The sequence below is a fragment of the Flavobacterium ardleyense genome, from assembly GCF_033547075.1.
Taxonomy (GTDB): domain Bacteria; phylum Bacteroidota; class Bacteroidia; order Flavobacteriales; family Flavobacteriaceae; genus Flavobacterium; species Flavobacterium ardleyense_A.
On sequence record NZ_CP137891.1, the window covers coordinates 57,672 to 115,342 of the forward strand.

A 57,671-nucleotide genomic window follows, 5' to 3' on the forward strand; every position below is an offset into this window, starting at 1 on the left:
GGATGTGCCCGCGGTAAAAGTTAGCAAAGGTGTAAAAAACCAATCATCGGCAGGCATCGCGTAATTGTAAGTGTACTGCATAACTTTTCCGGTGATTCCTACTATGGGTGCTACAGTTTTCCAAAATCGATCATCGGTATTTACATTTTCCATAGTAACGCAGCTTGGTACATCCGGAAGTACCGCGCTGCTTAAGGGTATTGTATAAGGAATAGTTGCAGAGAGGCAAAGTGTTGTAATGGGATTTAACGAACTCCATGAACTGAATTCGTTTGACGAACATTTAGATCTTACAAAAATTATGTAGGTTGTATTGGGAGTAAGACCAGTGACATTCGCGAAAGTCACGCCTTGCTCTACAGTGCCACTTGCAGCGAGCCCTATAGGACCAGAGGCAGCTACTCCTGAAGATCGAATTTCATAATCATAACCTAATGACGGTGGGTTGCTCGGTGCAATCCAACTTAAAGTAAAAGCGTTGGCGGTGACTGTACTTGGATCTACTGCAATGGCACTCGGGGGAGCGCAACTAGTAGAGTTCCCTTCGGTAAAGGTGATATTGTCAAAATAATAGTAAATATCGGAATTTGCACCTACGGCCTTATTTTGAAATCTTACAAAGAGTGGCCCCGCTGCTGGTGTAAAGGTCGCAGTTTTTGTTGTGCAATTTGAGGATGTAATGTGTGAAAGAAGATTTACGGTAAAAAAAGTTGTCCAAGGTCCAGATGCACTATTACTCCACTGCGCTTTGATATCGACTTGATTTCCTGCAGCTGCAGCTAAAGTTTCGTAATCTAAGACTTTGTAGTCAAAAGTCATGTTGATTGGTGCGGCAGTAGTTGTCCCTAAGGACGGTGATATCAGAATGTTTGTACTGTTAAAATAAACGTTCGCTCTTGTTGAATTTCCGATACCGCATGCGGAAGTATTTGTCTGGGCAAATTCTCCATATCCCGTGGTAGTCCACCCTTGCATGCTATTTTCAAAATTAAAATTGGCATTAATTTGTGCTTCGGCAAAATGTATTGTGAAGAAAAATATCAGCAAAAGAAATGCGTTACTTTTTCTTCCATTTTTGATGAGCTTTTGCTGATCAAAACAGTCACTTAGAAGAAGTCTATTTTGAGGGTAAAGTTTTAGCATGAAGTAAGATTTAGGGAAAACTAATTTACAACATTTTAAGAAAACTTACAATATTATTTTGAAAATCGGATTTTACTATTTGCTATAGCCATTTGGATGTCAGTCTTTAAATTTAGGATTTTAAAGATTGCAATAAACCCTTCTGGAAAATATAGATTATTAAGAAATAGAATTTGTATTTAACGTATAGCTTCGACAATGGAAGTCACGAATTAATCACTTCAAACGAGAACAGCTGGTCGATATAAGAAAATCGTCGGACAAGCGGGGTCGTGTTTTACTCGGTCAGAATATATTTGGCGTAAGCCCACTAAAATTAATATTAGAGGTGCTCTACCAAATTAAGTTTTCTAAAATCGCTTGGTAAAATTTTTAAAAAAAAAGCCTGAAACAAAAATGTTTCAGGCTTTAATTAGAATCTAAAAGCTAGCAAAATGATAGCGAACGATTACTTCTTAATCAATTTGATCATTTTTGAAGCTGTATGCGCATTTACATGGATCAAATAGGTTCCAGCTGCCAAAGATGACATGTCTAGTATTACGTTTGAAGCATTTGGCGTTACGTTCATTACCTTCTGCCCTACCAAATTAAAGATAGAGATAGAAGTAATATCTTCAGAATAATTGATGTTTACTTGATTTTGAACTGGATTTGGATAATAAGTCAATCCGTTCATAGTTTGATCTGCGATGCCTAATTGTACCGTAACAAGTACAGCAAAAGGCAATGAGCGACAGTCATTTTCTGTAAGAACTGCATAGTAAGTCGTTCCAGAGTTTAGCTGTGTTCCTATTTCAAGTTCATTGGTAAATGCGATTGCATCTGCCATTGTAGGAAACCAGTTGACATTAGGACCTAGAGGATCAAGATTTGCTAAAGTTGCGTCTTCTAGCGCATCCACTGTAATCGTTTGAACGTTTTGTGCAACAATTACTGGAATTTCATTTACTGTAGCAATTACTTCAGTACGAGTTGGTGCCTCACAAATAGTTGTTCCAGCAAAAGTAAATGTTGGACGTAGTTTGTAAGATGTTTTTGAAGTAGTAGTGTCTCCACAGCTCTCTGCACCTGTAGCAGCAGATGCTAAATGTGATTTTACTGTAGAATCAAAAGATGTTACATCTGCTTCAACCACTCTGCTCATTGTTGCTGAGCTACTTGAATTACCGTGGCAGAATTCTAAGATGATATTTGAGGTTCCATCCCATTGGTACGGAGTTGAAAATTGAATCATATTTAGACCTAAAACTGGCATCAAACTAGCAGAAGTATTTACTACTACAAATGATGAATTGTCTACGAAATTTGACACAGAAATTTGAGTGGTAGTACCAATTTTAAGTGTAAAATCTTTCATTGGCAATGTACCTGCATTTGTTACGTTAAGTCCTACTGCTGATATTGGTCCAACATTAAGTCCAGCAGCTATTAGCTCTGATGCCAAAACGATGTGTTGTGTGTGATTGTTGCTCCATAGAGAATAAAAAGGATTCTGGTATGTAGTAGTTACTGCATTTCCAGCACCAACCTGTAGTTGTTGATTTTCTGCTTGAACACTTGCATGGGCAAAATAGCTTGTAGTTTCAGCAAGAGTTGGAGTTTCAAAAACCGGTCCTGATTCTAGTACTTCTGTACTAAACTCTGTAGCGTACCATTTTACTTCGGTAGTAGCACCTGTAACTTGTAGCGTAGCAGTTGATCCAACACAAGTTGTGTCATTTACTGCTTCAATTTCTAGGTAATCACAAAGTGTACTAAATGTAACTCCAGCTGACCAAGCGCTTTGATCAGTAGCTTCACAGTTTGAAGATACATACAGAAAGTATTCTGTGCCAGGTAATAATCCTGCAATATCTGCAGTAACTACACCAGCTGCAGTAGCTCCAGAAACCACTAATCCAGTAGCACCACTTCCTGCTTCACCAGATGTTCTGATTTCGTAAGAATAACCATTTGCAGGAATAATATTTGGCTCTGTCCACGCAATAGTTGCAGAATTCTTATCTAGATTAGTAGTGATAATGGCTGTTGGAGGAAAGCATGTTGGCCCTGCAACTACCGAGATATCGCCCACATAAAGACTATTCATATTAGCATTAGAATATGCTTGAAAACCAATATTATAAACTCCAGTTGTAGTAACTGTAAAATCAACTTCTACTGGAACTGTTTGATTAGGTGTAGATGGAATTACGACGTTAAATAAAGGAGTTGTCATAGTCGCCGCCGAAGGCTCAGATCCAATAGCAACTTTTAGTTTTTCTTCGTATCCACTTGCTCTATGTTTGAACATTAATTTGTATCCAACACCGGCAGTTAGATTTAACTTTTGAGTAAAAAACCAGTCATTGGCAGCATTTGAACCATGGTATGGATACTGCATCGCAGCGCCAGTCATACCTGTTATTGATGAATTGGTGATCCAAGTTTTATCATCGTTATTTACATTTTCTACAATAACACAAGATGGAATTGCAGGTGCTGTTACACTTGTCAACGGAAGTTCGTAAGGAATATTTGTAGCAAGACAAGGAGTTTGAAAAGCCGGAATCGAAGTCCAAGAGCTTGATTCTACAGCACTGCATACAGCCTTAACATAGACAACATAAGATGCGTTATCAACAAGTCCTGTAATTGCAGCAGAAGTTACTCCCGCCGCAGTAGTACCAGAAGCGGCTAAGCCAGTTGCTCCTGATCCTGGAGCTCCCGAAGTACGAACTTCGTAAGCATATCCTGTAGCCGCACCCGCAGCAGCAGTCCAGTTGACACTAGCGGTAGTATAGGTAACATTTGACACAACAATATCTGAAGGAGCAGGACAGCTTACTTGGATCCCACCTAAAGTTATATTAGCGATAGTTATAGATCTATTTCCTGCGATTGGACTATCCGGATTTAGGTTTGTAGAGTCTGATCGGTGGTACAAACCACGGTAATTATTAGTACCGTAAGATGTCGCTGCCCAGTCTACGCCTGTGCCATAATCGGCCGTATTTTGGTCGATAGCTATTACTAAATTGTCGACATTATTATACATAAATGGAGTAGTAAAAGTTACTACTACATTACCATTAAGATCTTCAGGATACGAAACTTCGCCTGCAAATACTTGCGTCATTGCCGAAGTCGGGATCCAATCTGTAGTTGAGTTAAAATTGGTTTTGCTAGTATGTCCTACATATACAACCCAATCCTTACTTTTATCCCAGTTTGCTGGAATGGTAGTATTCTTTGGCTTGAAACTAATTGAGGTAATACCGCCTGCAGCATTAATTTCTGATTGAAAATAAAGTTGTTGAGAGTAGGTGTATCCCCAGTTGGTTGCTACCGGAATGGTACTTGAGGTTATGGTTCCTGTCCCAACAGAAATTTGGGCAGTTGCTTCTTGACCAAAAGCTGATAACATTAGTGCTGCCATAAATAGACCTGCACCGCGACTACGCCAAGACGTAGCAGTGCTGACCGTTTTGCAAAGCGAAGATGCATTCTTCGCCGCTAGTGAGTAAAAATTTTTCATAATTAATGGATTAGTTATTTGTCGCTAAATTAATAAATTATTAAGATGAAATAGCCTTATTTCATAAAAAAATCAGTGGAGACGCGGGGTCCTTAGTACAAATCTTACATCTTTGACAAATCGCAGCTAGATTTTTTACCTATAAAAAACTATATTTCGCGTTTTAAAAACTGTAGCTATCAGTACAAAATGCATACTCTGTAGATTATTGTTTTGAAATATGTTTATAATAGAATATTAAAATTTATCAGCGGAACATGGGATTTTTTTCTCGTGGTAGAAACTATTTAAAAAAAAGTATGAGCGTAAAGTTGATTGCAGCAAGTAAGTAGCTTAATAATTGCGTTTCAGGCCTCTAGAGAAAATTAGTAATATTGATTGTTTAGCTATTTTAAATACAATTGTGACAGAGGAAATTGTCAAAATAGGGAAAATTGTATTTGAATAATATTTAAAGCGTTGATTACTAAACAAAAAAAAGCCGGAAACATATTGTTTCCGGCTTTCTACTATTATAAAAAATTGATTAAGCTTGTCCTGTTGGACCAAAGTTTAAAGGAATTTGAGTTTGCTCTGTTTCCTTAATTTCTCCGTGTGCTGCTTCATATCTATTTATATTTTCTGCCATTGCCTTAAGCAATCTTTTAGCGTGTTGTGGTGTCAAGACAATTCTTGATTTCACTTTCGCTTTTGGAGTTCCTGGCATAATACATACAAAATCTACTACAAATTCTGAAGATGAGTGATTTATGATAGCCAAATTTGAATAAATTCCCTGTGCGATTGCCTCGTCAAGTTCAATATTAATTTGTGGCTGCTGTGGTTGTTTAGAATCGCTCATATCTTAGTAGTTATACTCTTCTTTACTAGCCATCATCTCATTATAGTCTTCTTTAGATCCTACAATCGTATTATCATATTCTCTCATACCTGTTCCGGCAGGAATTCTATGTCCAACAATTACATTCTCTTTTAGACCTTCAAGTGTATCAATCTTACCAGCTACTGCTGCCTCGTTTAATACTTTTGTTGTTTCCTGGAACGACGCAGCAGAGATAAATGATTTAGTCTGTAGCGAAGCTCTAGTAATACCTTGAAGTACTGGTGTTGCGGTTGCAGTAACCACATCACGACATACTACAAGATTCTTGTCTGTACGTTTAAGCAATGAATTCTCATCACGTAGTTCTCTTGGAGAGATAATCTGACCTGCTTTTAGGTTAGCTGAATCTCCCGCGTCCTCAACAACTTTCATTCCGTAAAGCTTATCATTATCAACGATAAAGTCTTTAGTATGAATCAATTGTTCTTCAAGGAATAGAGTGTCTCCAGGATCCTGAACACGTACTTTTCTCATCATCTGGCGAATTACTACTTCAAAGTGTTTGTCATTAATCTTAACACCTTGTAGTCTGTACACCTCTTGAATCTCATTTACCAAGTACTGTTGAACAGCAGCTGGCCCTTTAATTCTAAGAATATCATCTGGAGTAATTGCTCCATCAGAAAGAGGCAATCCTGCTCTTACGAAGTCATTTTCTTGAACAAGAATTTGACTTGATAGTTTTACAAGATATTTCTTGATTTCGCCAAACTTAGATTCGATGATAATCTCACGGTTACCACGTTTGATTTTACCAAAAGACACAACTCCATCAATTTCTGATACAACTGCCGGGTTTGAAGGATTACGAGCTTCAAGAAGCTCGGTAATTCTAGGAAGACCTCCTGTAATATCACTTGACTTAGAAGAACGTCTTGGAATTTTCACCAAAATCTTACCAGCCTTAATTTTCTCACCATTCTCAACCATAAGGTGGGCACCTACTGGTAAGTTGTATGATCTAATCAATTCGCCATCTTTACTGTAAACCAATAAAGTTGGGATTAATTTTTTATTTCTTCCTTCAGAAATTACTTTTTCTTGGAAACCTGTCTGTTCGTCAATTTCAACTTGGAACGATTGTCCTTGTTCTAAATCTTCGTACTCAATTTTTCCAGTAAATTCTGAAATAATTACACCATTATATGGATCCCATTTACTGATTACATCACCTTTCTTCACTTTGTCACCATCTTTTGCAAAAATGGTTGATCCATAAGGAATATTATGTGTACTCAAAAGGATACCTGTTGTAACGTCAATCAATTTTAATTCGGTAGAACGTGAAACTACAATGTCGATACCTTTACCATCATTTCCTTCACCTTTTACAGTTTTAAGATCTTCTATTTCTAGACGTCCGTCAAACTTCATTACAATGCTAGACTCTTCAGATAATCCACCTGCAACCCCACCTACGTGGAATGTACGAAGTGTTAACTGTGTACCTGGCTCTCCAATAGATTGTGCGGCAATTACACCAACAGCTTCACCTTTTTGAGTCATTCTACCTGTTGCAAGGTTACGACCGTAACATTTTGCACAGATACCTCTTGTTGCTTCACAAGTAAGTGGCGAACGAACTTCTACTTTTTCAATAGGAGCTGCGTTAATCAACTTAACTGTCTTTTCAGTAATCTCTTGACCTTCTTCGATGATTACTTCGTTTGTCAAAGGATTGATCAAGTCTTGTAAAACTACACGACCTAAAACTCTTTCTCCTAATGACTCAACGATTTCCTCATTCTTTTTAAGTGCAGAAACCTCTACACCTCTCAAAGTACCACAATCTACAGTATTTACGATAACATCTTGAGAAACGTCATGTAGTCTTCTTGTTAAGTAACCAGCATCAGCCGTTTTAAGGGCAGTATCCGCAAGTCCTTTACGAGCACCGTGAGTAGAGATAAAGTATTCAAGAATTGAAAGACCTTCCTTAAAGTTAGAAAGAATTGGATTCTCAATAATCTCTCCACCTCCAGCGGTAGATTTTTTAGGTTTTGCCATCAAACCACGCATACCTGTAAGCTGACGAATTTGCTCCTTAGAACCCCTTGCACCAGAATCAAGCATCATGTATACAGAGTTAAACCCTTGCTGATCTTCACGGATATTGCGCATTGCAAGCTCTGTTAACATCGCATTTGTAGAAGTCCATACATCAATAACTTGGTTATAACGTTCGTTGTTGGTAATTAATCCCATGTTGTAGTTCATAGAAATTCCTTCTACTTGCTCCCTTGCATCCGCGATTAATTCGCCTTTACGTGGTGGGATGATAATATCACCTAAACTGAATGACAATCCACCTCTAAAGGCAAATTTGTAACCCATATCTTTAATATCATCTAAGAATGCAGCCGTAACCGGTACACTAGTAACATTTAGAATCTTACCAATAATATCTCTTAGTGATTTTTTTGTTAATACTTCATTTATAAATCCTGCAGCTTCTGGTACTACTTCATTAAAGAGTACACGACCAACTGTTGTTTTTATAATTTGGTAAACTAAATCTCCAGCTTCATTAAAATCTTTAGCTCTGATTTTGATACTAGCATTCAATTCAACTCTCTCCTCGTTTAAAGCAATATTTACTTCTTCTGCAGAGTAGAAAGTTAGCCCTTCACCCAAAATTTGTTTTTCTGGAGTTGAGATACGCTCTTTGGTCATATAATATAGACCCAAAACCATATCCTGAGAAGGTACCGTAATTGGAGCACCATTTGCAGGGTTCAGAATATTGTGAGAAGCTAGCATCAAAAGTTGCGCTTCAAGAATAGCTTCTGGTCCTAATGGTAAGTGAACAGCCATCTGGTCACCATCAAAATCCGCATTAAAGGCAGTACAAACTAAAGGGTGCAACTGAATTGCTTTTCCTTCAATAAGTTTTGGCTGGAAAGCCTGAATACCTAAACGGTGTAATGTAGGAGCACGATTCAGTAATATCGGGTGTCCTTTAATTACGTTTTCAAGAATATCCCATACAACTGGTTCTTTCTTGTCTATAATTTTCTTTGCAGATTTTACAGTTTTTACAATTCCTCTTTCTATTAATTTACGAATAACAAAAGGTTTGTAAAGTTCGGCAGCCATATCTTTTGGGATACCACATTCGAACAATTTTAATTCTGGTCCAACAACAATTACCGAACGAGCAGAATAATCCACACGCTTACCAAGTAAGTTTTGACGGAAACGACCTTGTTTACCTTTTAATGAATCAGAAAGAGATTTCAATGGTCTGTTTGATTCTGTTTTAACTGCAGAAGCTTTACGAGTATTATCAAATAGTGAATCTACAGATTCTTGCAACATACGTTTCTCGTTTCTTAGGATAACTTCTGGAGCTTTAATTTCCACAAGTCTTTTAAGACGGTTGTTACGTATAATTACACGACGGTATAAATCATTTAAATCTGAAGTTGCAAAACGACCTCCATCAAGCGGCACAAGTGGACGCAATTCTGGTGGTATAACAGGAATCACTTTCATGATCATCCATTCTGGACGGTTTTCTCTGTTTTTGTTTGACTCTCTAAAAGATTCAACAACTTGTAGTCTTTTTAGAGCTTCAGTTTTTCTTTGTTTTGAAGTCTCAGTATTTGCGCTATGACGAAGATCGTAAGACAAAGTGTCAAGATCTATACGTGCAAGCAAATCCATAATACATTCAGCTCCCATTTTGGCAACGAATTTATTAGGATCAAAATCGTCCAAATATTGGTTGTCTTGCGGAAGAGTGTCAAGAATATTCAAATACTCTTCTTCTGTAAGGAAGTCAAGTCTTTTTACACTTTCACCTTCGGCATTATTTGCAATACCTGGCTGAATTACTACGTATCTCTCGTAGTAGATAATCATATCTAATTTCTTCGACGGAAGTCCAAGAATATATCCGATCTTGTTTGGAAGTGAACGGAAGTACCAAATATGAGCAACAGGCACAACTAGATTGATGTGTCCTACTCTATCACGACGTACTTTTTTCTCAGTTACTTCGACACCACATCGGTCACAAACGATTCCTTTGTAGCGAATTCTCTTGTATTTACCACAAGCACATTCAAAATCCTTAACAGGACCGAAAATTCTTTCGCAGAATAATCCGTCACGCTCCGGTTTGTGCGTTCTGTAGTTAATTGTTTCGGGTTTTAAAACTTCACCTCTAGACTCAGCCAAAATTGATTCTGGCGATGCCAAACCAATTGAGATCTTATTGAATCTTTTTACAGGATTCTTGTCTTTATTATTATTTCTGTTATTCATCATAGTTTTTACTATTGACTTATTGTGCAATTAAAAAATTTAATTTTAGTTGTCGAAATTTCCTTTCGTACATACTGCCTAACCACGAATTACTTCTCTAAACATCAACGACGGTTGAAGTGCTAGTTATAAAACCAAAAAGGTTCCATAAAAAATCGGAACGGTTTACGGGTATAAATCCTAAAAACTTCTATAAAAAACCAAAGTAGAGGCGCGATTGCTCGCGTCTCTACCGTGGTGATAAATTATTACTATTCTTCTAAACGAATATCAAGACCAAGTCCTTTTAATTCGTGCATCAATACATTGAATGATTCAGGTAATCCTGGCTCTGGCATTGATTCTCCTTTAACAATTGCTTCGTAGGTTTTAGCTCTACCAATAACGTCATCAGATTTTACAGTCAAGATTTCTCTAAGAGTGCTTGATGCTCCATAAGCCTCAAGTGCCCAAACTTCCATCTCTCCAAAACGCTGACCACCAAATTGTGCTTTACCACCTAGAGGCTGCTGAGTAATAAGAGAGTACGGTCCGATAGAACGGGCGTGCATCTTATCATCTACCATGTGTCCAAGTTTCAGCATATAAATTACACCTACAGTTGCACGTTGGTGAAAACGCTCTCCTGTACCACCATCATAAAGATAAGTATGTCCAAAACGAGGTATTCCAGCTTCGTCAGTTAGTTCATTAATTTGATCTAATTCGGCACCATCAAAAATTGGTGTAGCAAATTTGCGATCTAGTTTTTGACCTGCCCAACCTAATACAGTCTCGTAAATTTGCCCGATGTTCATACGAGATGGTACACCAAGTGGGTTTAATACGATATCTACTGGAGTTCCATCTTCAAGGAAAGGCATATCCTCGTGACGTACAATACGTGCAACGATTCCTTTATTTCCGTGACGTCCTGCCATCTTATCTCCAACTTTAAGTTTACGTTTCTTAGCGATATAAACTTTAGCTAATTTTAAGATTCCTGCTGGAAGCTCATCTCCTACTGTAATTGTAAATTTCTCTCTACGCAATGCTCCTTGAAGGTCATTCAATTTGATCTTGTAGTTGTGGATAAGTTCGTTTACCATTTTATTGGTCTCGTCATCAGCTACCCACTGACCTTTACTAAGGTGTGCAAAATCTTCAACTGCGTTAAGCATTCTTTGAGTATATTTCTTACCTTTTGGCAATACTTCTTCACCCAAATCATTCATTACTCCCTGTGAAGTTTTACCGTTTACGATTGTAAATAATTTCTCAACAAGTTTGTCCTTTAGCTCAACAAATTTAGTTTCAAATTCTAATTCAAGTGCAGACAATGCATCTTTGTCTTGTGAACGTTTGCGTTTGTCTTTTACTGCTCTTGAAAATAATTTCTTATCTAATACTACACCGTGTAATGATGGAGACGCCTTTAATGAAGCATCTTTTACATCACCAGCTTTATCTCCAAAGATTGCTCTTAGTAGTTTTTCTTCTGGCGTAGGATCTGACTCTCCTTTTGGTGTAATTTTTCCGATAAGAATATCACCTGGTTTTACGTCAGCACCTACTCTAATCATACCATTTTCGTCAAGGTCTTTTGTAGCCTCTTCAGAAACGTTAGGAATATCATTTGTAAGTTCTTCGTTACCAAGTTTTGTATCTCTAACTTCTAGAGAATAGTCGTCTATGTGGATAGATGTAAAAATATCATCACGAACAACTTTTTCTGAAATTACGATAGCATCCTCAAAGTTGTACCCCTTCCAAGGCATAAACGCCACTTTTAGATTTCGGCCTAGAGCCAACTCTCCATTTTGTGTTGCATACCCTTCAGAAAGCACTTGACCCTTTTTCACTCTTTCACCTTTCTTAACGATAGGTTTAAGGTTGATAGAAGTACTTTGATTTGTTTTTCTAAATTTAATTAGATTATATGTTTTTTCATCTTCTTCAAAACTCACCAACCTTTGTTCATCGGTACGGTCATATTTGATAGTGATAATATTAGCATCTACATATTCTACAGTACCTTCGCCTTCTGCGTTAATCAGTACACGCGAATCTGAAGCAACCTGACGTTCAAGTCCTGTTCCTACAATCGGCGCTTCTGGACGCAATAATGGTACGGCCTGACGCATCATGTTAGATCCCATCAAAGCTCTATTCGCATCATCATGCTCCAAGAAAGGAATCAAAGATGCAGAGATTGACGCAATCTGATTTGGTGCAACGTCCGCATAATTTACTTCTTCTGGGCTTACTACTGGAAAGTCACCTTCCTCACGAGCAATTACCTTTTCTGAAAGCATCTTACCGTTTTCATCCATCTCAATGTTAGCCTGCGAGATAAGCTGACCTTCTTCTTCTTCAGCGCTTAGATAAATAGGTTCAGACTTAAGGTCTACAACACCATTTGTTACTTTACGGTAAGGAGTTTCAATAAAGCCCATTCCGTTTACTTTAGCATACACACCAAGAGACGAGATAAGACCAATGTTTGGTCCCTCTGGAGTCTCAATAGGACATAAACGTCCGTAGTGAGTATAGTGAACGTCACGCACCTCAAATCCAGCTCTTTCTCTAGAAAGTCCACCAGGTCCTAGTGCTGATAGCCTACGCTTGTGCGTAATCTCTGCAAGAGGGTTTGTCTGGTCCATGAACTGAGACAATTGGTTTGTACCAAAGAATGAGTTAATAACAGATGATAATGTTTTAGCATTAATCAAATCGATAGGAGTAAATACTTCATTATCCCTAACGTTCATTCTTTCACGGATAGTTCTAGCCATACGAGCAAGACCTACTCCAAATTGTTGAGAAAGTTGTTCTCCAACAGTACGTACACGACGGTTTGATAAGTGATCAATATCATCAATCTCAGCTTTAGAGTTGATAAGTTCGATCAAATATTTTACAATTGTAATGATATCTTCTTTGGTAAGCACTTGCTTTTCCATTGGGATATCTAACTGTAATTTTTTGTTCATTCTGTAACGACCTACTTCACCTAAGTTGTAACGTTGGTCTGAGAAGAACAATTTATCAATAATACCACGAGCAGTTTCTTCATCAGGCGGTTCTGCATTACGCAGTTGTCTGTAGATATGCTCAACGGCTTCTTTTTCTGAGTTGGTTGGATCTTTTTGAAGCGTGTTGTGAATGATGGCATAATCTCCTTGATTAGCATCTTCCTTATGCAACAAAATCGATTTTACATTTGCCTCGATAATTTCTTCAACATTATCTTTGTCGATAAGTGTATCTCTATCAAGGATGATTTCGTTTCTTTCGATAGAAACTACTTCACCTGTATCTTCGTCTACGAAGTCTTCATGCCAAGAATTTAGAACTCTAGCTGCTAGACGACGGCCAATGTATTTCTTTAATCCTGTTTTCGAAACTTTAATTTCTTCGGCAAGGTCAAAAATTTCAAGGATATCCTTGTCTCTTTCGAAACCAATTGCACGGAATAAAGTAGTAACAGGTAATTTTTTCTTTCTATCAATATAAGCGTACATTACGCTATTAATATCGGTAGCAAATTCTATCCAAGATCCTTTAAAAGGAATAACTCTCGCAGAATATAGTTTGGTTCCATTTGCGTGAAATGACTGACCAAAGAAAACTCCAGGAGATCTATGTAACTGGGAAACAACCACACGTTCTGCACCATTGATTACAAAGGTACCGCTCGGGGTCATATACGGAATAGTTCCTAGATAAACATCTTGTACAATTGTTTCAAAATCTTCGTGCTCTGGATCTGTACAATATAGTTTTAGACGTGCTTTTAATGGCACACTATAGGTAAGACCTCTCTCAATACATTCTTGAATGCTGTAACGGGGTGGATCTACAAAATAATCCAAAAATTCTAATACAAAGTTATTACGTGTATCAGTAATTGGAAAATTTTCCATGAAGGTATTGTATAATCCTTCGTCGCCTCTTTCATCAGATTTGGTTTCCAATTGGAAAAAATCTTTAAATGACTTAACCTGTACGTCCAGAAAATCGGGATAGGCAGGAATATTTTTAGTCGAGGCAAAATTCAATCTTTCAGTCTGATTTGTTATCATCAATGGAGAAAATTTTGATTAAAAAAAAGTAGTTTTTGTGTAAACACTTATATTTTGATACTTTCTTTTATAATCAATACCTCTTAGAAACAAACCGAGTATCATTTGGTAAATTCCTTTCTTCGTATTGATTTAAGAATTTTCGCTATAAAATCATTGAAGAAATCTCCAAGTTTTATTATACGAAAAATGGTTTAGGCCTTTGAACATCACTGTTCAAAGCCTAAACCTAGATTTTCTTAAGTATGTAGCTTATTTAAGCTCAACTACAGCTCCAGCATCTTCTAAAGATTTTTTAAGACCTTCAGCCTCATCTTTAGTGATTCCTTCTTTAATGTTAGAAGGAGCGCTATCAACTAGATCTTTAGCTTCTTTCAAACCTAAACCAGTTAATTCTTTAACCGCTTTTACAACTGCAAGTTTAGAAGCACCAGCTTCTTTCAATACAACTGTAAATTCTGTTTGCTCTTCAGCAGCAGCAGCATCACCACCACCTGACATTACTACAGCAGCAGCAGCAGGCTCAATACCGTACTCGTCTTTTAATATTGTTGCAAGATCGTTAACTTCTTTTACCGTAAGGTTAACTAATTGTTCTGCGAATTGTTTCAAATCTGCCATTTTTTCTATCGTTTTAAAATGAATTTGTAAAATATAATTTATTAATTGTGCGCGTAATACGTTCTTAGTTTAGAAAACTAAGCCTCAACCTCTTCGTCTTTGAATTGGTTAAGAAGAGCTGAAATAACTCTTTGAGCAGGTGATTGAAGCAATCCAATGATTTCTCCGATAACCTCTTCTTTAGATTTAAGTGATGCTAATGAATCTAATAATTCATCACCAATATAAATTTCAGAATTTATGAAAGCTCCTTTTAAAACCGGTAATTTCGATTTTTTACGGAAATCTTTAATAATTTTTGCTGGACCGTTTGCTACCTCAGAAAGAAATATTGAAGTGTTTCCTTTTAATGTTTCTGGCAAAGCGCCATAGTCATTAGAAGATGCTTCCATTGCTTTTGCAAGCAATGTATTCTTTACTACTTCTAATTGGATTCCTGCTTTGTAGCAAGCTCTTCTTAGATTTGAAGTTGTCTCTGCATTAAGTCCTGAGATATCTGCTAAGTAAACAATTTTAGAACTCTCTAACTGTGCAGTTAAATCTTCAATCGCGATTGATTTTTCTTCTCTAGTCATACTAAAAGTTTTTTAACTACCAATTAGACTGCCTTAGGATCCAAAGCAATTGCTGGACTCATAGTGCTTGAAAGGTGCATACTTTTGATGTAAGTTCCTTTAGCCGCAGTTGGTTTAAGTTTGATTAATGTTTGAATAATTTCCTGAGCATTTTCGTTGATTTGTTCAGCAGTGAAAGATACTCTTCCAATTCCAGCATGAACAATTCCAGTTTTGTCAACTTTAAAGTCGATTTTACCTGCTTTAACTTCTTGAACAGCTTTTGCTACATCCATAGTAACAGTACCTGTTTTAGGGTTAGGCATAAGACCTCTAGGTCCTAAGATTCTTCCTAATGGTCCAAGTTTACCCATTACAGCTGGCATTGTGATAATTACATCAACATCTGTCCAACCATCTTTAATTTTTTGTAGGTACTCATCAAGTCCAACATAGTCAGCACCAGCTGCAGTAGCTTCTGCTTCTTTGTCTGGCGTAACTAATGCAAGAACTCTTACATCTTTACCAGTACCATGAGGAAGTGTTACAACACCTCTAACCATTTGATTCGCTTTTCTTGGATCTACACCCAATCTTACCGAAATATCTACAGATTCATCAAATTTTGCCGAAGCAACCTCTTTAACTAATGCTGATGCATCTTTTAAAGAATACTGCTTGCTTCTATCAATTTTAGAAGCTGCCTCTTTTTGTTTTTTTGTCAATTTTGCCATGTCTTGTTTCTAATTAAAAAGGAGAATCTCCCGTTACAGTTATACCCATAGACCTAGCAGTACCTGCGATCATGCTCATTGCTTTCTCTACGGTAAATGCATTTAAATCCACCATTTTATCGTCAGCAATTGTGCGGATTTGATCCCATGACACATTGGCAACTTTTTTACGATTAGGTTCACCGGAACCGGACTTTAGCTTAGCAGCTTCCATTAACTGGACAGCAGCTGGTGGTGTTTTTACAACAAAATCAAATGATTTGTCTTTGTACACAGTAATTTGCACTGGGCAAATTTTGCCGGCTTTATCTTGTGTTCTTGCATTAAATTGCTTGCAAAACTCCATGATATTAACACCAGCAGCACCTAAAGCAGGTCCAACCGGTGGCGATGGATTCGCGGCACCTCCCTTAACTTGTAGTTTAACTACTTTACTAATCTCTTTAGCCATTTTTTAAAAATTTTTCACACCTATTATTGGAAGCAATAAGTATGGTTTATTAATGTAACAAATATTATACTTTTTCAACCTGCATAAAGCCAAGTTCTAATGGAGTTTTTCTTCCGAAAATTTTCACCATTACCTCCACTTTACGTTTCTCTTCATTGATTTTTTCAACCGTACCGTTAAACCCATTAAATGGCCCATCGATCACTTTGATTGTTTCACCTAGCATGAAGGCAACAGCTCTAGAATCGCCTGTAACAGCAAGTTCATCAACTTTACCTAACATTCGGTTAACCTCTGAAATTCTTAATGGCACAGGATCACCACCTTTTACCTCGCCAAGAAAACCAATTACACTAGTTATTGATTTAATTATATGAGGAATTTCTCCCGCTAGATTGGCTTCGATCATTACGTAGCCAGGGAAGTATACTTTATCTTTAACGATTTTTTTTCCTTCTTTTACTGTAACTACTTTTTCTGTAGGTACAAGCACTTGCGAAACAAAATCGCCCATGCCCAATCTGTTGATTTCAGTCTCGATGTAAGCTTTTACTTTGTTCTCTTGACCGCTTACCGCTCTTACAACATACCACTTCTTTACATTATTGTCTGACATCACAAATATTTAGGCTTTGATCCAATTAAAGAAACCTGCTAAAGCCGTAGAAAAAACTTCATCCACACCCCATGTAGCAAGTGCAAAAATTATCGAAAACACTGCCACGATAATTGTCAATCGCTGCACTTCTGCCCACTCAGGCCATGTTGTTTGAGTTCTTAGCTCAACGTAGGCTTCTGATATATAATTGAAAACATTCATTAGAAACTATTTTTTAATTGCACGGGCGGAGGGATTCGAACCCCCATCAACGGTTTTGGAGACCGCTATTCTACCCTTGAACTACGCCCGTAGAATAAACTGGCAGTTTGCAGAACAAACTGCCAGTTTTATTAATTATTTGATATTCTTAAGAAAGAATCTCAGTTACCTGACCTGCACCTACAGTTCTACCACCTTCACGGATAGCGAAACGCAATCCAAGACTCATAGCGATAGGGCTTAACAAAGAAACATTAATTGTTAAGTTGTCTCCTGGCATTACCATCTCTACACCTTCTGGCAAAGTGATAACTCCTGTTACGTCAGTTGTACGTACGTAAAACTGTGGACGGTAGTTATTATGAAATGGTGTGTGACGACCACCTTCTTCTTTTTTCAAGATATAAACCTCTGCTTTAAAGTTAGCGTGTGGTTTTACAGATCCTGGCTTAACGATTACCATTCCTCTTTTGATTGATTCTTTATCAACACCTCTCAAAAGTAGACCTACGTTATCTCCAGCTTCACCTCTATCAAGGATTTTACGGAACATCTCAACTCCAGTAATAGTAGAAGTTAATTTGTCAGCTCCCATTCCAATGATTTCAACAGCATCTCCTGTATTAGCAATACCAGTTTCGATACGACCTGTAGCAACAGTTCCACGTCCTGTAATTGTAAATACATCTTCTACTGGCATCAAGAAAGGTTTTGCAGTATCACGCACTGGCTCTTCGATCCATGCATCAACAGCTTCCATCAATTCAAGAATTTTTGGTACCCATGTAGCATCTCCGTTCAATCCACCTAAAGCAGATCCTTGGATAACTGGACCATTATCACCATCATATTCGTAGAAAGACAATAAGTCTCTGATTTCCATTTCAACTAGCTCTAAAAGCTCAGCATCATCAACCATATCCACTTTGTTCATGAATACAACGATTCTAGGAATACCTACTTGGCGACCTAAAAGGATGTGCTCACGTGTTTGTGGCATTGGTCCATCAGTTGCAGCTACAACTAGAATAGCACCATCCATTTGAGCAGCACCTGTAACCATGTTTTTTACGTAATCCGCGTGACCTGGACAGTCAACGTGAGCGTAATGACGATTAGCAGTTTCATATTCAACGTGAGATGTATTAATTGTAATACCTCTTTCTTTTTCTTCTGGAGCGTTATCAATTTGGTCAAACGACTTTGCAACGTTTTTAGAATAACCTGCATCAGTCATACATTTTGATATCGCTGCAGTCAAAGTAGTTTTTCCGTGATCTACGTGCCCAATTGTACCAATGTTCAAGTGGGGCTTGCTACGGTTAAAGGTTTCTTTTGCCATTTTACTTAATTTTAATCTTAGTTATATATAATTAGTGTTCAAATTCTTGAGCCAATGACGGGAATTGAACCCGTGACCTCTTCCTTACCAAGGAAGCACTCTACCCCTGAGCTACATCGGCAGAGCTCTTTACTTAATGTGTTTCGTTAAAAAACGAAACACAAACTTTTTAAGCAAGTTTACTCGAAAGCGAGCTTTCGGATTAACTCTTATTAAAAAGTTTGTGGGGAGAGCAGGATTCGAACCTGCGAAGTTTACACAGCAGATTTACAGTCTGCCCTCGTTGGCCGCTTGAGTATCTCCCCCTTTTGACTTTGATATTGGAATTTAAATCTAGGCATTGAGCCAAATATAAAAACGAAATCAACAAAATCACTTTCCATTATTTCAGACCTGTACATTTTACAGGCAATTTCGACCTTGAATTCAGAAATCTTCTATAAGAAATCTTCATTCTTTTGAGCCGGCGGAGGGACTCGAACCCACGACCTGCTGATTACAAATCAGCTGCTCTAGCCAACTGAGCTACGCTGGCATTATTCAATAAAAAAAGTCCGCTATTTCTAACGGACTGCAAATGTATATGATTTTGTTTTTTATTCAAAACATTTATCGATTTATTTTGCTAAATATGTGTTCTTAATTTTTCTTTTCGTTTTAATAGAGATCTTTCCAATGCTTCAGCCGCAGAAACTACTGCTTCTTCAAAGGTTTTACATTTTTTTTGGACTACAAATTCGTCGCCAGGAACATTCATTTTGATATCGACGCATTTATTTTCTTTTTCACTGGAATTTTCCGTCTTTAAGTACACGTCAGCAAAAACCACTTTATCATAATATTTTTCCAAACTATCCATTCTTTCTTGAATGAAATTAACTAGCTTTTGATCAACACTAAAGTTGACCGCGTGAACATTTACTTTCATATTCTATACTATTAAAGGTTAATAAATAACTAACTATCATTCTGTTCTCTTGGATGCGCGCCCGCATACGATTTTTTGAGTTCAGCCAAACTGCTGTGTGTGTACACTTGAGTTGATGCCAAACTCGAATGTCCTAATAATTCCTTTATTGAATTTAGATCAGCTCCATTATTAAGCAAATGTGTAGCAAACGAATGTCGTACTATATGCGGACTTCGTTTTGCCTTTTCGGACACAAGACCAAAGTACGAATTTATTAATCTATAGACAAACGAAATATTTAACTTCTTACCCTTGTCGGTGACAAAAAGAGAGTCGGTCTCGGATGAGATATTAACAGTTTTTCTTAATATTCTATATTCTGCAATCTTTTTACTAATAATTGGAAGTATAGGAATCAGCCGTTCTTTTTTACGCTTTCCTAACACCTTAATTACGTCGGCCTGAACATTATTTACTGTTAACTCGATTAATTCGGCACGCCTTATCCCAGTTGCGTAAAAAAGGTCGATTATCAGTTTATCTCGTACTCCCGAAAAATCATCGGTAAATTTAATATCGTTTAAAACAGCGCTCATTTCTTTTTCTGAGAAGGGCAATTGCAATTTGGTTTCCGTCTTTAAAGCCCGATGCTTTTGCAAGGGATTTGTGGAGTTAATTTCGATTAATTGTAGAAATTTGTAAAAGGATTTTAGTGATGCAATCTTCCTATTAATCGATCGATTGCTTATTCCTGAGTTTGCAAGTTCAATAATCCAAGTTCGAATATCTGCATACTGGACATCTTCCAAACTGCTATCTGCAAATAAATTGAAATGAAAAGCAGCGAATTCGATTAAGTCTTTTTGATAGGCTAACCTTGTCAACGGCGAGTATTTTTTTTCTTTTTCTAAATAATCTGTAAATGCTTGTTGATTTGTTGTCATCGTAGAAATTGAATGAAAGGTAAAGTTAGAAAAAACCAGTCAAGAAGTAAACTTCTAGAAACTAAATTTTCTAATCAACCGCTATCTTGCGAGAAGGATGGAAGTGGAAATCCATTATTGTGGCTTTGCGGAGCAAAAGCTACAATAAAGATTGGGAGCGGACAGCCTGACGGGAGCCACCTGATACGCTGTATTTTTTCTGAAAGTTCTGGCTCGCGGCTCGTCCAAAAAAATACAAAAATCCACTATCTCAGAGACAAATGCCTTTGAAATAGTGGATTTAAAACTTATAAAATAGAAATACTAGTTCTCTAAATTGTCCTTCATGTTCTGAATGTAAGCTGCTTTCTGCAATTTCATTCTGTTTGCAACTGATGGTTTCATGAAAGCCGTACGCGCACGTAACTGACGAACAGTTCCCGTTTTGTCGAACTTTCTTTTATAGCGCTTTAATGCTCTATCGATATTTTCTCCGTCCTTAATTGGTATTATTAACATAATGTAGACACCTCCTCTCGTTAAGTGTGCAAAAGTACGAAAGTTATTTGAATAAACAATTCTTTCTTTAGCGAAATCAAATATAGCAAATTTCAAAACCAATAAAAAGTAAGATAAAAATCTAAAATTGTGCACTATACACTAATTTTTCAACATCGAACGTTGATACAACTATCTATTATCTACTGCGATTTTTGTAAACTTGTTGATTATACCTGCAAAAAAGATGGAGGATCGCAACTTTACATCGCCCGTTGCAATACCACTCAGCGCACAATAACAACCTCACTTAAAAATTTTTAAACGAAAAACGAAAAATCTTGAAAATCACTTACCGTCCTATAAAAGCGCAGAATAATTAAAAAATTAGGAAACTAATAAACACAAAAAAAGTCGCTTTCGCGACTTTCTCATATATATAATTAAGCTCATAGATCAACTTTCTAGTAAAGATGAAAGATAAGTAAAAGTTTATTTAACTGCTGGTTGATAATTTTGTTTATCAATAATCATTTTTGACAAAATTTCCTTCATTATTTCTGAAGTTCCTCCGCCAATTGGCCCTAATCGACTATCTCTCATCAAACGCGCTAATGGATATTCTTCCATATATCCATATCCGCCAAGCATTTGCAAACAACTGTAAATTGTATCGTCAGCAACTTTTGTTGATTTTAATTTTGCCATACTAGCTTCTTTTACGACATATTCGCCTTGATTTAATCTTGCAACTGCGTCATAGTTAAATAACTTACAATGCGCAACTTCAGTAGCATGCTCCACCATCGTGTGACGCAAAGCTTGAAATTTGCTAATTGTAGTGCCAAAAGCTTCACGGCTGCCCATGTAGTCAATCGTGTAATCTAAAGCATATTCAGCTCTAGCGTGTGCATTAACCGCCATGATTAAACGCTCAAAAGCAAAATGCTGCATTATATAAGGAAACCCTTTTCCTTCCTCACCCATCAAATTGTCTGCGCTAATTTCTACGTTATCAAAAGCTATTTCCGCAGTATCTGACGCTCTCCAACCTAACTTATTAAGTTTTGTAGCCGATACACCTTTCAAGTTTGTGTCGACTAAAAAAATACTAATTCCCTTGTTTCCAAGTTCAGGACTTGTTTTTGCCGCCACTACATAGTAGTCAGCATAAATTCCGTTGGTTATGAAAGTTTTGGAGCCATTAATAATATATTTATCTCCGCTTCTAACCGCAGTAGTTTTCATTCCTGCTACATCGCTACCACCAAAAGGTTCTGAAATACAAAGTGCACCAATCTTATCACCAGCAATACTTGGCGCTAAATAATCTTGCTTAATTCGCTCATCTCCTTCTGCATTTAAGTGTGTCATTGCTAAATATGCGTGTGCCCACATCGCAGCGGCAAAGCCTGATGATTTTATCTTCTGAAGTTCTTCTAACAAGATAACAGTGTAAAATAAATCTAGATTCATCCCACCATACGCTTCTGGATAATTGATACCGAAGAAGCCCATGTCGCCAAATTTTTTCCAAATAAAGCGATCAATCGTCCCAGTTTCCTCCCATTTCTCAATATGCGGCACAACCTCCTTCTGTAAAAAGTCTTTTAGACTTTGTCTAAACGAATCATGCTCTTCTGAAAAATATGTTGATCTCATAAATGTCTAATTTCAATTTTTAGAAGTCCAAATATAAGGCAATAATATGAGCTTTCTCAGCGGGAAAGCCCTTTATTTTTGTTAATTCGCTAACTGATTGTATACTGCCATTCATACTTCTATAAACAACAATTTTTTTTGCGATATTATAATCGAAATAGGGAAACTGCTGAAGTTCTTTTATAGAAAGATCGTTAATTTTAATTTTAAATACTTGTGGCTGATGTAAAATTTTAAAATTCTTTTTAGTATTTTCTATCACCTCTGGCGAAAGTCCCCAAATAAAGTCTATTTGCTCCATCGAAAGAAATGCACCAAACTTTGATCGTTCCTTCAAAATCCTTTCAGACAAAGCCGGCCCTATTCCGTACACTTTAATTAGATCTTCGGCTGTTGCCAAATTAATATCTTTGACTACAAGTTTTTCTGTAGTTTTGAAGCTTTCAAACTTTTTGAAGGCACTTCTTTTATTTTTAGTAACCCAATCAGGGAATTTAAAATAAGGTGAAATTGTTGCAAGTAGTGAATCAGAAACCTTGGTTACTTGCTGAAATTCTGAGGCTGAATTTACATATTTATTTGACTTTCTATATTCAAATAACCGATCAATTTCTGCAACTGACATTCCGAGTTGATAGCCTTTGTAATCAGTTATGAAATTAGGGTTGAATGGATATATCTTTCGTTTAAAATTCTTTTTTTCAATTTTGAGCGAATCAACGACCGACTGCAATTTATTCCATTCATAAGTGTCTGCAAGCGGATCTTCTTTGGGGGTAAAGTCGACAAAGATATAAAAACATTGAAGTGCGAAAATAATTACAAACAAAACGGCGAGTCCACGGCGATGATTTTTACTAAAGTAGAGCAGCGTCCGGAGTTCTCGAAATTTCATATACAATTATTTTAAATCATAAGTCAAATACAGATGTTCGTTTGCCTCTAATAAGGTCCTTGAGTTTGAGCCAGAATGCCAGTGTTAAGTAAACTCCAAACCAAAGACCTGCGGTGACAAAAGATATATATATAAAAAATAGACGCACGGAACTTGTGCGCATCCCTAATTTGTCGGCAAGTCTGGAGGCCGCATTAAAACCGTGCTTTTCAGAAAAATATTTTAACTTTAATATTAACGACATTTATTGGCTATTTGTATCGGCTTCAAAGTTACAAACTTTATAATCGTTTTCATTCCTTTTCAATAATGCAATACCCACTGCACATTCAAGGCATCGCTTCTTATCACAATATTCATTTTTTAATTGCAGCAACGATTGGGAATCGAATCCGTTGTCTGCTCTAATTCCGTATTCAGAAAATTTCTGAATTGTGCTATTATTTTCTGGAGTCAATTGTTCCATTAGTGCAATTATCTCGGCAGATATATCCTTTCCTAAACTTTTAGCGTAAGCAAATTTTAGAGGAATTATAGTATTAATTATTTGCAACTCGACAAATAATCTGCTTAGCGATTTTCGTTTCTTGGGACTTACTTTATCAAACTGATAATGCGTTTCCCAATACTCTGGAATATTTAGGGTAAAAATCTTCTCTATTTCCTGATTATTTTCGCTTGCAATAACACTTGTAAAGAGATTTTGTTGCAAATGATATAATTGTGCTAATTGCGCTAGTCTGATGGTCGGAAAATTGTCTGGGCGATGTTTAAAGAAACTTGGCTCTGGAAGGATACAATCTTGGAGTTGGAACTTATGCAGACTATATTGATACTGTTTCTTGAGTGTTTGATAATAAACTTCTTCCCTTTCTTGATCCAATAATCCGAGCCGTCCAAAAAATAATGCAGTTAATTTATCAACATCATTGCTTTGTTTTAGTATTATCGGGAAGGGAATGGATTGCGCCATTTGCATAAATGCATTTCCATTGCTATTTAATCCAAAAGATTTTGCAAGCATTATAAATAAAACTGCTTCCCAATCATTGTTCATTGATTTTAGAAGCTCATCGACTTGTAACAATTTTCTTTCGAGTCGTTCAAAGAATAGTCTTTCTTGCCAGTTTTTAAATAGAAAGGGGTCAACTATAGCAATATCATTTTCGCAGAAAATCCATCTCTTCGGCGCCATCAATTTTTCATAACCTTCCAATGTAGCTGATGCAACGTATTTTTTGAGCTCTAAAGTAGGAATCGCGCTATTATCTTCTCGAAAGATTTCAATATCGTGCTCCCAAACAACGTGCAGAATTACATTATCATAGGCCGAATCTTGTTCATGATGATGCACATACCAATCTGAAGATTTGAGATGAATCTCTACATTTCCTGCCCACTTTTGATTGTCGATAATAATTTGAGCGTTAAAAAAATCTGGACCTGCAAGCTTAGTGTATTGTCCCACGCTTAGAATCTGCACAGATTTGCCCGAAGTAGATTGCAGATTTGAAATCTGAAATTTCTTATAAAGCCAAAGGTGATGTAAAAATTCTTCTCTCATGGCAGCAAATTTTCGACACTTAAAAATAGTCAAAAAATTGATATACAGTACTTAAAGCATCGAATTAAAATTTAAAGTAAGATGAAATTTTATTGTAGAAAGACGATTTTTATTTGGGCGAGCCGGAAGCCATCAGGTTTTCGGTAAAGTTGAATTTTATCGCTTGGCTTCCGTCAGGCTGTCCGTTCCCAATCTTTCTTGTAGCTTTTGCTCCGCAACACTACAAGAAAGGATTTTCTCTACCATCCTTCTCGCAAAACCGCGCTGAAAAGAGCTTACAGTTTAATAAACAAGTTTTATCTTACTGACTTCCTTCCGCAATCAAGCAATAATTCTGACAAGGAATTGGCATAAAAGTAAAAAAGCCACCGCATACCTGCGATGGCCTTCTGTAAATTAAGAATCATTTCAGATTATATAATTGCTATAAGATCATGTTTTGTTACTATATGAAATTTATCGCTACCGAAGTCAATCAGCACAGCTTGATTTTCTTTGGTAAACAAAGGCATCAATTCTTTAATTGAGGATCCGGCTTTTACAATTGGATACGGTTTGCCCATTACGGTGTGTAAAGGTTTGTTCAGGACATCTTGATCGGCAGCGAATGCTTGAATTAAGTCTGACTCATCAATAGACCCTACAAATCCTGTACTATCAGTTACTGGAATTTGCGAGATTTTAAATTTGCGCATTCTCATAATTGCGTGCGAAACCAACTCTTCTGTCTTTGCAGTAATAAGCGGTTTGTCAATATGAGATCTGATTGCATCTTCCACAACTTGGAAATCCTCGTCTAGATAACCCATTTCCTTCATCCACTCATCATTAAACATCTTCCCAACATACCTACTCCCCGAATCGTGAAAAAGAACTACTACAACATCTTCAGCTTTAAAGTGCTCTTTTAATTGCAACAATCCTTTGATTGCAGATCCAGCAGAGTTTCCAACAAAAATTCCTTCTTCAAGAGCAATTTTCCTGGTATAAACCGCGGCATCTTTGTCTGTTACTTTCGTAAATCCATCGATTAAAGAAAAGTCTACATTCTTTGGAAGAATGTCTTCACCTATTCCTTCGGTAACATATGAGTAAATTTCGTTTTCATCAAAAATTCCTGTTTCGTGGTATTTTTTAAAGACTGATCCGTAAGTATCAATTCCCCAGATTTTAATATTTGGATTTTTTTCTTTTAGATATTTAGCAACACCTGAAATTGTTCCACCCGTTCCAACACCTACAACAAAGTGAGTAATCTTTCCGTCGGTTTGCTTCCAAATCTCAGGACCTGTCTGCTCATAGTGTGCAATTGCATTTGATGGATTGTCATATTGATTTACATACCATGAATTTGGAGTTTCCTCAGAAAGTCTCTTAGAAACTGAATAATATGAACGTGGATCTGTCGGTTCGACATCAGTAGGACAGACAATAACTTCGGCACCAACGGCTCTCAAGATATCCATTTTCTCTTTGGATTGTTTATCAGAAATCACACAGATTAATTTATATCCCTTTACAATTGCGACCAAAGCCAGACCCATTCCGGTATTTCCTGAAGTTCCTTCGATAATTGTTCCACCGGGTTGCAATACACCGCTTGCTTCCGCATCTTCGATCATTTTGACTGCCATTCTGTCTTTTACCGAATTTCCTGGGTTAAAAGTTTCAATTTTGGCCAAAACTAGAGCTTCAACTTCTTGAGTTACTTTATTTAGACGAACCAATGGCGTGTTACCAATTGTTCCAAGTATATTTTCTGAATAGTTCATTATACTATTTTTTATTTATAATTTTAAAAACACAAAGATACAGATTACTTTAAACCTGACCGAATCGATGTAAATTGCGGTTGATTTTATTGAAAAAAGTTCCACACAAGACCAAATCGCAACATAAAGTCACGGTACGGATAGTGGGGTGAAGAATAGAAGGTATTTCCCGTAAATGGAGAATTAAAGTGTTCGGCCTTTACATAAATTCTAGTCCGCTGAATACGTAAATTCACGAAGAAATCTACCATAGGAAAATTCCCTATCTCCTTCTGATTTTGCACAAACGATTCTCCCAAGATTGGATTGTATTCATTTGCATAAAATTTTGTAAAATAATTTAAAGTTACCCCTGTTTGAAAGTACAGTGCTTTCTTAAATAGATGATCACTATAGTACAAGGTGTTACGAGTCACAAACTCAGGGACGTTTAAAATTGCCTCGGACTGCTGCACCTGTTGATATAGTACTGTATTATCTAAAGCAAACTTCCCGTAGCGAAATTCCTTTCCCGCCTGAATATTTAGGTAATTAATTGACTCTGTATATTGCTGTGGCGTGATTATTTGAAATAAATCTTCAACATCATCCGTAAAATACAAATGATCATTCAAAATTTGATAATTAGCCGAAACGTCAACCCACGGACTTTTTACCGACGCACTGAAGCTATTAATTTTTTCGTTTTTAAAATTATTCGACCAATTATAGCCCAAATAAGAACTTTGTTGCAAGTTGTAAATATGATCAGGGATTTTTGAAAGATTTGTATATTCGAATTCGACAGCCATCCTTTCTGAGAAATTATATAAAAGGTTTCCTTTGATCGTAGAAGACGCAGGACCATTAAAGCTACTGCTGATTAAGCCGCTAATTTCTAGATTGTTTTTCGCGTAAGCGTACTTTCCTCCTGCTCTATTAAGTTCTGTATTAATTGAAGATGGAATAATTTGATTGTCCGCAATTATTATTTTATTATAATAATTATTATCTCTAAAATCTTCAACAAAAAATTCAAATCTACCTAATAAGGAGTTTTCAAATTCGACTCCAAATCTATTATATAATTTATTATAGCGACTTTTATTAATAATTTCACCAGTTTGACTCGCATCACCAAATCGTTGCAGATCGGTTGTAGTACCATCACTGTCAAGAATACTCGAAATCAAAGTTGTTTGTTTAAAATTGTAGGTTTCGTATTCGTAATTAATCTGATGGTTAATCTTCCAATTGGAACTGGCATTTTCTTTATTAATTCGGAATGAATGATCTAAAAAAACACTAGACCCTTTTAATAGTGTTTCGGCATCTTTAAAGTACACTTCAAGTCTCGGCCTCGAATTAAAAGCAGCATCTTCACCTTCAAAATCTTCGTCAGATGTTAGACCGCCATTTTCGCCATTCATTATGTCTTGTGCTACAAAGTGCGCATTGGCAACATAACGTTTGTTATCCGCCGCATAACTAGAAGTAAATCTAAAATTCCCGGTGCTAGAAAGCTGATTGATATATTTGCCCAACGAACGTAGTCCTTTGTAGGCAACAGAAAAATTAAATTGCGGTGAAGTATTAACTGTAATAAAAGCGTCGAGATTCTGACCTTGCTCCATTACGGTTTTAAAATACAGTTCAGTAAAAGGCGTTGCTACAGAATAATAATTGATGTCATCGGTACCCATAAAATTAAACTTCTTTGCATGGTGGCCAGAAGATGGCAAAGTGTTATACTTTTTCAAAGAAAACTTAAGTCTGGTGTAGGATTGACCTTCATTTGCGAATGGCAAAAGCCCAAATAAATCTTTACGCAAATAATTATATTTATATTCCGATTGAATAGTCAAAGAAGTATCAGCATAAATTGTATCTCCCTGCAAGGAGTAGATTTTATACTGGTCGATGCTAGCCTTTGGCAATTCCTCTTTTTTGAAAGCATTGTCGTCGCCGACCTCCTTTTCTTCTTGGCCGAATGAAAGGACGCTGCTACACAATAAAAACAGAACAAATATATTTAGTAATTTCATAGTCATTAAATCGTTCGCAAAAATACATAAAACTATATCTATTTTATGTAAAACTTCAAATTGACTAGCTTAAAAACAAAAAAAGAGTTGTCTTTCGACAACTCTCATTATAACAAAGTTATTTAAAATTATTCTTTCACAAATTTCTTAACAATTACTTTCCCTTGGTATTGGAATTTCACGAAGTAAACACCATTTGAAAGTGACTCAACAGAAACTGCATTATTAACCACTGAAGAATTTAATTGAATTTCTTTTCCTAACATATCTACGAATGAAACATTTTCTACAGTTTCATCATTAGGAGTTGAGAAATTTAAAGTACTTCTTGTAGGGTTTGGGTAAAGAACGATGTTGTTAGAAAAATCAGAACTTGCAACACCTAAAGTAATTCCTGTAGTTCCACTAGCAATAAGTGAAAATACTTGCGAACCACCAGTTAAAGAACCTTTGTGCGTAACCTGAATTGTATAAACTCCTGGTTGAGCATTGTCAATCTGTACTTTCTCGATATTATCAACATTGTTGTCAGTATCTCTCGTAGCCGCATCGGTAGGAGATTCTACATTTAATTTCCAAGGATAATATGGCATATCATCTTTAAAAACTTTTATATCTAAATTGTTTTTTAATCTAGCAATTCTAATATCTTCTTGAGCACCATTTTGCGCGCCAGTTGGATCTGTCCAACAGATTGTAGCCATAATATCTTGAGGCGTGGTAATTGCGAAAGACTTAGTAAACGTTTGATTGTTAGCTAGTGTATTCTCTTCAATAATTGAAGTAGTATTTTTTCCTGAAATAATGGTGGCAGCTTTGGATACATCGATAAGTCCCCAACCAAATTCGTAGTCAGGTCCAACATTATTACCAGCTTCTTTTGCAGAGTGACAAATAAGTCCACGCACTGTAGAAGCACGCATAAAGACCGCATTCAAATTATTATAATGATTTTGAAGTAACATTACCGCGCCTGTTACTGCTGGAGCAGCCATTGATGTTCCACTTGAAATAGAATATTGCGCATTTGTAAGATTTCCACATGAATTAACATTAACTCCTTTTGCCGAGATATCTGGCTTAATTCTTCCATCATCTGTAGGTCCGTAATTACTAAAACTACTCATCTCTACACTCGCAGGACCACTGTAATTTAGTACTTGATTTACCGCAGCAACCGTTAAAGCATTCTTAGAAACTCCGTAGCCAGTAAGCATATCGTAACCTTCCTTATAATCAATCTGATCTAAGTTTGGATTGTTACGGTCGTTTCCAGCCGCAACTACAATTTGATAAAAAGGATACGCATTTGCAATATTATCGATAGAAGAAGCTCCACCGTCGTAATTACCAAAAATCCACATTGGTAAGCTTGCAGTATTATATCCATAAGAGTGGTTAGAAACTAAGTATCCACCTTGTCCAAACGTGTTCATCTCTGCAATATCACCTGTCCAGTCATACGTTTTTGCCAAACCTCCGTACGCAATTCCTCTACGTGTGCTTGATACTCCTGATGCGATGATTGTACCAGTAACGTGAGTTGCATGCGAAGCATAGCCTGTTGCTCCATCACTTAAAGTAACTTTTCCTGCTAATTCATTATGTTGATCTCTTACTCCAGAGCCATCCCAAACTCCAGCAGTAATTCCAGCTCCAGTAACACTCAAGCCAAGAGTACCTCCAGGATAAACATCTGTTGCCCCCATTGTAGTGGCCGAACCTGCATTATTGTTGGTATAAAATATTGGAATATCACCAATAAAGCGATTAGGTACCTTTACATCTGTACCTCCGAATTTATAGTTTCTGATGTATTCAGAAATCTTTGTTTCGTTATTCTTCGACTCTTGTTCAATCTTAAGATTCAATTCTGCTATTGCTTTGGAATCATAGGTAGCGGTAATCTTTGCACGCTCTTTGTTGCTCTGTGCCATTGCTACCGAAGAAGCGAGAATTAGGGTAATTAAATACTTCATTTATGGATTTGTAATAAATTAATAGAAAAGCAAATATAATCAAGAAATATATAAAAACACTATTTCATATATAACTTTATGACAGAGAAAGTATTAAAAATAAAAAAGGGCTGTCATTTCTGACAGCCCTTTTAAAACTCAAATTATGAAAACTAGTAACCAGGATTTTGCTGGTAATTAGGATTTAATTCTCTGTAGTATTTTGGAATTGGCATTTGCCATCTAAAATCACCTGCAGCGATAAAAGTAACATTTGCTGGAGTTCCACTTCCGTCAGAAAATTGACCATCAGTTTCACTTCTATTCAGGTCCATTCCAAGACGTTTCAAGGTATAGAATCTGTCAAATTCGAACGCTAATTCTAATCTTCTTTCTAGTAAGATTGCATCAAGCAAATCTTGTCCAGTTTCTGTACCTGGTGTAAAGTCAGAATATCTTTTAGATCTTAACATATCCAAAGTAGCTAAACCACCACCATTCATTCTGTATTCAGCTTCAGCTTTATTAAGTAAAGCTTCTTCAATTCTGATTACTTTAATATCACCAAGATTTGCAGTTCCGGTTCCTCTACCATCGTATTTAATTACGTGGTTGTAGAATTTACCTGCATACTTAGAATTTGCAATGTATGCAGTTTTTCTAATGTCAGTATCTTTATAAAGATCCATCAACTCTTTTGAAACTACGTACTCTGATTTTCTAGCATTTGCTCCACCTTGGAAGAATACATTACCTGCAGTAATTTGATCTACATCCTGGATTGCCACTTTAAACAATACTCCGTTTACGTTAGCGTCATCCCAAAGTTTCACAAAGTTTGTACCGGTAGCAATTGTACCCATAGTTCCTGTTGCATTGTCTAAAGCTTTCTGTCCGTACAAAGCAGCATTAGGATAGTCACCCATATACAAATATACTCTTGAAAGCAAAGCGTCTACAGCCGACAATGATGCGCGACCCGCTACAACGCTATTACTAGCACTTATTTTATCTTTAGCGATTAATAAATCGTTAATGATATTGTCATAAGAATCTTGTACAGTAGGTCTAGTTGGTCTAAAAAACGGCTCATATGTTTTTAGATAATAAACTCCTAAAGATCCTAGAGCATCTCCTGACTGAGTTGGAATTTTTGAATATGAACGAACTAAGTCAAAATGACCCAATGCACGTACAAATCTAGCTTCACCTTCAAAGTTATCTCTTTCAGGACCTGGAGGTAAAACTCCAATTGCATTAATTACTTTACTTGCCATCTCAGCTGGCCTATAACCTGCCTCGTAAAAATCAAAGTGTGCTGAGTTCTCTGTTGACAACCATCTAAAACCATCTAGGTTAGTACCTCTACCACCCGGGTTGTATATAAGGTTATCAGTCATAACTTCGGTGTCAATTATAAATTCACCTCCGTAACCTGACCCACTTTTCATATAAACGTATGCACCTCTTACAGCGTTTTCAAAGTCAGTTGCGCTTTTCAGCACAGTCGCTTCATTTACTGCATTTAATGGACGATACGTAATATCATCTTCTTGACATGACAAGACAGATAGTGATATCGCCATCAATAAAATTATTTTCTTTTTCATCTTTTAAAAATTAACTGTTAAACCAAATAATACAGTTTTTACTGTTGGATAAGAATATCCTAAGAACTGTCCTGGAACTAATGATTCGGTAGTACTAGAACCATCAGATGCTTCATTATTACCAATTCCAATTTCTGGATCTCCGTCAAATTTAGTCCAAGTCGCTAAATTTTGTATAGTACAATAAATTCTAACTTTGTCTAAAGGCAATTGTTTGAACATATCTCCGCTGAATGTATAACCAACGTTAAGATTTCTCCATCTAATATAACTTGCATCTTCCAAAAATCTATCTGTTACATAATTTGTCTCAACACCACCATTTAATTGATATGGAGCAGGCAAAGTTGCATCAGTGTTTTCTGGTGTCCAGTAGTCAAATGCTCTAACATCTTGATTTGCTGCAACACCACCACTACCATCAGCAAGGTGATCAAAATTTCTTAAGTTAACTGCATAGTTTCCAGATTTGAAAACAAAATCTCCAGAAACATCAAATCCTTTGTAATTAAATTCTAAACCAAAACCACCTTCATATTTAGCATAAGGAGTTTTTCCTTCTAATAATTCTTCAGTAGCCTGAGAAAAATCGTTCGTTACAGAACCATCTGGAGCATAGTACAATGCATCACCATTTGTTGGATCTACACCTGCATATTTAATTAGGTAGAATGTATCAGGAGCATAACCAACTTGATTGATTGTAAATCCACGTGGAATTGCATTAGTTGGATTTCCTGGATCATCTAGCAAATTGATCTTTCTGTCAAACTGAGCGAAATTCGCGTAAACTGAAAGACCCATGTCTTTTTTCTTAATAATGAAACCTTTTGCTTCAAATTCATATCCTTTTGAAGTCCAGTCACCTACGTTTGCAATTGCATCCCAAGTTGTTCCGTTAAGAGAAGAACCATCATATAAGAAATCGTTTCTTTTATCTTCAAAATATGAACCAGACAATGCAAGTCTATTTTTAAAGAACTGAGCATCAAATCCTAAGTCAAGTTTTTCAGCTTTTTCAAACTTAAGGTCAGGATTACCGATATCACCACCTAAGATAGTAGTACCAGACTGTCCTGCGTAGTTTGCGCAAGCATAAGCAATCTGTGCATTGTAAGATGTTGTTCCAGCTGTTGAGTTAAGCTCTCCGTAAGAAGCTCTGAATTTTAACAAATCAATACCTTTAACTTGGAAGAAATCTTCTTTTGTAATATTCCATCCAACAGAAGCACCTTTTGCAACTGACCATCTGTTATTTTCTCCAATTCTTGAAGAACCATCACGTCTAGCGTAAAGAGAAAGTAAATATCTTTCTTTGAAATCATAGTCAATGTTTCCAAAATAAGAAATAGTTCCCGTTTGTAAGTGTGCAGATGTTGCAGTAAGTGGAGTTGTACCACCTCCTACGTCAATATTTGGATTAGCAAAACCTTTTCTAGTAGCAGCGTAAGATCTGTAGTTTGTGTTATAATATTCTTGTAACAAGATAACTCCAAAATTGTGAGCCTCGTTAAAATTGAATTTGTAAGACAATGTATTAGTCCACTGGTATTCAAAATTATCCCATCCCGAATCAGTTTTTTGACCAACAGGTTTTCCACCATTAAGAATTAAATCTAATTGAGATCCAGGCTTAGTGAAACTTTCACCTTGTCTTCTCTCATAGTTCATACTGAATTTAGTATTGAAAACAAGATCTTTATATAAAGTTAGCTCAAGGTATGGTCTAACGTAAGTTCTTAGAGTTCTACTAATACTCGTATTGTTTCTAGTAGCTTCAGCGATATTTAGACCTGAATTTGTAGCACTGTAAACAGGATCTCCATTTAAATCGTAAATAACTTCTCCAGTTAATGGATCTCTATCATAAAGAGTTTCGTATGGATTGTAGTCATACATTGCTCTAAAAGGATTCTGAACGTTATTTCTGTCTCTAGGAGCAGTATTAGTTTCGTATGAAGCTCCGATAGAAACTCCAGTTTTTAGCCATTCGTTTGCTTGAAAATCAGAAGAATAACGACCTGTTATTCTATCATAACCTTTCATTCCGTCAATGATACCAGTGTTTTTATTGTAACCAACAGATAGATAGTGAGTCATTTTTTCACTTCCTCCAGAAACAGAGAAATCGAAATTTTGAAGGTAACCTTCTCTCAACAAATCTTCTTTCCAATCGTGATCATATGATAATAATAAATTTCTCTCTGCAGGCGATACTCCAAAAGCTGGACCTTCTCCTAATTGCTCCTCATAAGCAATTTTTTCAGCAGCATTCATCATTCTGTAAGGATCTTCGATTCTGTTTGTAAAACCGAAAGAGTTAGAAACTTGGAATTTTGTTTTCCCAGTAGCCGATCCTCTTTTTGTAGTTACTACTACAACACCATTACCACCTTTTACACCGTAAATTGCAGCAGCAGCACCATCTTTAAGAACTGTAACTGTTTCAACATCAGCAGCAGCAATAGCAGTAAATTCACCTGCACTCACAAAAGCACCGTCAACTACATATACCGCATTAGCATTACCAGATGTGATACCTACAGATCCACGTACACTTACGTAAGCTCTTTGTCCTGGCTGTCCGTTAAGAGAAGTAACCTGAACACCCGCCGCTTTTCCTTGTAGAGCATTCTCTACAGATACGTTTGGCGCTTGTCTTGTTAGCTCTTCTCCACTTACTACAGAGATTCCTGAAGTAATTGTGTTGGCAGCTTTCTTGAAGTAACCTAAGTCTGTAGTAATAACTACATCGTCAAGTAAAACTCCGTCAACCATCTTTGCATTAATTGTAGAAGAGTTTCCTACAACCGCAGTGAAATCACTCATTCCTACAAACGAAAATACTAATACATCACCAGGCTTTGCTGTGATAGAGTATTTTCCATCTAAATCTGTTTGCACACCGTTGCTCGTTCCTTTTACAACAACGTTTACGAAAGGCAGTGCTCCCGAAGCATCAGTAACAACACCTGATACAGTTTTTCCTTGTGCAAAGGAAAGCTGCATAGTCAACGCTATCAGTAGCGTATAAATCCATTTGAACTTTGATCTCATTATTACATTTTTTGAGTTAGTTATTCCGCAAACTTCCTAAAAATTTATTAAATAAAAAAATTTATGCGTTAATAATATCATAGAGTTAGTGTTAAAGCCTCCATAAAGCGCACTATTAAGTACTTTAATACGATGATTTTAGGCGAAGTAATTCAAAACGTTAAATAAAAGATAGCTACTTTTGCCAAAAAGTTATAATGCTACTTTCTAATTATAGTCAGATCATCCTTGAAGCAGGTACTGATGAGGCTGGAAGAGGTTGCCTTGCAGGCCCTGTTACAGCTGCGGCTGTTATTTTGCCGGCAGGATTTTGCAATGAGCTTCTTACTGACTCAAAACAGCTAACAAAAAAGATTCGGAATGAGTTGCGAGTATTAATAGAAGCTGAGGCAATTTGCTACTCCGTAGTACATGTTGACCATCTAGAAATAGATAAAATTAATATTTTAAATGCTTCGATAATGGCAATGCAGAATGCTGTTTTAAATCTTAATCCTGTCCCGGAATATCTAATAGTTGATGGCAACCGATTTAAAGCAGTAGGAAATATTCCTTATAGTTGCATTGTGAAAGGTGATAGTAAATATTTAAGCATCGCTGCTGCTTCGATTTTGGCAAAAACTTATAGAGATGAGCTTATGCAAAAGTTGCATTTAGAATACCCAATGTACGATTGGAATAATAACAAAGGTTATCCTACAAAAAAACATCGTGATGCACTCAGTAAGTTTGGACATACACCATTCCATCGTCAAAGCTTCAAATTATTGCCCTCCGTTGAAAAGCAACAATTGTTAAAACTTTAATTATATTAGAAGCGATTTTTAATTTGCGCTTCAAAGACATTTTCAAAATGAAATAATATTCGCTCCCGAACTTTTACTAAATCGACAGTTTCTACCCCTAACTCCACATTTAAAGAAGTGACTGCTTTTCCTCGAATTCCGCATGGAACGATATTATCAAAATAACCAAGATCGGCATTTACATTTAATGCAAAACCATGCATGGTCACCCAGCGCGAAGCACGTACACCCATTGCACAAATTTTTCGCGCGAAGGGCGTTCCAACTTCAAGCCAAACACCAGTTTCGCCTGGACTCCTTTCTGAAGTCACGCCAAAGTCAGACAGGGTTAAAATAATTACCTCCTCCAGAAATCGCAAGTACTTATGAATATCGGTAAAGAAATTATCAAGATCTAAAATTGGATAACCTACAATCTGCCCAGGTCCATGATATGTAATATCTCCTCCCCTATTAATTTTATAAAATGTTGCACCTTTTTCTTTAAGTTTTTCTTCGCTAAGCAGTAAATGTGAAATATCGCCACTCTTTCCTAAAGTATAAACGTGAGGATGTTCAACAAATAAAAAATAATTGGGAGTTGCATCCGAAGTCTCTTCTTTTCGATTGCGAGTTTTAACGGCAACAATATCTTTGAATCGTTCTTCTTGAATATCCCAAACTTCCTTGTAGTCTGCAAGACCTAAATTCTCTAGCAATACTATTTTGTTCATCTTATAAATTATTAATGTTGCAAAGGTACTGATATCAATAAAGGCGGCATCGCAATTCAGATAGTTATTTACCAAAAGAGAGCGTATTATAAACTACAGAATTTGACTCTTAACGCTCAGGTAAAAATTAGGGAGTGAGCATTTCGAGCAAAAACAATAAAATTATAGATCAAATGAAGAATAGTTACCTTCTAATCAATTTTAAAAAAAGCGAATGACTTATCAACAACGAATTTCACTCTTTACACGCAAGTGAAAAATTAGGGAGCAAACTTTTCGAGTAAAAACAAACAGAGCATAAGTCAAATTAAAGCAATCTATCTTCTAGCAATCATTTAGATGAAGAAAACGCTTTATCAACAACAGAATTTGACTCTCAACGCCCAAGAGAAAAATAAGGGAGCGAACATTTCGAGTAAAAACAAAAAATTTATAGTTCAAATCATATCGTATACACTATATGCAAAACCGATTCTTTAAAACTTTTTAATTTTCTATCTTTGCAGCCTTAAAATATGACAATGGCATTATCAGAACAAGAAATATTGCGTAGAGAAGCTTTACAGCAAATGCGCGAATTGGGAATAGAACCTTATCCTGCAGCAGAATTCACTACCACTAATTACAGCACTGAAATTCTAGAAAACTTTGACAAATTTGAGGGAAAAGAAGTAATTCTTGCCGGCCGAATGATGTCGCGCAGAATAATGGGTAAAGCTTCGTTTGCTGAATTAAAAGATTCTGAAGGTAGAATTCAAGTATATATTGCACGCGATGACGTAAGCAAGGATGACGAAAATACGATGTACAATACTGTTTTTAGAAAACTTTTGGACATTGGAGATTTTATCGGAATTCGTGGAACAGTTTTTAAAACTCAGGTGGGCGAAATTTCCATTCATGCGTATGAACTGACTGTTCTGGCAAAAGCTCTAAAACCACTTCCGATTGTAAAAACTGATGCGGATGGTAAAATTCACGATGCATTTTCAGATCCTGAGCAAAGATACCGTCGTCGTTATGTAGATTTAATCGTTAATGATCACGTAAAAGAAACTTTTATAAAACGCACGAAATTGTTTAATGCAATGCGTTCGTTTTTTAATGCTAAAGGTTATTTGGAGGTTGAAACACCAATCTTGCAACCTATTCCTGGTGGAGCTGCGGCAAGACCATTTATGACACATCACAACTCGCTTGACATTCCGTTATATATGAGAATTGCAAACGAATTGTATCTAAAAAGATTGATCGTTGGAGGATTTGAAGGCGTTTATGAATTCTCGAAAAACTTCAGAAATGAAGGTATGGACAGAACGCATAATCCTGAATTTACAGCGATGGAAATCTATGTGGCATACAAGGATTACAATTGGATGATGCGATTTACCGAAAATCTGTTAGAGCATTGCGCAATTGCCGTAAATGGCAAGAGCACTGCAACATTTGGTGAACATCAAATTAATTTTCAGGCTCCGTATGCTCGAGTTACAATGACCGATTCTATAAAACATTTTACTGGCTTTGATATTTCAGGAAAATCTGAATCAGAACTTTTTGATGCTGCAAAAGGAATGGGTATTGACGTTGATAATACGATGGGTAAAGGGAAGTTGATTGATGAAATTTTTGGCGCAAAATGCGAAGGGAATTATATTCAGCCGACATTTATTACTGATTATCCTATAGAAATGAGCCCTTTATGTAAAGTTCACCGTGACAATCCGGAGCTTACAGAGCGATTTGAATTGATGGTTTGCGGTAAAGAAGTTGCCAACGCTTATTCTGAACTTAACGACCCAATTGATCAACGGGCACGATTTGAAGATCAATTGAAGCTGTCGCAAAATGGTGATGATGAAGCAACTGAATTCATTGATTTCGACTTTTTGAGGTCATTGGAATACGGAATGCCGCCAACATCAGGATTAGGAATTGGAATGGATCGCTTAATGATGTATTTAACTAATAATGCATCTATTCAAGAAGTACTTTTGTTTCCGCAAATGAGACCAGAAAAGAAAGCTCTTGATCTTAGTGAAGAGGAAAAAGTTATTTATAATTTTCTTAAAGAAACTCCCGAAATTGCACTTGCCGAACTGAAGAATCAGGCAGGTCTAAGCGGTAAAAAATGGGACAATGCGATGAAAGCTTTGACCAAAAATAATGTTGTAAAAGTAGTAGTTGAAGGAGATAGTAAAACCGTAGTTTTAGCAAATTAGTTACTAAAAATTTCAAAGAAAAGCGGAGTCATTCACATTGAATTGACTCCGCTTTTTTTTTATCTATATTCACGTGAATATAATATTTAAGTAGCTCATTTATTAACAAAATTTTAAAAATAATTTGTTTATCAGTAAAAATAAATTATTTTTGATTTTATTAATTACCGAAAACCAATATTTTAAGATGAAAAAAGCACTTTCTATTATAGCATTTATGTTCGTTGTTTCTATTTCTGCAAACGCACAAACACAAAACCCAAAAGAAGCTGGAAAAACTGACGCAAAAAATTTATCAGAATTTGTGGAGCTTAAAGAAGGACAGCAGGACAAATTAGCAATGTATTTTGCTACAAAGCATGATGCGTACCAAGTTCCAAATCTTTCGGACGCTCGCAAAGCAGCATTGGGCGATTATATGATGACAAGCTTAACAGAAATCCTTACGCCTGAGCAAATGGCAAAACTAAAAACAAATCCAGCCCTTTTGAATAAATTAACTGGAATAACTTCTGCTAAAAAGTAATTTACTTAAACTGAAAGATAGATTTAGGACATTCCTTTACAAGAGAATGGCGGTAAAGAAGTTATATATAATTTCCTTACCGCCATTCTTATGTATTACGTCTCTCTCTTTATTTTTGATCCTCTGCAAATTTGGCCACAGCCGAAATTGTATGATCTAAATCTTCGTAAGTCAAAGCATCGGTGATAAACCAAGTTTCGTATGCTGATGGAGCTATGTATACTCCACTTTGCAACAGACTATGAAAAAATGCCTTAAAAATTTTATTATCTCCTGCTACCGAACTTGCAAAGTCTGTGACTGCTTCTTTAGCAAAATGTACCGAAATCATAGATCCTCTACGATTAATCGTAAAATCTAAAGTCGAATTGTCCAAAACTTTACGCATTCCATTTTCTAGATACTCGGTTTTAGCATTAATTCTAGTGTAAATCTCTGGATCGTTGTTCAGTGCTTTCAACATTTCAAGTCCCGCTGCCATTGCTAGTGGATTTCCTGATAATGTGCCCGCTTGATAAACAGGACCTAGTGGCGCTAGATAGTTCATTATTTCTGCACGAGCAGCAAATGCTCCAACCGGAAGACCTCCACCAATTACTTTTCCAAAAGTTACAATATCTGCTTTTACATTGTATAATTCTTGAACACCACCTTTTGCAAGACGAAAACCGGTCATTACCTCATCAAAAATTAACATTGCTCCGTGTTCATCACACAAAGCTCTTAAACCTTCTAGAAATCCTTCTGCTGGCGGAATACATCCCATGTTTCCAGCAACAGGCTCGACGATAATGGCTGCTACTTCATTTTTATTTGCGCTAAGCAAGCTCGCAACATTGTCTAAATCATTGTATTTCGCCAAAAGCGTATCTTTCGCAGTTCCGGCTGTTACTCCCGGACTATTTGGCGAACCGAAAGTAATCGCGCCACTTCCCGCCTGAATCAGAAATGAATCAGAATGCCCGTGATAACAGCCGGCAAACTTTATAATTTTATCTCTGTTTGTAAATCCTCTAGCAAGTCTCACCGCGCTCATACAAGCTTCGGTTCCTGAATTCACAAAACGAATTTTATCAATATTCGGAACCATAGAAACTGCCAGTTTTGCAATTTCAGTTTCTAATTCAGTAGGTGCTCCAAAAGAAGTGCCCAACTTAGCACGCTCGGTTATAGCATTTACAACAGGATCGTACGCATGACCTAAAATCATCGGTCCCCAAGAATTTATATAATCGATATATTTATTTCCATCCTCGTCAAAAAGATAGGCTCCTTTTGCATTTTTAATAAAAATTGGCGTTCCACCAACGGCTTTAAAAGCTCTTACAGGCGAATTTACTCCTCCTGGAATTACAGTTTCTGCATCAGCAAATAATTCGCTGCTTCTCTTATACAACATCTTTATTTATTTTATCTTTAATGATTGGCCAATAGAAATGGCATTGTCTATAATTTTATTCTTAATACGAAGACTTTCGATACTAATATTAAATTTTTTTGAAATAGAATACAAAGTGTCACCTTTTTGAACTTCGTAATAACTATCGTCGTTACTAGCGTAGTCATTTGGATTATATTTGCTATCCATAACTTCTGCATCATATCTATCAAGCCTGTAACGTTCAATCAAGCTAATTAACTTGTCTGGATATTTTGGATCTGTAGCATAACCAGCGTTTTTTAATCCTCTTGCCCAAGCTTTATAATCATCTTTCTTTAATGAGAAAAGTGAATTATATCTTGCACGACCAGTCAAAAATAGAGCGTGATCGCGATATGATTCTGCTGGATGATTATATTTTCTAAAGCATTCTTGCTCGCTATCATCGTCATGCTTCACACTTGGTCCTTCCCATCCGGTATGGCATTTTATTCCAAAATGATTATTAGCATTTGTGCACAACGTTCCTGTGCCGGATCCCGACTCTAAAATTCCTTGTGCTATAATTATACTTGCCGGGATTCCGTATTCGCGCATATTGCTTTGCGCGATTCCTCTATAAGTAGAAATATAGGAATTCACAATCTCGGTAGTTACTCTTACATTTGAGGTTGCCGTTAATACTTCGGGAGTTGAAGGAGAAGTTGTAGTGGTGGGTTTGGACACCACTGCTGTAGGTTTTCTAACTGCAGGTTTTCGTGTGACCGTTTTTGTTGTTTTGTGCTTTTTGGATGAAGATTTTTTCTTAGACTTACTCGCGCCGCAGCTAAATAAAAGCATACTGAACAGTAAAATAAAAATAGTTCTAGTCATTATATTGAATTATAGGGAGTTGTTTGTTTCTTAAAAAATTATTCATTCCAGAAATACCTTGCAGACCTCCAGTGTGAATAAGCAAAATTCTAGAATTTGATTCGAAGTAATTCTTATTAATAAGATCTACAACGCCAAAAACCATCTTTGCAGTATAAACAGGGTCTAATTGAATTTTAGTTTTATTTTTAAAATCGTTGATAAAGTGAACTAATTCGGCATTTATTTTAGCATAACCGCCAAAATGGTACTCGCAAATCAAATTCCATCTCCTATTATTTGTCGCTTCAGCAACAATCTCTCCAAGATCCAGATCTCGCACTACAGGAAATCCTAAAACTTTTTGATCTGAAAAACTACTATTAATCAAGCCCGAAATTGTACCGCCTGTGCCCACTGCGCAACAAATATAATCAAATTTTGCATCTTCTCGGCTGAGGATTTCCTCACAACCTTTTATAGCTAACTGATTTGTACCGCCTTCCGGCAAAATATATGCAGATGGGTACTTTTCGTAAAGTTTTTTAAGAACATCCTGACTATCTTTCTGCCGATATAGCTCGCGAGTCCAAAATTCGAATTTCATTCCGCAATTTTGCGCAAAAGTCAAAGTTGGATTTGCATCAATTTTCTTAATTAATTCCTCTCCACGAATAATACCAATTGTTTCAATACCATACTTCTCGCCTGCCGCCGCAACTGCAGCAATATGATTGGAAAAGGCACCACCGAAAGTAAGAAGTGTCTTCTTTTCTAAATTTTGAGCTTCAAGAATATTGTATTTAAGTTTTCTAAATTTATTTCCAGAAATAAACGGATGTAGCAAATCTTCACGCTTTATTTCGACGGTAATATTATTAGGAAAAGAAATAGGGATTTTTTGATTCATTAAAAATGCAGTGATTTCTGCAAATCTAAGGTTTATTAACCAGCACATTGCTTATTGTCACGATTTCTGAATTGTATATACTTCAAAAATGGAAAAAAAATCCAATTTAATGATCGTAATGTATTTATAAATTTCGCGGAAGCGTACTTTAATAAATTCTCTACGATTCTATTAGATCAAAATTAACTGCAGCTCTACTTAGCTGTTCGTAATTTAGCGGAAGCTTGAAAGAAAAATAATTTTTAAAGCCTATAAATATTTTAGAAATGACCAAAACTTCCGTTTTTTCAAATATTCTAAATTTCCTTCATTCGCGTAAGCTTCTCTTTCAAAACTAATATTGTGGTATGCATCTCTACGATTTCGATATTGAATCAACCGCACTAAATACTCAAAAAAATAAATTACAAAAAATGGTAAAATTGCGACTTCCAATTGCTGCTTCAAATGTATCTTTTCATGATTTATCAAAACCTCATCGGACATATCTGCCTGAGTCGAAATTATCACAAACGGAAAAATCGTCATCCCATTAAAACCCTTAGGTATTAAATATCGGCTTTGAAGTATCAACATTCTCTTAAGTTTTATAACTTTGTCGTTATGGACAAGCAAGATAAAGAAAAAAAAATTGCGCCCGAAGCAGATTATTATTTAACGCCCGAAGGTTACAAATGTTTTACGGAAGCTCATCATCTCAAGCGCGGCTATTGCTGCAAAAACGGCTGTAGACATTGTCCTTACGGCTTTAATAAAAAGACAGGTTTGAACGATTTGAATAAAAATAATAAATAGAATTTGGGCGTTCCCGCATGAAAAATGCGGTCGGGCTGTTGCAACTCGCTCTTTCTGTTTCACAGAAAGGAGCTCAAACAAATTGCAACATCCCTAACGCATAAAATTACCACGTACAAAACAACATAACGAAACTTGATAATGACTTTTAAAGAACAGATTCAACAAGGAATTCCATCGGTTTTACCACAACCGCAGGCATACGACACTACGGTAAATCACGCTCCAAAGCGAAAAGATATTTTATCTCCGGACGAAAAAAAATTAGCAGTTAAAAATGCACTCAGATATTTTGAACCAAAAGAGCACGCAGAATTAGCAGTTGAATTCCTGAATGAACTAAATACTTACGGCCGAATCTATATGTACAGACTTCGACCAGATTACAAAATGTACGCAAGACCAATTGAAGAGTATCCTGGAAAATCTGAACAAGCAAAAGCAATTATGCTAATGATTCAGAATAATCTTGATTACGCGGTTGCACAACATCCACACGAATTGATTACTTACGGTGGAAACGGAGCTGTTTTTCAAAACTGGGCTCAGTATCTTTTAACCATGAAATATTTATCAGAAATGACCGATGAGCAAACGCTCACGATGTATTCTGGTCACCCAATGGGATTGTATCCTTCTCACAAAAATGCGCCGAGAGTTGTGGTAACAAACGGAATGATGATTCCAAATTACTCTCAACCGGACGATTGGGAAAAATTCAACGCACTTGGTGTAACTCAATATGGTCAAATGACCGCTGGAAGTTTTATGTACATTGGCCCTCAAGGAATCGTACACGGAACGACAATCACAGTTTTGAATGCTGGAAGAAAAATTGCTAAAAACGGCGAAGATTTAGCTGGAAAACTTTTCCTTACCGCTGGACTTGGCGGAATGAGCGGTGCTCAACCAAAGGCAGGAAATATCGCGGGCTGTATTACGGTTTGTGCCGAAGTAAATCCAAAAGCAGTTGCTACAAGACACGAACAAGGTTGGGTGGACGAAGTTATTGACGATTTGGATGCCTTGGTTGCGCGAATCAAAAAAGCAAAAGAAAATAAAGAAGTTGTATCAATCGCTTTCCTTGGAAATATCGTATCTGTTTGGGAAAAGCTTGATGAAGCCAATATATTTATAGATTTAGGAAGTGATCAGACTTCACTTCACAATCCTTGGGCGGGAGGTTATTACCCAATTGACATTAGCTTTGAAGATGCTAAACAAATGATGGCAGAAAATCCTGAGCAATTCAAAATTGAAGTTCAGAAAACATTAAGACGCCACGCAGATGCGGTGAATAAACACACGGCAAAAGGAACTTATTTCTTTGATTACGGAAATGCTTTCCTATTAGAATGTTCTCGTGCAGGCGCTGATATAATGGCTGAAAATGGAATTGATTTTAAATATCCTAGTTACGTTCAGGATATTTTAGGACCAATGTGTTTCGATTATGGATTCGGACCCTTTAGATGGGTTTGTGCATCAGGAAAACCAAGTGATCTTGCACTTACAGATAAGATTGCTAGGGAAGTTTTGGAAGAAATGGCTGCGACTGCTCCAGCGGAGATTCAGCAGCAAATGGAGGACAATATCAAGTGGATCAAAAGCGCCGAAGAGAATAAAATGGTGGTTGGATCTCAAGCTAGAATTCTTTACGCTGATTCTGATGGTCGTGTAAAAATTGCTGCAGCTTTCAACAAAGCAATTGGCGAAGGCAAACTAGGAACTGTTGTATTAGGTCGTGATCACCACGATGTTTCGGGTACTGACTCTCCTTTTAGAGAGACTTCAAACATTTATGATGGATCTCGTTTTACCGCAGATATGGCTATCCAAAACGTAATTGGAGATAGTTTCCGCGGCGCAACGTGGGTTTCTATTCACAATGGTGGTGGCGTAGGCTGGGGAGAGGTAATTAACGGTGGTTTCGGTATGGTTCTTGATGGTTCTGACGAAGCAGATAAACGATTGAGGTCTATGCTGTTCTGGGATGTAAACAACGGAATTTCCCGTCGTTCTTGGGCTCGAAATGATGAAGCTATTTTTGCCATAAAACGCGCAATGGAATCTGAGCCGCTACTTAAAGTTACTATTCCAAATCTTGTAGACGAATCTATATTGAAATTTTAAATATGAAGAAGATTAATAGTATTTCTCTTTTTGTGATGGGTGGCTTGTTACTTCCAGTTGGAATTTTTACAACCAATTACTATGTGCAAATTGTGGCTCTTTCACTATCAATCGTTTTGAGTATTTTGGCAATCATCAAGAGTTTTAAAGAAAAAAAGACACGAAACAATTAAAAAATGAAATGCATTATGAAGACTTTCAAACTACTACCACTACTTCTACTCTTTATTTTGGGATCTTGTAGCTCTGTAAGAGTTGCACAAGATTTTGATAAAAATGTAGATTTTACAAATTATAAATCATTCGCATTCTTCAAAGCAGGAATTGATAAAGTAGAAATATCAGATCTTGACAAGAAAAGGATTTTACGTGCCATCGAGCAAGAAATGACCGCTAAAGGTTTTACTAAAAGTGAGACGCCTGATGTTCTTGTAAATATTTTTACAAAATCGAGCGAACAAGTTAATGTAAATAATTACAATAGCGGAATCGGTTTTGGATATGGCTACGGTTTTGGCTACAATCCTTGGATGTACGGAGCGCAATCTTACGTTAGCACATCAACTGAAGGAACATTGTATATCGACTTAATTGATGCGAAGAAAAAAGAATTGATTTGGCAAGGAGAAGGAACAGGAGTTTTGACTCAAAATACTGGAGACAAAGAAAAACGTATTCAGGAATTTGTTGCAAAAATCCTTTCGCAATATCCACCACAGAAGAAATAAATATTAAAAATGCCAGCTTTGAGTTGGCATTTTTGTTTACATTTAGTACTTAAATCTATTGTTATGGCGACTGATAAATTATTTATTGCACATCCAACTACTAATGAGCAAATAGATGCGCTAAAAGCTTTTGCAAAAAAAATCAAGATTGATTTTGAAGTTACTGCTAAAGGAGATTCCATTTATTTTTACGAAGAATTGCAAAGTAGCCTAAATCAGGTTCAAGAAATTATAAGTGGAACGCTTCCTAAAGAGTCTGCTAAAGATTTTTTGAATGAGTTATGATGTAATTATTACTCCCGATTTCAGGAAATTTTTCAAACAACTTTATAAAAAGTATCCATCTCTAAAAGATGACTTGTCTAAGCTCATAAATAAGCTTGAAAATGATTACTTGATTGGAACACCTTTGGGTAACAATCTTTTTAAGGTTAGATTTGCAATAGAAAGTAAGAATAAAGGAAAATCCTCTGGAGCTAGAGTCATTTATTTCTATCTTTCAGTAGATAAAGAAATTTATCTAATCCATATCTTCGATAAAAGCGAAATCGAAAATGTTTCTAAAAACTCTTTGCTGAAAATTTTAAAGAATGTTGGTTTATTGCACTAATCAAATAATTCCCTAAAGAATTCAGTCGTTAAACTAACTGTTTCAATTTATAAATTTTCTCTAATTAAGCTTTCTTCTAAATTTGAAAAAAAAGTTCCTGTTTTCAGATTCTAATTACGTACTTCAGAATTCGTCTGATTTATAGCAAACAGATACCAAGACTTTCTATCTTTGCAATCTAATTCAGACTATGGCTCTTATACCCTACTTTCCTCTCCTTTACAAGGCTTTACGGATTTCAGATTCAGAAATGCTTTCAATCATTACTTCGGTGGGATCGACACTTTCTATTCTCCCTATATTCGACTAAACGGAAAGTTGAAAATTAAGCAATCGTATGAGAATGACATTTTGCCAGAAAATAACACTACCCTTGAAGTTATACCGCAAATTATCACCAACGATGGGGAAGAGTTTTTGTTTGTGGCAAAATATGTTCAGAGTTTAGGATATAAAGAACTGAATTGGAATTTAGGATGCCCTTATCCGATGGTAGCCAAATCTGGAATGGGCTCTGGATTAATATGCAATACGCCAAAAATCAATGAAATTTTGGATAGAGCTCATAACGAAACTGATATTTTGGTTTCGATGAAAATGAGAATGGGCTATGATAATGCTTCAGAAATTCTAGATACATTTCCAATTTTAGATAAATATCCCTTAAAGAATATCGCAATTCACGCCCGAATTGGAAAACAACTTTATAAAGGTCCAGTAGATTTGGATGCATTTGAAAAATGTTTAAGCGGAACAAAACATAAATTATATTATAACGGTGATATAACGAGTGTAGCGGCATTTAAAAAAATTGAAGAGAGATTTCCATCAATTGACCACTTTATGATAGGACGCGGTATTATTGCAGATCCTTTCTTGCCAAGCATGATAAAAAATAACACGACTGAATATCCTGAGAACCGCTGGTCTATTTTTTCTGATTTTCACGATACTATTTATCAGCAATACGACGAATATTTAAGCGGACCAACGCCAATTCAAATGAAGATGCTTGGCTTTTGGGAGTACTTTTCGGAAACTACTTCCAATCCTCATAAAACCTATAAAGCGATCAAAAAAGCCACAAATTCTTTTAAGTACAAGCAAGCGGTTGGGGAGATTTTTGCTAATGAAATGAAAGTTGAGAAGAGTGTTAGGAGATAGGTGCTTTAAATATTCTCAAGATCTTTAAATAGTTTATCGGGATTTGATCTAGTGTCAAAGATTGTCACGATCGTTATAGTTTTAGAATCTGCTTTATAGAATAGTGTAGTCTGCTTAGTCACGACGCATTTTCTTAATCCTTTTCTTATTGTAGATTCGGGAAAAACCTCAGGCTGTTCTTTTATTATATCAATGCAGCGGTCGATTTTCTTTACTAAATTATCTTTTACCTGAAGTGACCATTCCTCAATCAAATACACAAAAAGAGCATCTAACTTTTTTTTTGCCGTTTTTGATAGTACGACCTTTCGCTGCATTATCTGTGATTTTGCATAAATAAATCGTAGTCACTAACTTCTCCATTTTTAATTTCCAGCAAAGCTGTATCAATTTCATTTTGCTGTTTAAGAGATAGCTCATTCCAAAAATCATCTGCTATATCCTGTTTGAAAATCATCTTAATAGATGCAAGAATCTCAGGATTGTCAGTTGCTAGAAGTAATTTTGCCAATTGTATTTTTTCTGCTTGAATATCCATTTTACAAAGTATATACCTCAAAAATAAGAAATTTAAATTAAAGTGATAAAGTTGAACTTAAGTCCTTTATTATGTGATTTGCTTCGCCTGTTCGCTTTGCTCGAGTCTCCTTCGTCGAAATGACAGGCGTGTGGATTTGTTTGTAATGTTAATCATCAAATCTTTTACCTCTGATAGCGCGGATTTACTTGTTCATTAGGGCTAGCTCCTCGAGAGCAATCCGTGCCGGCCATCAAAGTCAATCTTAGTTTAAATCAAAAGTTCCACTAACCTTTGCGTCTTCCCTTTGCGAACTTTGCGGTAAAAAAAACTCATTTTGCTCACACAACAAAATTGTTTAATAATACTCACAAACAAATTCATAAAAAAAAGCCGCTTCAAAATTGAAACGGCTTAGTATAATAATATTGAAATAGTTTTAATAATTCATCAACTCTTCAATCTTTGCTCTTACTTTATCAACATTTGGAATCATTGTTTGTTCCAAAATGCTATTCAAAGGAATTGCTGGCATATTTTCAGAACCAATTACCATTACTGGAGCATCAAGATATTTGAAACATTTTTCTTGAATCATACCGGCAAGACTTCTTGCGAAACTATTATTTGTTGGTTCTTCTGTAACGACAAGACACTTTTTACTTTTTCGAACAGAAGTCAAAATTCCTTCTTCGTCAAGTGGTGCCAAAGTTCTTAAATCTATAATTTCTACCGATTCTTTCATATCAGCCGAAGCATTAAGAGCCCAATGAACTCCCATTCCGTAGGTGATAATGGTTAACGTTTCAACTGTATCGCTCGGCCAAATTTCTTGCACTATATTACTTTTGCCGAAAGGCAGAACATAATCTTCACTCGGCTCATTACAACGCGCCATATCCGTTCCTTTTACTTTAGACCAATAAAGACCCTTATGTTCGAGGATAACCACGGGATTCGGGTCGTAATAGGCTGCTTTGAGCAATCCTTTCAAGTCTGCACCATTACTTGGATAGGCAATCTTGATTCCTCGGATATTTGTAAGCACACTTTCTACAGAAGATGAATGATACGGACCACCAGAACCATAAGCTCCAATCGGCACCCGAAGCACCATACTCACTGGCCACTTCCCATTAGAAAGATAGCAAGATCTGCTGACTTCTGTAAATAATTGATTCAGCGCTGGCCAGATATAATCGGCAAACTGAACCTCAACAATTGGCTTTAAACCAACCGCAGACATTCCAACCGTTGAACCAACGATAAACGCTTCTTGGATTGGTGTATTAAAAACTCTCTGATCTCCAAATTTCTGTGCCAAAGTAGCGGCTTCGCGGAAAACTCCACCAAGTCTACCTCCAACATCCTGACCGTACAAAAGACTTTCGGGATGCTCGCGCATAATTTCTTCAACCGCGAAGAGTGCACAATCAACCATCACAACTTTCTCGTCGCGCTGCGGATTGCGTTCTCCTTTTTCTTCGGTAATTGGCGTTGGCGCAAAATCATTTGTAAACAGATCCGAAGGTTCTGGATCTTCAGCATCTAATGCTTTCAAATAGTCTTTTGCAACTGTTTTCTTTGCTTTTGCTTCGATCGAATCTATTTCTTCGTCAGTCGCTCCTGCAGCTTTAAGCTGATTGATCAAAACGGGATAAGGATCTCTAGTTTTTGCTTCTTCAAGATCATCGCGGTACCATTCCATTCGAACTCCAGAAGTATGGTGATTTAGCAATGGCACTTTTGCGTGAAGCAAAACTGGTCTGCGCTCTTCACGAATAATTTTTATCGCTTTCTGAACAGTCGCGTAGCTTTCTTCAAAGTTTGCTCCGTCAATCGTAAACGCTTCTAATCCGTGAAAACCTTTGCTATATTGATAAGCATCTTGAGCTCTTGTTTCGGCAGCATTTGCAGAAATATCCCAACCGTTATCTTGAATAAGATATAGTATCGGCAATTGCTTTAAAGCAGCCATTTGGAAAGCTTCGGCAACTTCTCCTTCGGTAACTGATGCGTCTCCAAGTGAACAGACCACAAGTGGCTTTTCAGATAAAGATTTATCATCAATTCCCGTTTGCTCTCTATACCAAAATCCCATCGCCGCTCCAGTTGCAGGAATTGCCTGCATTCCAGTTGCTGAGGACTGATGTGGAATTTTTGGCTTGTCATCATCTTTTAAACTTGGATGGCAATAATAAGTTCTTCCTCCAGAAAAAGGATCGTCTTTCTTCGCCATTAATTGCAGCATCAAATCGTACGGTTGCATTCCGATTCCCAGCATCATTGCATCATCGCGATAATACGGAAATGCATAATCTTGTGGTAATAATTGCATCGCAACCGCGATCTGAATCGCCTCGTGTCCCCTAGATGTGGCGTGCACATATTTGGAAACTATTTTAAAATTCTCCTCATACAATTCGGTCATTGCTTTGGCTGTAGCCATTGTAGCAAATGCTTTTTCGTAAACGGATTTTGTTATTTTGGTCATCTAATAAAATATTTCTTCTATTAAAACTGTGACAATTTAGTCACTAATAAGTGCTTTGATTAAAATGATTACTCTGCAGCAACCATCCAACCGAATTTATCTTCTGCAGTTCCCATTTTAATTGCGTTCATCGTATTATTTACATCCGTTGCAACTGGATTTTCTGCTGGAAATTTGATTGTTTTGTCTTTATAACCAATTTCTGAAACTAGTGCAATTCCAACCGCAGTACCTGCTCCAAAAGCTTCCTCTAAAGTTCCATTTTCCGAAGCTTCCATAATTTCAGAAATACTGATTGGTCTTTCTTCAACTTCATAACCTTTGTCTCTCAAAAGCTCGATACAACTTAAACGAGTGATTCCAGCTAAGATTGATCCGTTAAGATCTGGAGTGATAAATTTACCTGCGATTTTGAAAAAGATATTCATTGTTCCTGCTTCCTGAACATATTCAAAATTATGTGGATCTAACCATAAAACCTGGTCATATCCTTTTTTCTTAGCTAGTTCAGTTGGCAAGATCGCTGCTGCATAATTTCCGGCAACTTTCGCTTCTCCTGTTCCACCATTTACGGCACGAACATATTTTGTTTCAGCATAAAGTTTAATTGGCTTGCTGAAGTATTTTCCAGCAGGAGATGCAATAATTATAAATTTATAATTTGTCGCTGCTCTCATTCCAATAAAATGCTCGTCAGCATACATAAATGGTCTTAAATACAAAGCAGATCCTTCAGCTTTAGGAACCCATTCATTTTCGATCGCTACAAATTCTTTCAACGCTTGAACAAATAAATCTTCTGAAACCGTAGGCATTCCAATTCTTTGCGCGCTTAAATTAAAACGTTTTGCATTTTGCTCTGGGCGGAAAATAACTGCTTTCCCGTCTTTTCCAATTGTTGCTTTCATACCTTCAAAAATCGCCTGACCGTAGTGCAAGGCCATTGTTGCTGGATGTGTAGCGATTGGCGCTAGAGGTTCAATTCGAAGATTTTTCCATTCTCCATTTTCATAATCTGCAACAAACATATGATCCGTATATCTTTTTCCCATCGAAAGGTTGTCAAAATCCACTTCTCCTACCGCTGATTTTTCTGTAATTGTCTTTTTTATTGAATAAGCCATTCTGTATATGTTTTTAATTTTATTTTAAAGTGCGTTTGTTGTGTCGAATTTTTCTAGATAATCTCCAACTCTTCTCAGGAAAGATCCTCCTAAAAATCCATCAACTATTCGGTGATCAAAAGAAAGTGATAAAAACATCATACTTCTGATTGCGATTTCGTCTCCGTTTTTCCCTTGAATAACTTCTGGTCTCTTTTTAATAATTCCAAAAGCTAATATTGCTGCTTCTGGCTGATTGATAATTGGCGTTCCCATCAAGCTTCCGAAAGTTCCCACATTCGAAATAGTGAAAGTACTTCCCTTTACTTCATCTGGTTTTAGCTTATTAGTTCGAGAACTTTCTGCTAGGTGATTTACGGTCGCTGCCAATTCTGCAAGCGTTTTAGTATTCGCATTATGAACTACAGGAACGATTAAATTTCCAGTTGGCAAAGCAGTCGCCATACCAACATTTATATCTTTATGAACGATAATTTTCTTCCCATCTACCGAAGTATTAATCAACGGAAAATCGTTTATGGCTTTTGCAACAGCATCAACAAAAAGCGGTGTAAATGTCAATTTCTGATTGTGCTTTGCTTGAAAATCATTCTTAATTGAATTTCTCCAATTTACAAGATCGGTAACATCAACTTCCATGTACGCGGTCACGTGGGGCGAAGTGTGCTTAGAATAAACCATATGATCAGCAATCATCGATCTCATTCTGTCCATTTCTACAATCGAATCTTTGCCCTCTACAAAATTGATAACTGGCTTCGGATAAGACAGTGCAGGACTTGTAGCTTGTGGCGCCACAGCTGCAACTTGCAATCTCTGCAATGGATATTTTCTATTTTTTAAATAATTAAAAACATCGCTTTTGCGAATTCGTCCTTCAGCTCCTGTTCCTTCAATGCTCTGAACTTCTTCTAATGAAAGATTTTCCTTTTGTGCTATGCTGATAATCAAAGGAGATAAAAATGCCTCTGGATTTGATTTTAAAGGCGCTGCATTCTGAACAACTTCTTGAGTTGAAGCATTCGACTTTACTGCTTGTTTCGGAGCATCTTTCTCGACCTTGGCTTCGGTTTTTTTCGCTTTCGCTAAATTGTCTCCGCTTGCAGATTGATCGATTCGAGCCAAGACTGTTCCTACAGCCACTACTTCGTCCTTTTGAACTAGGATTTCGGTAATAACACCACTGATATTCGACTGTACTTCGCTATCAACTTTATCAGTTGCAACTTCTACAATTGTCTCTTCGGCATCAACGTAATCGCCAACTTCCTTGAGCCAATTTATGACCGTTGCTTCTGAAATACTTTCGCCCATCTTGGGCATTTTAAATTCAATTATTGGCATAATATTTATTTATAGCTTTTTTAGTATAAAGCCAATTCTCGCTATTTATTTTTAAATTCTTCCAACGTCTGATACAATGCTTCTTGTGCTGCCGGCCTATCTTCAGGAATTTCTCGCAATGGCTCAACTTCTTTAAGCGTTTCGTGACATTGTCCTGGTAACTTTTGATACAATGCAGTACCTTTTGTTTTCCAAGCAATCATATCATCGGTAATATCTTTTATGATTTTCGCAGGATTTCCAACCACCATTTTTCTATTCGGAATTTCTGTTCCTCCTTTTATAAAAGTCAAAGCCCCAACAATGCACTCGTCTCCAAGTGAAACATCATCCATTAATACAGCGTTCATTCCCACAAGGCAATTCGCACCGATATTTGCTCCGTGAATAATTGCTCCGTGTCCAATGTGCGCACCTTTTTTCAAAGTAATCGACTTTCCTGGAAACATGTGAATTGTACAGTTTTCTTGAACATTGCAACCATCCTCAATAATTATTTCGCCCCAATCACCACGAATCGCAGCGCCTGGGCCAACATAAACATCTTTGCCAATAATTACATTCCCAATTACTGCTGCAAGTGGATGTACAAAACTACTTGGATGCACAACCGGAATAAATCCTTGAAATTCGTAAATCATATTTTTGTTGTATTACTGTATTTATGTATACTGTATTGCTGTATATTGTATTGTTGTATTGCTATATAAGTGTATAATGAATCGCTGTATATTCTATTATTGTAAAGTTGATTTACACAACATTTCTACAGTATACATTTTTACAATATACAGTATACAATCCTACAGTATACATTCCTACATTATACAATTTTTACAATATACATTCCTCTTCTACTTAAATCTCTTAAGCGTTTCCTTCGTGAAATCAGACAAAACCAGTCTCCCAGAAATTGCTGCTCTTTCCTCAAGAAGTTCATCCCAATTGTCGCAACCGCGCCAAAAGATCTTTTTCATTTCCATCATTGCTTCAGGATTGTACGTGCATAAATGCGTTGCCATTGCTAAAGTTGCTTGATCAAGCTCTTCGATGCTTTCGAAAACATTTGCATACAAACCTTTGTCTTTTGCCCAATTGGCATCATAAAAAGTATTCGCATCAATTGCAATTTGAGACATTCCCGAAACTCCAATTTTACGCTCGATTGCTGGACTTACCACAAATGGTCCGATTCCAACATTCAATTCACTTAGTTTGATAGAAGCGAATTTCGATGCCATACAGTAATCTGCAGCAGCGGCAATTCCTACTCCTCCACCAACAGTTTTTCCTTGAATTCTTCCGATGATAAATTTAGGACATTTGCGCATTGCATTTATAACATTGGCAAATCCCGAAAAGAAAACTTTTCCTGTAGCAGCGTCATTGATCGAAATTAATTCTCCAAAACTTGCTCCTGCACAGAAAGTTCTATCACCACCACTCTTAAGAATGATGATTTTTATTTCGTCGTTTTTTCCTGCTGCTTCAATAGTAGCAGCAAGTTTTCCTAGTATTTCACCAGGAAGTGAATTTTGCTCTGGATGAAAAAATTCAATCGTAGCAATATTATTTTCTATATGTTGTTTTACGTATGCTTCTGTCATAATCTTATATATTGTTCAACTTCTACAGCATCAATTATTCGTGATACCTTTAGCGAAAGCGATAATTTTCTAAATCTAATCTAGCAATTCAAATTGCTTAAAGTGATGATTCAAATGTTTTGTATTTAACAAATCCCACTCATATTTATTCATCATTCCAAAGACCGAATTTTTAGTTCTTGTCTCTGGATTTTCTTTGAAAAATGCTTCGTACTGCTCAATTGCTTCCAGCAATTTATTCTTGGCTGTAGCCAAATCTGCGTGGATCAATTCAGCGGGAGCGTCAGGATTCATCAGAGGATGTTTGTGATTTAAAGGCATCGGATTGTGATTAAAAATCGTCTCGCGGTAAATTTCCAGATGCTCTTCTGGAGTTGCAATTTCAAAATTCTGAATTTCTCCTGAAGCCATTCTATAAGAAGATTCAAGGTGCTCCAGCATATTTTGTGCAGACATCATTCCCCAATTTGCAACCGTTGAATCTGTTAATTTCGAAATATGATTTTCGATAGTTTCAGCATTAATTTCAGCAAATGGACTCTTTTTGCTAACCATTGTCAAAATTGTTGCAACTGCTACCAATTCGTCTTTTACATCAAAAACTTCTACAAACCACTTCACAATTCCGCTTGGAGTTTCCTCGCCACGGCTGTCTCTATCTACTTTTTGCTTACAAGTAAGACGAACGTAAACCGTGTCATTATCGTAAATAGGACGTAAAAATCTACAGTCTTCAAGACCATAATTCGCCACTACTGGTCCTTTATTTGGATAAACAAAAAGTCCCGCGGCAGCAGCAAGAATAAAGTATCCGTGCGCTGTACGTTTTTCAAAAATACTTCCTTGCAAAGAAGTTACATCGGTGTGAGCATAAAAATGATCCCAAGTAAGATTTGCAAAGTTTATAATATCTGTATCGGTGATGGTACGTTTGTGCGTTTTAAGCGACATTCCTGCTTCGATATCATCCCAATAATATTTAAATGGATGCTGAGGCGCTTCTTTATATTTTGAATTCGGCTGATAAATTCCAGTAATTTCGGTAAGAGTTGTTGGCGATCCTTGAACAGCGCAACGCTGCATAAAGTGCTTGATACCGCGCACTCCACCCATTTCCTCTCCACCTCCAGCACGACCTGGTCCACCGTGAACCAATAATGGCAATGGCGATCCGTGACCTGTGCTTTGCTTGGCATTTTCTCGGTTCAAAACCAAAATTCTACCGTGGTGCGAAGCTGCATTTATCACATATTCGCGAGCTATATTGTCGTCATTTGTAACAATCGAAGAAACTAGCGAACCTTTACCCATATTGGCAATGGTCACTGCATCTTCGGTCGTATCGTAAGGCATAATTGTTGCAACTGGACCAAAAGCCTCAGTTTCGTGGACAAGAGTATTTTTGAAAGGCTCGTGCTCTACAAAAAGCATTGGTTTGATAAAAGCACCTTTATCAGTATTCTCACCGATGGTCTGTGCTTTATCGTAATTTCCGTAAACTAATTCGGCAGTTTTTCCAATCTCTCTAGCTCTTTCATAAACCTCTTCAACTTGTTTATGATTTACCAAAGATCCCATTCGAACTTCCTTTAAACGTGGATCACCAATTGTAACTTTATCAAGTGCTTTTCCTAATGCGATCTGAACATCTTCTACCAGGTTTGCAGGAACCACAAGTCGGCGAATTGCAGTACATTTCTGACCACATTTCACGGTAATTTCACTTCTCGCCTGACTGATAAATAAATTAAATTCTGGTGTTCCAACCACTGCATCTTTCCCTAAAACCGAACAGTTTAATGAATCCGCTTCAAGGTTGAAAGGAACAGATTCCTGAATAATTCTTTTATGAGATTTCAGCATTTGACCAACCGCCGCAGATCCCGTAAATGTTACAACATCTTGAGATTCTACGTGATCCAAAATCGTATTTGCCGATCCACTAATCAATTGCAAAGCGCCTTCTGGCAAAATTCCAGATTCGATGATCGACTTCACAACTGCTTCGGTCAAATATGAAGTTGCAGTTGCAGGCTTTACTACTGCTGGCATTCCAGCCATCCAGTTCACCGCACATTTCTCCAACATTCCCCAAATTGGGAAGTTAAAAGCATTGATATGAATCGCAACTCCTGTTTTAGGAACAAGAATATGGTGCGCCATAAAACGCCCACCTTTTGATAAATCAATTGGATCTCCTTCAACATCAAACGGCTGATTTGGGAATAGTTTTCGCAAACTTGCATTGGCAAAAAGATTTCCAAAACCACCTTCAATATCAATCCAAGAATCTACTCTCGTAGCGCCCGTTTTATAACTTATTTCGTAAAACTGCTCTTTTCTTTTTGTAAGATAAAGTGCTAAGTTTTTAATCATATTTCCACGCTCCTGAAAAGTCATTTTACGTAGTTTCTGTCCACCAATTGTACGTCCGAAATGAAGAATTTCTCCAAAATCTAAACCTTCAGTTG

General features: G+C 36.7%; 47 protein-coding genes and 4 tRNA genes (2 of these 51 cut by a window edge). 10 read left to right on the forward strand and 41 right to left on the reverse strand.

The genetic code is table 11. The features are described from left to right. The 28 genes from SBO79_RS00205 to SBO79_RS00340 form a co-directional block, all read right to left on the reverse strand. Window positions 1-1,143, reverse strand: partial view of an Ig-like domain-containing protein gene (locus tag SBO79_RS00205; RefSeq protein ID WP_318641037.1) — the start only. It extends 1,857 nt beyond the left edge of the window; the window shows 1,143 of its 3,000 coding nt (coding positions 1-1,143); the start codon lies at window positions 1,141-1,143; its stop codon lies off the left edge, out of view. Between the two features lie 448 nt (window positions 1,144-1,591). Further along, window positions 1,592-4,663 carry a fibronectin type III domain-containing protein gene (locus SBO79_RS00210; protein WP_318641038.1) on the reverse strand — a complete coding sequence of 1,024 codons (3,072 nt, stop codon included), beginning with the start codon at window positions 4,661-4,663 and terminating at the stop codon, window positions 1,592-1,594. 526 nt (window positions 4,664-5,189) lie between these two features. Continuing rightward, window positions 5,190-5,504, reverse strand: a complete 315-nt coding sequence (locus SBO79_RS00215; protein ID WP_318641039.1) for a DUF3467 domain-containing protein — start codon at window positions 5,502-5,504, stop codon at window positions 5,190-5,192. Window positions 5,505-5,507: 3 nt separating this feature from the next. After that, window positions 5,508-9,818, reverse strand: coding sequence for a DNA-directed RNA polymerase subunit beta' (rpoC, locus tag SBO79_RS00220; RefSeq protein WP_318641040.1), 4,311 nt, complete (start codon window positions 9,816-9,818; stop codon window positions 5,508-5,510). A gap of 248 nt (window positions 9,819-10,066) precedes the next feature. Further along, window positions 10,067-13,879 (reverse strand): DNA-directed RNA polymerase subunit beta, encoded by a 3,813-nt coding sequence (gene rpoB / locus SBO79_RS00225; RefSeq protein ID WP_318641041.1) that lies wholly within the window; start codon window positions 13,877-13,879, stop codon window positions 10,067-10,069. A gap of 252 nt (window positions 13,880-14,131) precedes the next feature. Beyond that, on the reverse strand, window positions 14,132-14,500 hold the full coding sequence (rplL, locus tag SBO79_RS00230; protein ID WP_318641042.1) for a 50S ribosomal protein L7/L12: 369 nt from the start codon (window positions 14,498-14,500) through the stop codon (window positions 14,132-14,134). A gap of 77 nt (window positions 14,501-14,577) precedes the next feature. Further along, complete coding sequence (gene rplJ / locus SBO79_RS00235; RefSeq protein WP_318641043.1) at window positions 14,578-15,075, reverse strand: 50S ribosomal protein L10; 498 nt, start codon at window positions 15,073-15,075, stop codon at window positions 14,578-14,580. Between the two features lie 23 nt (window positions 15,076-15,098). Continuing rightward, on the reverse strand, window positions 15,099-15,788 hold the full coding sequence (gene rplA, locus SBO79_RS00240) for a 50S ribosomal protein L1 (RefSeq protein WP_318641044.1): 690 nt from the start codon (window positions 15,786-15,788) through the stop codon (window positions 15,099-15,101). A 13-nt stretch (window positions 15,789-15,801) separates the two neighbouring features. Further along, window positions 15,802-16,239 carry a 50S ribosomal protein L11 gene (rplK, locus tag SBO79_RS00245; protein ID WP_318641045.1) on the reverse strand — a complete coding sequence of 146 codons (438 nt, stop codon included), beginning with the start codon at window positions 16,237-16,239 and terminating at the stop codon, window positions 15,802-15,804. A gap of 64 nt (window positions 16,240-16,303) precedes the next feature. Beyond that, window positions 16,304-16,855 (reverse strand): transcription termination/antitermination protein NusG, encoded by a 552-nt coding sequence (nusG, locus tag SBO79_RS00250; RefSeq protein ID WP_318641046.1) that lies wholly within the window; start codon window positions 16,853-16,855, stop codon window positions 16,304-16,306. A 9-nt stretch (window positions 16,856-16,864) separates the two neighbouring features. Further along, window positions 16,865-17,059, reverse strand: a complete 195-nt coding sequence (gene secE, locus SBO79_RS00255) for a preprotein translocase subunit SecE (protein WP_318641047.1) — start codon at window positions 17,057-17,059, stop codon at window positions 16,865-16,867. A 20-nt stretch (window positions 17,060-17,079) separates the two neighbouring features. Beyond that, window positions 17,080-17,150 (reverse strand) — tRNA-Trp (locus SBO79_RS00260). Window positions 17,151-17,207: 57 nt separating this feature from the next. Beyond that, the gene (gene tuf, locus SBO79_RS00265) at window positions 17,208-18,401 is read right to left on the reverse strand and encodes an elongation factor Tu (protein ID WP_318641048.1); all 1,194 of its coding nucleotides are present in this window, start codon (window positions 18,399-18,401) and stop codon (window positions 17,208-17,210) included. 49 nt (window positions 18,402-18,450) lie between these two features. Further along, window positions 18,451-18,522, reverse strand: a tRNA-Thr gene (locus SBO79_RS00270). 103 nt (window positions 18,523-18,625) lie between these two features. Next, window positions 18,626-18,706: transfer RNA gene (locus SBO79_RS00275), tRNA-Tyr, on the reverse strand. Between the two features lie 156 nt (window positions 18,707-18,862). Then, window positions 18,863-18,936: transfer RNA gene (locus SBO79_RS00280), tRNA-Thr, on the reverse strand. Window positions 18,937-19,026: 90 nt separating this feature from the next. Further along, the gene (gene hpf, locus SBO79_RS00285; protein WP_318641049.1) at window positions 19,027-19,329 is read right to left on the reverse strand and encodes a ribosome hibernation-promoting factor, HPF/YfiA family; all 303 of its coding nucleotides are present in this window, start codon (window positions 19,327-19,329) and stop codon (window positions 19,027-19,029) included. A gap of 29 nt (window positions 19,330-19,358) precedes the next feature. Next, window positions 19,359-20,255 carry a tyrosine-type recombinase/integrase gene (locus tag SBO79_RS00290; protein WP_318641050.1) on the reverse strand — a complete coding sequence of 299 codons (897 nt, stop codon included), beginning with the start codon at window positions 20,253-20,255 and terminating at the stop codon, window positions 19,359-19,361. Between the two features lie 303 nt (window positions 20,256-20,558). Further along, on the reverse strand, window positions 20,559-20,753 hold the full coding sequence (gene rpsU / locus SBO79_RS00295) for a 30S ribosomal protein S21 (protein ID WP_318641051.1): 195 nt from the start codon (window positions 20,751-20,753) through the stop codon (window positions 20,559-20,561). A gap of 471 nt (window positions 20,754-21,224) precedes the next feature. Beyond that, window positions 21,225-22,394, reverse strand: a complete 1,170-nt coding sequence (locus tag SBO79_RS00300) for an acyl-CoA dehydrogenase family protein (RefSeq protein ID WP_318641052.1) — start codon at window positions 22,392-22,394, stop codon at window positions 21,225-21,227. Window positions 22,395-22,413: 19 nt separating this feature from the next. After that, window positions 22,414-23,289 carry a ComEA family DNA-binding protein gene (locus SBO79_RS00305; RefSeq protein ID WP_318641053.1) on the reverse strand — a complete coding sequence of 292 codons (876 nt, stop codon included), beginning with the start codon at window positions 23,287-23,289 and terminating at the stop codon, window positions 22,414-22,416. Window positions 23,290-23,305: 16 nt separating this feature from the next. After that, window positions 23,306-23,533: a PspC domain-containing protein gene (locus tag SBO79_RS00310; RefSeq protein ID WP_318641054.1), complete on the reverse strand. Its 228-nt coding sequence runs from the start codon at window positions 23,531-23,533 to the stop codon at window positions 23,306-23,308. Further along, window positions 23,534-24,853, reverse strand: a complete 1,320-nt coding sequence (locus SBO79_RS00315) for a DUF2851 family protein (RefSeq protein WP_318641055.1) — start codon at window positions 24,851-24,853, stop codon at window positions 23,534-23,536. It abuts the gene before it with no gap. A gap of 413 nt (window positions 24,854-25,266) precedes the next feature. Continuing rightward, window positions 25,267-26,625, reverse strand: coding sequence for a pyridoxal-phosphate dependent enzyme (locus SBO79_RS00320; protein WP_318641056.1), 1,359 nt, complete (start codon window positions 26,623-26,625; stop codon window positions 25,267-25,269). An 86-nt stretch (window positions 26,626-26,711) separates the two neighbouring features. Further along, window positions 26,712-28,649: a putative porin gene (locus SBO79_RS00325; RefSeq protein ID WP_318641057.1), complete on the reverse strand. Its 1,938-nt coding sequence runs from the start codon at window positions 28,647-28,649 to the stop codon at window positions 26,712-26,714. Window positions 28,650-28,777: 128 nt separating this feature from the next. Beyond that, the gene (locus tag SBO79_RS00330) at window positions 28,778-30,628 is read right to left on the reverse strand and encodes a S8 family serine peptidase (RefSeq protein WP_318641058.1); all 1,851 of its coding nucleotides are present in this window, start codon (window positions 30,626-30,628) and stop codon (window positions 28,778-28,780) included. 152 nt (window positions 30,629-30,780) lie between these two features. Then, complete coding sequence (locus SBO79_RS00335) at window positions 30,781-32,217, reverse strand: RagB/SusD family nutrient uptake outer membrane protein (protein ID WP_318641059.1); 1,437 nt, start codon at window positions 32,215-32,217, stop codon at window positions 30,781-30,783. A 3-nt stretch (window positions 32,218-32,220) separates the two neighbouring features. Further along, window positions 32,221-35,274 (reverse strand): SusC/RagA family TonB-linked outer membrane protein, encoded by a 3,054-nt coding sequence (locus SBO79_RS00340; RefSeq protein ID WP_318641060.1) that lies wholly within the window; start codon window positions 35,272-35,274, stop codon window positions 32,221-32,223. A 197-nt stretch (window positions 35,275-35,471) separates the two neighbouring features. On the opposite strand from SBO79_RS00340, the gene SBO79_RS00345 reads away from it, so the two are divergent. After that, window positions 35,472-36,080: a ribonuclease HII gene (locus SBO79_RS00345; RefSeq protein ID WP_318641061.1), complete on the forward strand. Its 609-nt coding sequence runs from the start codon at window positions 35,472-35,474 to the stop codon at window positions 36,078-36,080. 5 nt (window positions 36,081-36,085) lie between these two features. Here the strand turns inward: SBO79_RS00345 and lipB are convergent, their stop codons facing one another. Then, window positions 36,086-36,793, reverse strand: a complete 708-nt coding sequence (lipB, locus tag SBO79_RS00350; protein ID WP_318641062.1) for a lipoyl(octanoyl) transferase LipB — start codon at window positions 36,791-36,793, stop codon at window positions 36,086-36,088. Window positions 36,794-37,314: 521 nt separating this feature from the next. Between lipB and lysS the strand changes: the two genes are divergently transcribed. Both lysS and SBO79_RS00360 read left to right on the forward strand, forming a co-directional pair. Further along, complete coding sequence (gene lysS / locus SBO79_RS00355; RefSeq protein WP_318641063.1) at window positions 37,315-39,015, forward strand: lysine--tRNA ligase; 1,701 nt, start codon at window positions 37,315-37,317, stop codon at window positions 39,013-39,015. 151 nt (window positions 39,016-39,166) lie between these two features. After that, entirely contained in the window at window positions 39,167-39,541 is a 375-nt protein-coding gene (locus SBO79_RS00360) for a hypothetical protein (protein ID WP_318641064.1), read from the forward strand. Between the two features lie 109 nt (window positions 39,542-39,650). On the opposite strand, the gene hemL is transcribed toward SBO79_RS00360, so the two are convergent. From hemL to SBO79_RS00380, 4 genes are all read right to left on the reverse strand, one after another. Beyond that, window positions 39,651-40,940: a glutamate-1-semialdehyde 2,1-aminomutase gene (hemL, locus tag SBO79_RS00365; RefSeq protein ID WP_318641065.1), complete on the reverse strand. Its 1,290-nt coding sequence runs from the start codon at window positions 40,938-40,940 to the stop codon at window positions 39,651-39,653. Window positions 40,941-40,946: 6 nt separating this feature from the next. Then, complete coding sequence (locus SBO79_RS00370; protein WP_318641066.1) at window positions 40,947-41,795, reverse strand: glucosaminidase domain-containing protein; 849 nt, start codon at window positions 41,793-41,795, stop codon at window positions 40,947-40,949. Next, a complete protein-coding gene (locus SBO79_RS00375) occupies window positions 41,788-42,684 on the reverse strand; it encodes a 1-aminocyclopropane-1-carboxylate deaminase/D-cysteine desulfhydrase (RefSeq protein ID WP_318641067.1) in 897 nt (298 codons plus the stop codon). The genes SBO79_RS00370 and SBO79_RS00375 overlap by 8 nt, the downstream gene beginning before the upstream one ends. 249 nt (window positions 42,685-42,933) lie before the next feature. Then, window positions 42,934-43,260 carry a hypothetical protein gene (locus SBO79_RS00380; RefSeq protein ID WP_318641068.1) on the reverse strand — a complete coding sequence of 109 codons (327 nt, stop codon included), beginning with the start codon at window positions 43,258-43,260 and terminating at the stop codon, window positions 42,934-42,936. A 27-nt stretch (window positions 43,261-43,287) separates the two neighbouring features. Here SBO79_RS00380 and SBO79_RS00385 point away from each other — a divergent pair, with 27 nt between their 5' ends. From SBO79_RS00385 to SBO79_RS00415, 7 genes are all read left to right on the forward strand, one after another. Further along, on the forward strand, window positions 43,288-43,479 hold the full coding sequence (locus SBO79_RS00385; RefSeq protein ID WP_318641069.1) for a C1orf53 family protein: 192 nt from the start codon (window positions 43,288-43,290) through the stop codon (window positions 43,477-43,479). Window positions 43,480-43,620: 141 nt separating this feature from the next. Beyond that, on the forward strand, window positions 43,621-45,612 hold the full coding sequence (locus tag SBO79_RS00390) for a urocanate hydratase (protein WP_318641070.1): 1,992 nt from the start codon (window positions 43,621-43,623) through the stop codon (window positions 45,610-45,612). 2 nt (window positions 45,613-45,614) lie between these two features. Further along, a complete protein-coding gene (locus tag SBO79_RS00395; RefSeq protein ID WP_318641071.1) occupies window positions 45,615-45,785 on the forward strand; it encodes a hypothetical protein in 171 nt (56 codons plus the stop codon). Window positions 45,786-45,800: 15 nt separating this feature from the next. Then, window positions 45,801-46,340, forward strand: a complete 540-nt coding sequence (locus SBO79_RS00400) for a DUF4136 domain-containing protein (RefSeq protein ID WP_318641072.1) — start codon at window positions 45,801-45,803, stop codon at window positions 46,338-46,340. Between the two features lie 63 nt (window positions 46,341-46,403). Beyond that, on the forward strand, window positions 46,404-46,625 hold the full coding sequence (locus tag SBO79_RS00405) for a DUF2683 family protein (RefSeq protein WP_318641073.1): 222 nt from the start codon (window positions 46,404-46,406) through the stop codon (window positions 46,623-46,625). Further along, window positions 46,615-46,950, forward strand: a complete 336-nt coding sequence (locus tag SBO79_RS00410; protein ID WP_318641074.1) for a type II toxin-antitoxin system RelE/ParE family toxin — start codon at window positions 46,615-46,617, stop codon at window positions 46,948-46,950. Before SBO79_RS00405 ends, SBO79_RS00410 begins: the two co-directional genes overlap by 11 nt. Before the next feature lie 171 nt (window positions 46,951-47,121). After that, entirely contained in the window at window positions 47,122-48,114 is a 993-nt protein-coding gene (locus tag SBO79_RS00415; protein ID WP_318641075.1) for a tRNA dihydrouridine synthase, read from the forward strand. A gap of 5 nt (window positions 48,115-48,119) precedes the next feature. Here the strand turns inward: SBO79_RS00415 and SBO79_RS00420 are convergent, their stop codons facing one another. From SBO79_RS00420 to paaZ, 8 genes are all read right to left on the reverse strand, one after another. Further along, on the reverse strand, window positions 48,120-48,431 hold the full coding sequence (locus SBO79_RS00420; protein ID WP_318641076.1) for a type II toxin-antitoxin system RelE/ParE family toxin: 312 nt from the start codon (window positions 48,429-48,431) through the stop codon (window positions 48,120-48,122). Next, entirely contained in the window at window positions 48,431-48,652 is a 222-nt protein-coding gene (locus tag SBO79_RS00425) for a hypothetical protein (protein WP_318641077.1), read from the reverse strand. Before SBO79_RS00425 ends, SBO79_RS00420 begins: the two co-directional genes overlap by 1 nt. A gap of 418 nt (window positions 48,653-49,070) precedes the next feature. Continuing rightward, window positions 49,071-51,125, reverse strand: coding sequence for an alpha-ketoacid dehydrogenase subunit alpha/beta (locus tag SBO79_RS00430; protein WP_318641078.1), 2,055 nt, complete (start codon window positions 51,123-51,125; stop codon window positions 49,071-49,073). Window positions 51,126-51,193: 68 nt separating this feature from the next. Beyond that, the gene (locus SBO79_RS00435; RefSeq protein ID WP_318641079.1) at window positions 51,194-52,249 is read right to left on the reverse strand and encodes a branched-chain amino acid aminotransferase; all 1,056 of its coding nucleotides are present in this window, start codon (window positions 52,247-52,249) and stop codon (window positions 51,194-51,196) included. 24 nt (window positions 52,250-52,273) lie between these two features. Further along, entirely contained in the window at window positions 52,274-53,593 is a 1,320-nt protein-coding gene (locus SBO79_RS00440; protein ID WP_318641080.1) for a dihydrolipoamide acetyltransferase family protein, read from the reverse strand. A gap of 41 nt (window positions 53,594-53,634) precedes the next feature. Further along, window positions 53,635-54,234: an acyltransferase gene (locus SBO79_RS00445; protein WP_318641081.1), complete on the reverse strand. Its 600-nt coding sequence runs from the start codon at window positions 54,232-54,234 to the stop codon at window positions 53,635-53,637. A 213-nt stretch (window positions 54,235-54,447) separates the two neighbouring features. Beyond that, window positions 54,448-55,200, reverse strand: a complete 753-nt coding sequence (locus SBO79_RS00450; RefSeq protein ID WP_318641082.1) for an enoyl-CoA hydratase/isomerase family protein — start codon at window positions 55,198-55,200, stop codon at window positions 54,448-54,450. 75 nt (window positions 55,201-55,275) lie between these two features. Continuing rightward, window positions 55,276-57,671 carry the 3' portion of a phenylacetic acid degradation bifunctional protein PaaZ gene (gene paaZ, locus SBO79_RS00455; RefSeq protein ID WP_318641083.1) on the reverse strand. 100 nt of this gene lie beyond the right edge of the window, so only the last 2,396 of its 2,496 coding nucleotides appear in the window; its start codon lies off the right edge, out of view; the stop codon is at window positions 55,276-55,278.

Excerpts from the sequence above, each read along its gene's own strand:
- SBO79_RS00210 (WP_318641038.1), bottom strand. The coding sequence starts at position 4,663 with ATGAAAAATTTTTACTCACTAGCGGCGAAGAATGCATCTTCGCTTTGC.
- SBO79_RS00215 (WP_318641039.1), bottom strand. The coding sequence starts at position 5,504 with ATGAGCGATTCTAAACAACCACAGCAGCCACAAATTAATATTGAACTT.
- rpoC (WP_318641040.1), bottom strand. The coding sequence starts at position 9,818 with ATGATGAATAACAGAAATAATAATAAAGACAAGAATCCTGTAAAAAGA.
- rpoB (WP_318641041.1), bottom strand. The coding sequence starts at position 13,879 with ATGATAACAAATCAGACTGAAAGATTGAATTTTGCCTCGACTAAAAAT.
- rplL (WP_318641042.1), bottom strand. The coding sequence starts at position 14,500 with ATGGCAGATTTGAAACAATTCGCAGAACAATTAGTTAACCTTACGGTA.
- rplJ (WP_318641043.1), bottom strand. The coding sequence starts at position 15,075 with ATGACTAGAGAAGAAAAATCAATCGCGATTGAAGATTTAACTGCACAG.
- rplA (WP_318641044.1), bottom strand. The coding sequence starts at position 15,788 with ATGGCAAAATTGACAAAAAAACAAAAAGAGGCAGCTTCTAAAATTGAT.
- rplK (WP_318641045.1), bottom strand. The coding sequence starts at position 16,239 with ATGGCTAAAGAGATTAGTAAAGTAGTTAAACTACAAGTTAAGGGAGGT.
- nusG (WP_318641046.1), bottom strand. The coding sequence starts at position 16,855 with ATGTCAGACAATAATGTAAAGAAGTGGTATGTTGTAAGAGCGGTAAGC.
- secE (WP_318641047.1), bottom strand. The coding sequence starts at position 17,059 with ATGAATGTTTTCAATTATATATCAGAAGCCTACGTTGAGCTAAGAACT.
- tuf (WP_318641048.1), bottom strand. The coding sequence starts at position 18,401 with ATGGCAAAAGAAACCTTTAACCGTAGCAAGCCCCACTTGAACATTGGT.
- hpf (WP_318641049.1), bottom strand. The coding sequence starts at position 19,329 with ATGAAAGTAAATGTTCACGCGGTCAACTTTAGTGTTGATCAAAAGCTA.
- SBO79_RS00290 (WP_318641050.1), bottom strand. The coding sequence starts at position 20,255 with ATGACAACAAATCAACAAGCATTTACAGATTATTTAGAAAAAGAAAAA.
- rpsU (WP_318641051.1), bottom strand. The coding sequence starts at position 20,753 with ATGTTAATAATACCAATTAAGGACGGAGAAAATATCGATAGAGCATTA.
- SBO79_RS00300 (WP_318641052.1), bottom strand. The coding sequence starts at position 22,394 with ATGAGATCAACATATTTTTCAGAAGAGCATGATTCGTTTAGACAAAGT.
- SBO79_RS00305 (WP_318641053.1), bottom strand. The coding sequence starts at position 23,289 with ATGAAATTTCGAGAACTCCGGACGCTGCTCTACTTTAGTAAAAATCAT.
- SBO79_RS00310 (WP_318641054.1), bottom strand. The coding sequence starts at position 23,533 with ATGTCGTTAATATTAAAGTTAAAATATTTTTCTGAAAAGCACGGTTTT.
- SBO79_RS00315 (WP_318641055.1), bottom strand. The coding sequence starts at position 24,853 with ATGAGAGAAGAATTTTTACATCACCTTTGGCTTTATAAGAAATTTCAG.
- SBO79_RS00320 (WP_318641056.1), bottom strand. The coding sequence starts at position 26,625 with ATGAACTATTCAGAAAATATACTTGGAACAATTGGTAACACGCCATTG.
- SBO79_RS00325 (WP_318641057.1), bottom strand. The coding sequence starts at position 28,649 with ATGAAATTACTAAATATATTTGTTCTGTTTTTATTGTGTAGCAGCGTC.
- SBO79_RS00330 (WP_318641058.1), bottom strand. The coding sequence starts at position 30,628 with ATGAAGTATTTAATTACCCTAATTCTCGCTTCTTCGGTAGCAATGGCA.
- SBO79_RS00335 (WP_318641059.1), bottom strand. The coding sequence starts at position 32,217 with ATGAAAAAGAAAATAATTTTATTGATGGCGATATCACTATCTGTCTTG.
- SBO79_RS00340 (WP_318641060.1), bottom strand. The coding sequence starts at position 35,274 with ATGAGATCAAAGTTCAAATGGATTTATACGCTACTGATAGCGTTGACT.
- SBO79_RS00345 (WP_318641061.1), top strand. The coding sequence starts at position 35,472 with ATGCTACTTTCTAATTATAGTCAGATCATCCTTGAAGCAGGTACTGAT.
- lipB (WP_318641062.1), bottom strand. The coding sequence starts at position 36,793 with ATGAACAAAATAGTATTGCTAGAGAATTTAGGTCTTGCAGACTACAAG.
- lysS (WP_318641063.1), top strand. The coding sequence starts at position 37,315 with ATGGCATTATCAGAACAAGAAATATTGCGTAGAGAAGCTTTACAGCAA.
- hemL (WP_318641065.1), bottom strand. The coding sequence starts at position 40,940 with ATGTTGTATAAGAGAAGCAGCGAATTATTTGCTGATGCAGAAACTGTA.
- SBO79_RS00370 (WP_318641066.1), bottom strand. The coding sequence starts at position 41,795 with ATGACTAGAACTATTTTTATTTTACTGTTCAGTATGCTTTTATTTAGC.
- SBO79_RS00375 (WP_318641067.1), bottom strand. The coding sequence starts at position 42,684 with ATGAATCAAAAAATCCCTATTTCTTTTCCTAATAATATTACCGTCGAA.
- SBO79_RS00380 (WP_318641068.1), bottom strand. The coding sequence starts at position 43,260 with ATGTTGATACTTCAAAGCCGATATTTAATACCTAAGGGTTTTAATGGG.
- SBO79_RS00385 (WP_318641069.1), top strand. The coding sequence starts at position 43,288 with ATGGACAAGCAAGATAAAGAAAAAAAAATTGCGCCCGAAGCAGATTAT.
- SBO79_RS00390 (WP_318641070.1), top strand. The coding sequence starts at position 43,621 with ATGACTTTTAAAGAACAGATTCAACAAGGAATTCCATCGGTTTTACCA.
- SBO79_RS00395 (WP_318641071.1), top strand. The coding sequence starts at position 45,615 with ATGAAGAAGATTAATAGTATTTCTCTTTTTGTGATGGGTGGCTTGTTA.
- SBO79_RS00400 (WP_318641072.1), top strand. The coding sequence starts at position 45,801 with ATGAAGACTTTCAAACTACTACCACTACTTCTACTCTTTATTTTGGGA.
- SBO79_RS00405 (WP_318641073.1), top strand. The coding sequence starts at position 46,404 with ATGGCGACTGATAAATTATTTATTGCACATCCAACTACTAATGAGCAA.
- SBO79_RS00410 (WP_318641074.1), top strand. The coding sequence starts at position 46,615 with ATGAGTTATGATGTAATTATTACTCCCGATTTCAGGAAATTTTTCAAA.
- SBO79_RS00420 (WP_318641076.1), bottom strand. The coding sequence starts at position 48,431 with ATGCAGCGAAAGGTCGTACTATCAAAAACGGCAAAAAAAAAGTTAGAT.
- SBO79_RS00425 (WP_318641077.1), bottom strand. The coding sequence starts at position 48,652 with ATGGATATTCAAGCAGAAAAAATACAATTGGCAAAATTACTTCTAGCA.
- SBO79_RS00430 (WP_318641078.1), bottom strand. The coding sequence starts at position 51,125 with ATGACCAAAATAACAAAATCCGTTTACGAAAAAGCATTTGCTACAATG.
- SBO79_RS00435 (WP_318641079.1), bottom strand. The coding sequence starts at position 52,249 with ATGGCTTATTCAATAAAAAAGACAATTACAGAAAAATCAGCGGTAGGA.
- SBO79_RS00440 (WP_318641080.1), bottom strand. The coding sequence starts at position 53,593 with ATGCCAATAATTGAATTTAAAATGCCCAAGATGGGCGAAAGTATTTCA.
- SBO79_RS00445 (WP_318641081.1), bottom strand. The coding sequence starts at position 54,234 with ATGATTTACGAATTTCAAGGATTTATTCCGGTTGTGCATCCAAGTAGT.
- SBO79_RS00450 (WP_318641082.1), bottom strand. The coding sequence starts at position 55,200 with ATGACAGAAGCATACGTAAAACAACATATAGAAAATAATATTGCTACG.